At 66.3% G+C, this 57,671-nt stretch carries 49 protein-coding genes, 1 tRNA gene and 1 rRNA gene (1 of these 51 running past the window's edge); 28 read left to right on the plus strand and 23 right to left on the minus strand.

All coding sequences use genetic code 11. The annotated features are described in order from the left end of the window. From rrf to ehuA, 5 genes are all read left to right on the plus strand, one after another. Window positions 1–84: ribosomal RNA gene (gene rrf / locus ACFWCF_RS19990) — 5S ribosomal RNA — on the plus strand; the annotation flags it as partial. A 243-nt stretch (window positions 85–327) separates the two neighbouring features. Then, a complete protein-coding gene (ehuB, locus tag ACFWCF_RS19995) occupies window positions 328–1,230 on the plus strand; it encodes an ectoine/hydroxyectoine ABC transporter substrate-binding protein EhuB (protein ID WP_378492248.1) in 903 nt (300 codons plus the stop codon). A 16-nt stretch (window positions 1,231–1,246) separates the two neighbouring features. Then, entirely contained in the window at window positions 1,247–1,981 is a 735-nt protein-coding gene (ehuC, locus tag ACFWCF_RS20000; RefSeq protein WP_378492249.1) for an ectoine/hydroxyectoine ABC transporter permease subunit EhuC, read from the plus strand. Then, window positions 1,978–2,622: an ectoine/hydroxyectoine ABC transporter permease subunit EhuD gene (gene ehuD, locus ACFWCF_RS20005; RefSeq protein ID WP_378492250.1), complete on the plus strand. Its 645-nt coding sequence runs from the start codon at window positions 1,978–1,980 to the stop codon at window positions 2,620–2,622. The genes ehuC and ehuD overlap by 4 nt, the downstream gene beginning before the upstream one ends. Before the next feature lie 46 nt (window positions 2,623–2,668). Beyond that, entirely contained in the window at window positions 2,669–3,433 is a 765-nt protein-coding gene (gene ehuA, locus ACFWCF_RS20010; RefSeq protein ID WP_378492276.1) for an ectoine/hydroxyectoine ABC transporter ATP-binding protein EhuA, read from the plus strand. Between the two features lie 10 nt (window positions 3,434–3,443). On the opposite strand, the gene ACFWCF_RS20015 is transcribed toward ehuA, so the two are convergent. Then, window positions 3,444–4,988 carry an adenylate/guanylate cyclase domain-containing protein gene (locus ACFWCF_RS20015; RefSeq protein ID WP_378492251.1) on the minus strand — a complete coding sequence of 515 codons (1,545 nt, stop codon included), beginning with the start codon at window positions 4,986–4,988 and terminating at the stop codon, window positions 3,444–3,446. Window positions 4,989–5,031: 43 nt separating this feature from the next. On the opposite strand from ACFWCF_RS20015, the gene nucS reads away from it, so the two are divergent. Both nucS and ACFWCF_RS20025 read left to right on the plus strand, forming a co-directional pair. Next, window positions 5,032–5,709 carry an endonuclease NucS gene (gene nucS, locus ACFWCF_RS20020; protein WP_378565008.1) on the plus strand — a complete coding sequence of 226 codons (678 nt, stop codon included), beginning with the start codon at window positions 5,032–5,034 and terminating at the stop codon, window positions 5,707–5,709. A 3-nt stretch (window positions 5,710–5,712) separates the two neighbouring features. Further along, window positions 5,713–6,051: an ATP/GTP-binding protein gene (locus tag ACFWCF_RS20025; RefSeq protein WP_378565011.1), complete on the plus strand. Its 339-nt coding sequence runs from the start codon at window positions 5,713–5,715 to the stop codon at window positions 6,049–6,051. Between the two features lie 15 nt (window positions 6,052–6,066). Here the strand turns inward: ACFWCF_RS20025 and ACFWCF_RS20030 are convergent, their stop codons facing one another. Next, the gene (locus ACFWCF_RS20030; RefSeq protein ID WP_378565014.1) at window positions 6,067–7,305 is read right to left on the minus strand and encodes a hypothetical protein; all 1,239 of its coding nucleotides are present in this window, start codon (window positions 7,303–7,305) and stop codon (window positions 6,067–6,069) included. Window positions 7,306–7,387: 82 nt separating this feature from the next. Next, complete coding sequence (gene mce, locus ACFWCF_RS20035) at window positions 7,388–7,873, minus strand: methylmalonyl-CoA epimerase (RefSeq protein WP_378565017.1); 486 nt, start codon at window positions 7,871–7,873, stop codon at window positions 7,388–7,390. Window positions 7,874–7,971: 98 nt separating this feature from the next. Here mce and ACFWCF_RS20040 point away from each other — a divergent pair, with 98 nt between their 5' ends. The 3 genes from ACFWCF_RS20040 (at window position 7,972) to ACFWCF_RS20050 (ending at window position 10,640) form a co-directional block, all read left to right on the plus strand. Beyond that, window positions 7,972–9,162, plus strand: a complete 1,191-nt coding sequence (locus ACFWCF_RS20040; protein ID WP_378492256.1) for an acetyl-CoA C-acetyltransferase — start codon at window positions 7,972–7,974, stop codon at window positions 9,160–9,162. A gap of 133 nt (window positions 9,163–9,295) precedes the next feature. Further along, the gene (locus tag ACFWCF_RS20045) at window positions 9,296–9,655 is read left to right on the plus strand and encodes a DUF3817 domain-containing protein (protein WP_378565020.1); all 360 of its coding nucleotides are present in this window, start codon (window positions 9,296–9,298) and stop codon (window positions 9,653–9,655) included. A 94-nt stretch (window positions 9,656–9,749) separates the two neighbouring features. After that, window positions 9,750–10,640: a tetratricopeptide repeat protein gene (locus ACFWCF_RS20050; protein ID WP_378565338.1), complete on the plus strand. Its 891-nt coding sequence runs from the start codon at window positions 9,750–9,752 to the stop codon at window positions 10,638–10,640. A gap of 63 nt (window positions 10,641–10,703) precedes the next feature. Here ACFWCF_RS20050 and ACFWCF_RS20055 read toward each other — a convergent pair whose 3' ends face one another. The 3 genes from ACFWCF_RS20055 to ACFWCF_RS20065 all read right to left on the minus strand — a co-directional run bounded on the left by ACFWCF_RS20055 (window position 10,704) and on the right by ACFWCF_RS20065 (window position 16,452). Beyond that, window positions 10,704–12,155, minus strand: a complete 1,452-nt coding sequence (locus tag ACFWCF_RS20055; protein ID WP_378565341.1) for a metallopeptidase — start codon at window positions 12,153–12,155, stop codon at window positions 10,704–10,706. A gap of 32 nt (window positions 12,156–12,187) precedes the next feature. Then, window positions 12,188–14,368, minus strand: a complete 2,181-nt coding sequence (gene glgB / locus ACFWCF_RS20060; RefSeq protein ID WP_378565344.1) for a 1,4-alpha-glucan branching protein GlgB — start codon at window positions 14,366–14,368, stop codon at window positions 12,188–12,190. Between the two features lie 65 nt (window positions 14,369–14,433). Further along, on the minus strand, window positions 14,434–16,452 hold the full coding sequence (locus ACFWCF_RS20065) for an alpha-1,4-glucan--maltose-1-phosphate maltosyltransferase (RefSeq protein WP_378565023.1): 2,019 nt from the start codon (window positions 16,450–16,452) through the stop codon (window positions 14,434–14,436). A 211-nt stretch (window positions 16,453–16,663) separates the two neighbouring features. On the opposite strand from ACFWCF_RS20065, the gene glgP reads away from it, so the two are divergent. Continuing rightward, a complete protein-coding gene (gene glgP / locus ACFWCF_RS20070) occupies window positions 16,664–19,240 on the plus strand; it encodes an alpha-glucan family phosphorylase (RefSeq protein ID WP_378565026.1) in 2,577 nt (858 codons plus the stop codon). 4 nt (window positions 19,241–19,244) lie between these two features. Here glgP and ACFWCF_RS20075 read toward each other — a convergent pair whose 3' ends face one another. The 3 genes from ACFWCF_RS20075 to ACFWCF_RS20085 are packed head-to-tail and all read right to left on the minus strand — an operon-like array spanning window position 19,245 to window position 23,219. Then, window positions 19,245–21,275, minus strand: a complete 2,031-nt coding sequence (locus tag ACFWCF_RS20075) for an ATP-dependent DNA helicase (protein WP_378565029.1) — start codon at window positions 21,273–21,275, stop codon at window positions 19,245–19,247. Between the two features lie 25 nt (window positions 21,276–21,300). Next, window positions 21,301–21,876 carry an isochorismatase family protein gene (locus ACFWCF_RS20080; protein ID WP_378565032.1) on the minus strand — a complete coding sequence of 192 codons (576 nt, stop codon included), beginning with the start codon at window positions 21,874–21,876 and terminating at the stop codon, window positions 21,301–21,303. Window positions 21,877–21,881: 5 nt separating this feature from the next. Then, on the minus strand, window positions 21,882–23,219 hold the full coding sequence (locus tag ACFWCF_RS20085; RefSeq protein ID WP_378565035.1) for a nicotinate phosphoribosyltransferase: 1,338 nt from the start codon (window positions 23,217–23,219) through the stop codon (window positions 21,882–21,884). 69 nt (window positions 23,220–23,288) lie between these two features. Between ACFWCF_RS20085 and clpS the strand changes: the two genes are divergently transcribed. The 7 genes from clpS to rdgB all read left to right on the plus strand — a co-directional run bounded on the left by clpS (window position 23,289) and on the right by rdgB (window position 28,359). Beyond that, window positions 23,289–23,624 (plus strand): ATP-dependent Clp protease adapter ClpS, encoded by a 336-nt coding sequence (clpS, locus tag ACFWCF_RS20090; RefSeq protein ID WP_378565038.1) that lies wholly within the window; start codon window positions 23,289–23,291, stop codon window positions 23,622–23,624. 25 nt (window positions 23,625–23,649) lie between these two features. Continuing rightward, a complete protein-coding gene (locus ACFWCF_RS20095; RefSeq protein WP_378565041.1) occupies window positions 23,650–24,228 on the plus strand; it encodes a DUF2017 domain-containing protein in 579 nt (192 codons plus the stop codon). 14 nt (window positions 24,229–24,242) lie between these two features. Beyond that, window positions 24,243–25,340 carry a P1 family peptidase gene (locus ACFWCF_RS20100; RefSeq protein WP_378565043.1) on the plus strand — a complete coding sequence of 366 codons (1,098 nt, stop codon included), beginning with the start codon at window positions 24,243–24,245 and terminating at the stop codon, window positions 25,338–25,340. Window positions 25,341–25,386: 46 nt separating this feature from the next. Beyond that, window positions 25,387–26,010, plus strand: coding sequence for a rhomboid family intramembrane serine protease (locus ACFWCF_RS20105; protein WP_378565046.1), 624 nt, complete (start codon window positions 25,387–25,389; stop codon window positions 26,008–26,010). 129 nt (window positions 26,011–26,139) lie between these two features. Then, window positions 26,140–26,901 carry a cyclic nucleotide-degrading phosphodiesterase gene (locus tag ACFWCF_RS20110; RefSeq protein ID WP_378492266.1) on the plus strand — a complete coding sequence of 254 codons (762 nt, stop codon included), beginning with the start codon at window positions 26,140–26,142 and terminating at the stop codon, window positions 26,899–26,901. 47 nt (window positions 26,902–26,948) lie between these two features. Beyond that, window positions 26,949–27,737, plus strand: a complete 789-nt coding sequence (gene rph, locus ACFWCF_RS20115) for a ribonuclease PH (RefSeq protein ID WP_378492267.1) — start codon at window positions 26,949–26,951, stop codon at window positions 27,735–27,737. A 1-nt stretch (window position 27,738) separates the two neighbouring features. Continuing rightward, a complete protein-coding gene (gene rdgB / locus ACFWCF_RS20120) occupies window positions 27,739–28,359 on the plus strand; it encodes an RdgB/HAM1 family non-canonical purine NTP pyrophosphatase (RefSeq protein ID WP_378565347.1) in 621 nt (206 codons plus the stop codon). Window positions 28,360–28,460: 101 nt separating this feature from the next. On the opposite strand, the gene ACFWCF_RS20125 is transcribed toward rdgB, so the two are convergent. After that, window positions 28,461–29,030, minus strand: a complete 570-nt coding sequence (locus ACFWCF_RS20125) for a TetR/AcrR family transcriptional regulator (protein ID WP_378565051.1) — start codon at window positions 29,028–29,030, stop codon at window positions 28,461–28,463. A gap of 116 nt (window positions 29,031–29,146) precedes the next feature. Between ACFWCF_RS20125 and ACFWCF_RS20130 the strand changes: the two genes are divergently transcribed. Beyond that, window positions 29,147–30,388 (plus strand): oxygenase MpaB family protein, encoded by a 1,242-nt coding sequence (locus ACFWCF_RS20130; protein ID WP_378565053.1) that lies wholly within the window; start codon window positions 29,147–29,149, stop codon window positions 30,386–30,388. Here the strand turns inward: ACFWCF_RS20130 and ACFWCF_RS20135 are convergent, their stop codons facing one another. Together ACFWCF_RS20135 and ACFWCF_RS20140 are read right to left on the minus strand one after the other, a co-directional pair. Then, entirely contained in the window at window positions 30,389–30,820 is a 432-nt protein-coding gene (locus ACFWCF_RS20135) for an ATP-binding protein (RefSeq protein WP_378565056.1), read from the minus strand. A 30-nt stretch (window positions 30,821–30,850) separates the two neighbouring features. Further along, on the minus strand, window positions 30,851–31,162 hold the full coding sequence (locus ACFWCF_RS20140) for an STAS domain-containing protein (RefSeq protein ID WP_378565059.1): 312 nt from the start codon (window positions 31,160–31,162) through the stop codon (window positions 30,851–30,853). 234 nt (window positions 31,163–31,396) lie between these two features. Between ACFWCF_RS20140 and ACFWCF_RS20145 the strand changes: the two genes are divergently transcribed. Genes ACFWCF_RS20145 through ACFWCF_RS20155 form a run of 3 tightly spaced genes read left to right on the plus strand, consistent with a single transcriptional unit; the run spans window position 31,397 to window position 34,679 of the window. Then, complete coding sequence (locus ACFWCF_RS20145) at window positions 31,397–32,596, plus strand: PP2C family protein-serine/threonine phosphatase (protein ID WP_378565062.1); 1,200 nt, start codon at window positions 31,397–31,399, stop codon at window positions 32,594–32,596. Beyond that, entirely contained in the window at window positions 32,593–34,242 is a 1,650-nt protein-coding gene (locus ACFWCF_RS20150; RefSeq protein ID WP_378565065.1) for an ATP-binding protein, read from the plus strand. The genes ACFWCF_RS20145 and ACFWCF_RS20150 overlap by 4 nt, the downstream gene beginning before the upstream one ends. Then, on the plus strand, window positions 34,239–34,679 hold the full coding sequence (locus tag ACFWCF_RS20155; RefSeq protein ID WP_378565068.1) for a response regulator: 441 nt from the start codon (window positions 34,239–34,241) through the stop codon (window positions 34,677–34,679). Before ACFWCF_RS20150 ends, ACFWCF_RS20155 begins: the two co-directional genes overlap by 4 nt. 21 nt (window positions 34,680–34,700) lie before the next feature. On the opposite strand, the gene ACFWCF_RS20160 is transcribed toward ACFWCF_RS20155, so the two are convergent. The 7 genes from ACFWCF_RS20160 to ACFWCF_RS20190 form a co-directional block, all read right to left on the minus strand. Then, window positions 34,701–35,081 (minus strand): DUF3817 domain-containing protein, encoded by a 381-nt coding sequence (locus tag ACFWCF_RS20160; protein WP_378565071.1) that lies wholly within the window; start codon window positions 35,079–35,081, stop codon window positions 34,701–34,703. Further along, on the minus strand, window positions 35,078–35,488 hold the full coding sequence (locus tag ACFWCF_RS20165; protein WP_378565074.1) for a transcriptional regulator: 411 nt from the start codon (window positions 35,486–35,488) through the stop codon (window positions 35,078–35,080). The genes ACFWCF_RS20160 and ACFWCF_RS20165 overlap by 4 nt, the downstream gene beginning before the upstream one ends. Before the next feature lie 89 nt (window positions 35,489–35,577). Further along, complete coding sequence (locus ACFWCF_RS20170; RefSeq protein ID WP_378565077.1) at window positions 35,578–37,932, minus strand: sulfatase-like hydrolase/transferase; 2,355 nt, start codon at window positions 37,930–37,932, stop codon at window positions 35,578–35,580. A 57-nt stretch (window positions 37,933–37,989) separates the two neighbouring features. Beyond that, window positions 37,990–39,351: a hypothetical protein gene (locus ACFWCF_RS20175; protein WP_378565080.1), complete on the minus strand. Its 1,362-nt coding sequence runs from the start codon at window positions 39,349–39,351 to the stop codon at window positions 37,990–37,992. 382 nt (window positions 39,352–39,733) lie between these two features. Then, window positions 39,734–40,180, minus strand: coding sequence for a DUF2267 domain-containing protein (locus ACFWCF_RS20180; RefSeq protein WP_378565083.1), 447 nt, complete (start codon window positions 40,178–40,180; stop codon window positions 39,734–39,736). 272 nt (window positions 40,181–40,452) lie between these two features. After that, window positions 40,453–40,540 (minus strand) — tRNA-Leu (locus tag ACFWCF_RS20185). Between the two features lie 17 nt (window positions 40,541–40,557). Then, entirely contained in the window at window positions 40,558–41,091 is a 534-nt protein-coding gene (locus ACFWCF_RS20190) for an HNH endonuclease (protein WP_378565085.1), read from the minus strand. A gap of 374 nt (window positions 41,092–41,465) precedes the next feature. Between ACFWCF_RS20190 and ACFWCF_RS20195 the strand changes: the two genes are divergently transcribed. Continuing rightward, window positions 41,466–50,747 carry a fatty acid synthase subunit beta domain-containing protein gene (locus ACFWCF_RS20195; protein WP_378565088.1) on the plus strand — a complete coding sequence of 3,094 codons (9,282 nt, stop codon included), beginning with the start codon at window positions 41,466–41,468 and terminating at the stop codon, window positions 50,745–50,747. Between the two features lie 54 nt (window positions 50,748–50,801). Further along, the gene (locus tag ACFWCF_RS20200) at window positions 50,802–51,227 is read left to right on the plus strand and encodes a holo-ACP synthase (RefSeq protein ID WP_378565350.1); all 426 of its coding nucleotides are present in this window, start codon (window positions 50,802–50,804) and stop codon (window positions 51,225–51,227) included. Window positions 51,228–51,247: 20 nt separating this feature from the next. Here the strand turns inward: ACFWCF_RS20200 and ACFWCF_RS20205 are convergent, their stop codons facing one another. From ACFWCF_RS20205 to ACFWCF_RS20215, 3 genes are all read right to left on the minus strand, one after another. Beyond that, window positions 51,248–52,048, minus strand: coding sequence for a TetR/AcrR family transcriptional regulator (locus tag ACFWCF_RS20205; RefSeq protein WP_378565091.1), 801 nt, complete (start codon window positions 52,046–52,048; stop codon window positions 51,248–51,250). A gap of 92 nt (window positions 52,049–52,140) precedes the next feature. Continuing rightward, entirely contained in the window at window positions 52,141–52,929 is a 789-nt protein-coding gene (locus tag ACFWCF_RS20210) for an ABC transporter permease (RefSeq protein WP_378565094.1), read from the minus strand. Beyond that, window positions 52,926–53,873 (minus strand): ATP-binding cassette domain-containing protein, encoded by a 948-nt coding sequence (locus tag ACFWCF_RS20215; RefSeq protein WP_378565097.1) that lies wholly within the window; start codon window positions 53,871–53,873, stop codon window positions 52,926–52,928. Before ACFWCF_RS20215 ends, ACFWCF_RS20210 begins: the two co-directional genes overlap by 4 nt. Window positions 53,874–53,963: 90 nt before the next feature. Here ACFWCF_RS20215 and ACFWCF_RS20220 point away from each other — a divergent pair, with 90 nt between their 5' ends. Together ACFWCF_RS20220 and ACFWCF_RS20225 are read left to right on the plus strand one after the other, a co-directional pair. After that, window positions 53,964–54,719: a TetR/AcrR family transcriptional regulator gene (locus ACFWCF_RS20220; protein ID WP_378565100.1), complete on the plus strand. Its 756-nt coding sequence runs from the start codon at window positions 53,964–53,966 to the stop codon at window positions 54,717–54,719. Continuing rightward, a complete protein-coding gene (locus ACFWCF_RS20225) occupies window positions 54,716–56,071 on the plus strand; it encodes a dipeptidase (protein ID WP_378565103.1) in 1,356 nt (451 codons plus the stop codon). Before ACFWCF_RS20220 ends, ACFWCF_RS20225 begins: the two co-directional genes overlap by 4 nt. Window positions 56,072–56,115: 44 nt before the next feature. On the opposite strand, the gene bcp is transcribed toward ACFWCF_RS20225, so the two are convergent. Then, the gene (bcp, locus tag ACFWCF_RS20230) at window positions 56,116–56,589 is read right to left on the minus strand and encodes a thioredoxin-dependent thiol peroxidase (protein WP_378492705.1); all 474 of its coding nucleotides are present in this window, start codon (window positions 56,587–56,589) and stop codon (window positions 56,116–56,118) included. 73 nt (window positions 56,590–56,662) lie between these two features. Between bcp and ACFWCF_RS20235 the strand changes: the two genes are divergently transcribed. Beyond that, window positions 56,663–56,887: a DUF3618 domain-containing protein gene (locus ACFWCF_RS20235; RefSeq protein ID WP_378565106.1), complete on the plus strand. Its 225-nt coding sequence runs from the start codon at window positions 56,663–56,665 to the stop codon at window positions 56,885–56,887. A gap of 149 nt (window positions 56,888–57,036) precedes the next feature. Next, a protein-coding gene (locus ACFWCF_RS20240; protein WP_378565109.1) for a L,D-transpeptidase family protein crosses the window boundary here: on the plus strand, window positions 57,037–57,671 show its 5' portion. 133 nt of this gene lie beyond the right edge of the window; the window shows 635 of its 768 coding nt (coding positions 1–635); it begins with the start codon at window positions 57,037–57,039; its stop codon lies beyond the right edge, outside the window.

Genomic DNA, 57,671 nt, shown 5'->3' on the forward strand with positions numbered 1-57,671 from the left:
CCCATTCCGAACCCGGAAGCTAAGCCTGTCTGCGCCGATGGTACTGCACTCGACAGGGTGTGGGAGAGTAGGACACCGCCGAACACCCGTTCCGGGAGGGGCTCACACATTGTGTGGGCCCCTTCCGTGTTTTCGGAAAGTATCGTTTCCCTGCGTTGGCGATGGGGCTATTGCGGCAATCAGGTCACGAGATGATAACAACGCGATTCTAGTTTCCGGTTTGCCCTTTCTGTGGGTAACGTCCGCGGGGCAGATCCGTTGGGTCGTGCTGCAAGGCGGTACGGATCCTCCCGGGTCGTTCCTAGTGACGACGAAAGGGATTGGACGATGAGCACGCGATTTGGTAGGAACGCGGCCGTGAGAGTTGCCGCAGGCATCGCCGGACTGGGATTGGTCGGCGCATCGATTGCAGGGTGCACCAGTACCGATACCGGAGGTGGCGCCGGGGGTGGGTCCACCCTCGAGAGCCTGCGGGAAGCCGGAACGGTCACGGTCGGATTCGCCGGCGAAGCGCCCTACAGCTTCATGGAAGACGGTGAACTCACCGGCGCAACGGTCGCGCTTCACCGTGAGATCTTCAAGAACCTCGGCATCGACAACGTGGAAGGGGTCGCCACCGACTTCGGTGCCCTCATTCCGGGTCTGCAGGCAGGCCGTTTCGACGTTGTCAGTGCCGGCATGTCGATCTTGCCGCAACGATGCGAGCAGGCACTGTTCAGTGAGCCCGAGTTCAACTACACGACAGCTTTGATGGTGCCTGAGGGCAATCCTCAGAACCTCTCGGATATTCAGTCGATCCAGGACAGTGGCGCGAGTATGGCGACCATGACCGGAGCGATCGAGTCGGACTACGCCGCGGAATCGGGCATCGATGCGACACAGGTCGCGTCGGCTCAGGACGGCATGGACGCAGTGATCAACGGCCGCTCCGATGCCTTCGCTCTGACTGCCATCTCGCTCAACTGGATGAAGCAGGGCAACGAATCGGCGCCCGTCGAGGTCACCGAGTCGTTCGTCGCAAATATCAATGGGGTTCCTCAGGTGGGCGCAGGCGGCACTGTGTTCCGGCTGGGCGACGAAGAACTTCGCGACGCGTACAACGAGGAGCTCGCAAAGATCACGTCGGACAAGGACAAGTACCTGTCGATCGTCGGTGAATTCGGCTTCACCGAACAGGAATTGCCCGATCCGGAGCTGACCACGCAGATGCTCTGCGAAGGCGTCTCCTGAGAGCGGGTTCTCCAGAATGGATTTCGGTTCGAAGATCGAGGCGCTGACAAGCGCATTTCCTCGAATACTCGATGGAATCCTGGTCACTCTCTATCTCACGATCGGTAGTGCGTTCTTCGCCTTCCTGCTGGCCGTCGCCCTGGGGTTGGCGGCCGGCGCGAAGAACCTGATCCTGAGAGGGAGTTCCAGGGTTGTCATCGAGTTCTTCAGGGGCACCTCGCTCCTGGTGCAGTTGTTCTGGTTCTTCTATGTGATGCCGCTCTTCGGTTACCGGCTCGAGCCGATCGTCTGCGGCATCCTTGCGCTGTCGTTGAACTACGGCGCGTATGGCGCGGAAGTCGTACGTGGTGCGATCACATCGGTTCCGCGACCTCAATGGGAGGCTGCTACAGCCCTGAATTTCAGCTATTGGCAGCGCCTTCGACGGGTCATCTTCCCTCAGGCGTGGGCCGAGATGATTCCGCCGCTGACGAACCTGCTGATCCAGCTGCTGAAGGGCACCGCCCTCGCAAGCTATATCCTCTTGCATGACTTGACATTCGAGATCGAGCAGTTGCGCCGCTCGACCGGCGACACCTTGTTCGCCTTCGGTGTCGGGCTCGTTCTGTACTTCATCGTGGGATATGTGTTGACGCTGTTGATGAATGCGCTCGAGGTGAGAGCGAAGAGCCGGCTGGGGACCGGGCCGTCGATGCGTGAGATCTTCGGTCTCGCACCGGTGATCGACAAGCCCGAGGAGGTGAAGACGTGACCGTCGAATGGAGTTGGGAACGTGCCTGGGAGGCACTCCCGGTGTTGCTCGAGGGATTCAAGATCACGCTGCTCGCCACCGTCCTCGGTTTCGTTCTCGCTGCGGCACTCGGCCTGGTTGTGGCGATCGCTCGACGGACGCTGCCGCGACCGTTCGCGATGGTGCTCGGTGGCATCGTGGAGTTCATCCGCCTGACACCGCTGGTCGTGCAATTGCTCTTCGTCTACTACATGCTTCCGCAGTTCTCTGCGTTGCAGATCGGTATCGCAGTACTGGGTATCCACTACTCGACGTACATGGCCGAGGTGTACCGGGCAGGAATCGAAGCGGTACCGGTGGGGCAGTGGGAAGCAGCCAGAGCGCTGTCCTTGCCGAGCTCCCGTACATGGCGAGCGGTGATCCTGCCGCAGGCCGTGCGACGGGTGGTGCCTGCCCTCGGAAACTACGCAGTCTCGATGTTCAAGGACACGCCGTTCCTCTTCACCATCACGGTGGTCGAGATGGTCACCGCAGCTCAGCAGTTCGGTGCCAGGAACTTCCAATATCTCGAGCCGCTGACGTTGGCCGGGTTGATCTTCCTGATCGCGAGTTACCCGACTTCATTGCTGATCCGCCGATTGGAGCGTCGTCTTGCCTACTGACCTGACCAAAGACACCGGGGGAGCCGGGGAGACCTCGGGCGATCCGATGATCCGCTTCGAATCCGTGGTGAAACAGTTCGGCGACAACGTCGTGCTCGACCATCTCGACTTCGAGGTTGCGGCCGGCGACCGCGTGACCTTGATCGGTCCGAGCGGGTCGGGCAAGACCACGATCCTGCGGCTGCTCATGACCTTGGAGAAGGTGGACGGCGGTGTGGTGTGGGTCAAGGGGGAGCCCTTGAGTCACGAGCGCAAGGGTTCGAAACTCGCCCCCGCTTCGGAGAAGCACCTGCGCAAGGTGCGGCAGAGCATCGGCATGGTGTTCCAGCACTTCAACCTGTTCCCGAACATGAACGTCATGGAGAACCTCACCGAGGCTCCCATCCATGTACTGGGCAGGAAGAAGGCGGACGCGGAGGCGCGTGCGCGGGAGTTGCTCGCGATGGTCGGTCTTTCCGACAAGGAGAAGGCCCACCCCACTCAGCTTTCGGGTGGTCAGCAGCAGCGCGTGGCCATCGCTCGCGCGCTCGCGATGGACCCCGACATCCTGTTGCTCGACGAGGTGACATCGGCGCTGGACCCTGAATTGGTCGCCGACGTGCTCGACGTGCTGCGGCAGATCGCGGACACCACCGACATCACGATGCTGATCGTCACGCACGAGATGAATTTCGCGCGGGATGTCTCCAACCGCGTCCTGATGTTCGACAAGGGCCGGATCATCGAACAGGGGCCGCCCGAGGTCATTTTCACGAATCCGAAAGAGGAACGTACGCGCAAGTTCCTCGACGCAGTTCTCGCGGGGGAGTGAGGGCAGGAGGTCACTCGGCCGGTACTGCCAGCCGAGTGACCTCCGATCTTCCGCGTAGGGTGATTTCTTCGCGCACAGTCCATTCGGATACTTCGTCGCTCGTCGAGGAGTCGAGGGCGCGACCCGATGCAACCACATATCCCGGTACGGTCTTCGCAATGTCGGAGAGGCGAGCTGCCTCGTTCACCGGGTCTCCGATCACGGTGTATTCGAAACGTTCTGCGGCGCCGATATTTCCCGCAACCACACGGCCCGCGGCGACCCCGATTCCCGCACGGCAGTCGGGGACTTCGATCGCGAGCCGCTGTGCCATCGTGCGTGCGGTCCGCAAGGCACGACCGGATGCATCGTCGACCCGGACCGGCGCACCGAAGATCGCCAGTGCCGCGTCGCCCTCGAACTTGTTCACCGACCCCCCAGCGCGGTGGACTTCGTCGACGACGACCGCGAAGAAACGATTGAGCAATGCGACGACCTCGGCGGGAGGTTTTTCCGCCGCAAGGGCGGTAGACCCGACGATGTCGACGAACAGAACCGCGACATCGCGTTCTTCGCCACCGAGGATGTCGGCGTTGGCGAGAGCTTCGGTCGCGACGTCCCGGCCGACGTGCCTACCGAACACTTCCCTGATGTGTTCGCGTTCCCGCAGTCCCTCGGCCATGCGGTTGAACCCGGCTTGAAGTTCGCCGAGTTCGGTCCCGTCGTACACCACGACTGCGGCGTCCAGATCGCCCTTCTCGATTCGTGACATGCCGTACTGCACTGATTCGATCGGCGAGATGCTCGAGCGGACGCTGAGAAACAGCAGCAACGATCCGACGAGCAGGGTGATGCCGCCGAGTGCGAGGACGGTCACGGCGAACCGGACCGGGGTGACCGGGCGGATGAAGCTGAATACCGCGATCAGCATCAGTCCGATCACGGGGATGCTGCTCCCGAGTGCCCACGCGAGCATCACGCGGCCGGTGGTTCCGGCGAAGCGATGACGGCGCGGTGCGCCTGCCTCGAGTGCTCGTGCCGCGATCGGACGCAATGCGAATTCCGTGAACAGGTAGACGAATCCGCACACGGTAATGCCCGCGAGCAGGATCGTGATCGATACCTTGGGAATGGTGTCGGGGTCGATGACCCCGAGACATGTGGTGAACAGAACGAGCCCGATGAGCCAGAGGAATCCCTGCTGCACGGTCATCCGCAGCGGCAGGTTCAGCGCGGTCCGTTGCTCATCGGCGGTGGGGCGGCGGCCGTCGAGGGCCCATCCCAGTCGGTCCACGCCGTATCGGGTGCCGAGGATGGTGCCGACCACGATCGCGACGACCACATATGCCGGTGCCAGGACGGCAATCACGATGAGGAACTGGGAGGTGAGCAGCGACGGCCCCGGAATCACCACGTTGATGAGGGTCGCCGCAATCAACGCTCCGATGATATGAGTGCCTGCGAGTGAGAATGTCAGCAACGACTGGACTCGAATTCGTAGTCGCCGGATCGGTTCCTCCGGTTGCCCGAGGATCGCAGACCCGAGCGGCGCGGTACGGCTGTTGCGTGCTGACATGGTCGTTCGAGAGTAGACGAGGCCATCCTTTAGGGTGGGCTGTGTGCGCCTAGTGATTGCTCGTTGCCGTGTCGACTACATCGGACGTCTGACCGCACACCTTCCCACCGCACGCCGATTGTTGTTGGTGAAAGCGGACGGGTCGGTGAGCGTTCATGCAGACGACCGTGCCTACAAACCCCTCAATTGGATGAGCCCCCCGTGCTGGCTGTCGGACGAGACCCCGGACGAGGATGCAGCGGCGCTCTGGGTGGTCACGAACAAAGCCGGCGAACAGTTGCGCATCACGCTCGAGGAGATCGAGCACGATTCGAGTCATGAACTCGGTGTGGACCCGGGCCTGATCAAGGACGGAGTCGAAGCGCACCTCCAGGAACTGCTGGCCGAACATGTCGAAACCCTCGGCGCGGGATACAGCCTGGTCCGCCGCGAGTACCCCACGGCCATCGGACCGGTCGACCTCCTGTGCCGGGACGCCGACGGCTCGACGGTCGCGGTGGAGATCAAGCGACGCGGTGAGATCGACGGCGTGGAACAGCTGACCCGCTATCTCGAACTTCTCAACCGCGACCCGCTCCTCGCGCCCGTGACCGGGGTGTTCGCTGCTCAGCAGATCAAGCCGCAGGCCAAGACCCTCGCGACCGACCGCGGTATCCGCTGCCTCGTACTCGACTACGAGGCGCTGCGCGGAACCGAGAGCACCGAATTCCGGCTGTTCTGAGTCATGCCACGCCGGAATCGTCCCCAGGCGTCGGGTAAACGCCCGAAAGCGGACACCGAGTCTACGAATCCCGGGTCCTCGACGTTCGGCTGGGCAACCACGCGGACCGAGTCGGGACCGACCGGCGCCGAGTCCGAACAGTTCACTGTGCGCACGGTTCCGGGGTCGCGGGCGACGAAACCGTATCGGTGCCCGGGATGCGACCACGAGATCGCCCCAGGGACACCGCACATCGTGGCCTGGTCCACCGATATCCCAGGCGGGGCCGATGATCGTCGGCACTGGCACAACGGCTGCTGGTCGGCACGTGCAAGGCGGGGACCGACCCGGAAGTGGTCCTGACCGGCAGGATTTCGACTAACGTCGGACCCTGCTCGCCACCGCCGGTGAACGACCGCTGCCACCGGGACGAGGGGCCGGGCCTCGGGGCGGAGTCGGTGTCTGTGGCTGCTTCGTCGCCGGCTGGGGGGTGCTTCGGTCGTTCTCGCTCGTGTCGGCACCGTCGGAGTTCTTGTCGTTGCCGGCGGAGTCGTTGCCGGCGGACTCATCGGCACCGGCCTCGGTCCTCTCGGACTCAGGGCCCGAGGTCTCGGTGCGGGAATCTCCGTTTCTGCCCCTGCGTTCCGTGCCGTCCGCGGTAGCCCGCTCCGCGGTTTCGGGCTGCGTCTTGTCGACCTTGTTCTTGCGGGCAGAGTCGTTGTCGGAACTCGACGTGGGTGCCGCGTCGTCCGAGAGGTCGCGTGCGAGGAGCTCGCTTTCCTCGGTCGCGGCGGCGAGCATGTCGGGCACGCCGTCGAGCTGTTCACGCACCGCATCGAGCTGACCGAGGATGCGTCCGCGCAGGACGAGGAGTTCGTCGGTGAGCCCCTTGGCGCTCGCGACCTTGCGTTCGGAAGCCTCGTTGGCCACCGAGAGGCGTCGAGCCGCTTCGGAAGTGGCCTGCTCGAGCCGACGCTCCGCCTCGCCCTTGCTGGAGCGTTCGAGCTCGTCGAGCGAACCCAGCAGTTTCGACCGGCGCTCGGACATGGTGATCTCGAAGTCCTGCTGTACCTGCTCGCGCTTGCTTTCGGCCTCGGCGGCGCGCCTGTCGGCTTCGGCGCGCGCGGCAGCGACGATCCGGTCGGCTTCGGCGCGGGCAGCAGCCATCGTGCGGGCGTGCTCTTCCTCGCAGGCGAGCCGCCGGTTATCGAGGTCCTTGAGTCGCTTCTCGTAATCGCCGCGGAGACGGATGCCTTCCTGCTCGGCGAGGGACACCATCTCGGCGGCGTCGGTCTCGGCCCGAGCCCGCAGTTCCGACGCCTCGTCGGACGCCAGCCGGAGCATGCGAGAGATGCGATCGGACATGCCCTCTGCGGTGGTCGGAGGCACCGACAGTCGATCGACATCCTTGCGCAGGTCGTCGATCTCGTTACGGGCATTCTCCAGCTGCCGCGCGAGATCGCGGGCCTGGGCCGATGCCGCGTCGCGGTCGGTTGCCGTCACGCGGAGCTCGGCTTCGAATCGGGCGAAGTAGTTGGTGACCTCGTCGCGGTCGAAACCCTTCCGCACGATGGAGAACGGAAGGTGGCTGGGGGCGCGATCACGATCGAAGACCATGACGACAATCTACCCGTTCGAAACCGGTATCACTTTGGCAGCTCCAGCACCGTATGTACTGGGGCCGGTCTCGGCGCTGCGTCTAGTGAGCGGGGTCTGCCGCGGGCTCGACGAGTTCGACGAGAACGCCCCCTGCATCCTTCGGATGGAGGAAGTTGATGCGCGAGTTGGCGGTGCCGCGTCGCGGTGCGTCGTACAGAAGCCGGACACCCTGTTCGCGCAGGTGAGTGGAGATCGCATCGAGGTCGGTGACCCGGTAGGCGAGCTGCTGCAGGCCCGGGCCGGAGCGGTCGATGAACTTCGCGATCGTCGAGTTCTCGTTCAGCGGTGCGAGCAACTGGATCTGGGTGGCGCCGTCGGGGCTGCCGGGAACGGAGAGCATGGCCTCCCGGACGCCCTGCTCCTCGTTGATCTCCTCGTGCGTGGACACCAGACCGACGTTCTCGGCGTACCACGTGAGTGCGGCGTCGAGATCGGGAACGGCGATCCCGACGTGATCGATCGCGGTGACGAGCCCGGAGGACAGAGCTGCCGCGACAGGCGACGATGTGGGAGAGGTCTCGGTCATACCTCTGACGGTAGCGGTACCGTTGGGCAAGCTCATATCGGGACCCCAGGTATTCCACCGAGTGAGCATCCGTGTTGTCGATATCGGAGGACATTTCCGTGAGCAGTTCTGTCATTGTCGCCGGCGCCCGTACGCCCATGGGTCGCCTGCAAGGTTCGTTGAAGGACTTCTCCGGATCCGATCTCGGCGGGGTCGCCATCAAGGGTGCCCTCGACAAGGCCGGGGTCGCGCCGGAGAAAGTCGAGTACGTGATCATGGGCCAGGTGCTCACCGCCGGTGCCGGCCAGATCCCGGCACGTCAGGCGGCAGTCGCCGCCGGTATCCCGATGGATGTCCCCGCCCTGACCATCAACAAGGTGTGCCTGTCGGGCATCAACGCCATCGCGATGGCCGACCAGCTGATCCGCGCAGGAGAGTTCGACATCATCGTGGCCGGTGGCCAGGAGTCGATGAGCCAGGCCCCTCACATGCTCGAGAAGAGCCGTGCCGGATTCAAGTACGGCGACGTCACCCTGCGCGACCACATGGCCTACGACGGCCTGCACGACATCTTCACCGACCAGGGGATGGGCAACCTCACGGAGTCGGCGAACAAGGATGCCGATTTCGTCTCCAGGGAAGAGCAGGACGCCTTCTCGGCCGCCTCGCATCAGAACGCCGCGCGTGCCTGGAAGGACGGCCTGTTCGATGACGAGGTCGTGCCCGTCTCGATTCCGCAGCGCAAGGGCGACCCGATCGTGTTCTCCGCCGACGAGGGCATTCGCGCCGACACCACCGTCGAATCGCTCGCCAAGCTCCGGCCCGCGTTTTCGAAGGACGGCACCGTCACCGCCGGTTCGGCGTCGCAGATCTCCGACGGCGCGGCCGCCGTGGTCGTGATGAGCAAGGCCAAGGCCGAAGAGCTCGGCCTGAGCTGGATCGCCGAGATCGGCGCAGCCGGTGTCGTGGCCGGACCCGACTCGACGCTGCAGCAGCAGCCGGCTCGTGCGATCGCCAAGGCCTGCGAGCGAGAGGGCATCGCCCCCGCGGATCTCGACCTCGTCGAGATCAACGAGGCGTTCGCCGCCGTGGGCATCGCGTCGGCACGCGAACTCGGCATCGACGCCTCGAAGGTCAATGTCAACGGTGGCGCGATCGCTCTCGGCCACCCACTGGGTATGTCCGGTGCCCGGATCGCACTGCACCTCGCACTCGAGCTGAAGCGTCGCGGCGGCGGTGTCGGCGCGGCTGCACTGTGCGGTGGCGGCGGACAGGGCGATGCTTTGATCGTGCGTGTGGCAAAGGCATAGGCGTCGACCGGGCACCGACCGGGGCCTGATCTTCGATCTCGATTGCTTCACGGCCCTCGGCGTCCAGCGTCGAGGGCCGTGATGTCTCTCACTGCACTACGGGTCGTCGTAGGTTCATGGGCACAATGGCCCCATGACGAACATCTTCGACCTGTCCACCCCCGCGAAGAGGTTCCGCCTCCTCGCGATGTGGGAAGCCGTAACCTGGCTCGCGCTTCTGATCGCGATGTTCTTCAAGTGGGTGCTCGGTTACGAAGAGGCGATCGCGATCCCGGGCATGGTGCACGGCGTGGCCGGCTTCATCCCGTTCGTCGCTATCGCGTTCCTCACGGCCTGGTCGCTGAAGTGGGACCTGAAGACCCTGTTCCTGGCCCTCGTCTCGAGCGTCCCGCCGTTCGGCACCATCGTCTTCGAGCGCTGGGCCGTCAAGACCGGCCGTCTCGCGGAGCTCTCCGAGCCCGGTAGCCGCGAGGACGCGCCCGCTACCGTTTGACCGTCCGCAACTTCCGTGGCCGTGGCATGCCAAACTGGAGGACGTGACTCGACCCGGTTCCCGTCCTGTACGTTCCGCCGCCGCGGCCGCGGCGCTGTCCGGCGCGGTGGATCTCGCGCCCCTCAAGGAGCGGGCTGCCACGCCACCTCCTCCGCCCCCGTCCGCTGACGGCACGCACGGCGCACTCGCGCCGATCGTCGACGTCACCGAGGCCACCTTCGAAACCGAAGTGCTCCAGCGTTCCGATCAGGTCCCCGTCATCGTCGACCTGTGGGCCACCTGGTGCGAACCTTGCAAGCAACTGTCGCCCCTCCTCGAGAAGCTCGCGACCGAGGCTGCAGGTGCCTGGGTGCTCGCCAAGGTCGACGTCGATGCCAATCCTCGGATCGCCCAGGCCTTCGGTGTGCAGTCGGTGCCGACCGTCGTCGCGATCGCTGCAGGGCAGCCGCTCGCCGATTTCCAGGGAGTCCAGCCCGAACCGGCGCTGCGGCAGTGGCTCGACGCGATCGCGCAGGCGGTCGAAGGAAAATTGTCGGGCCCGCCCCCCACGGAGGGCGAGCCGGCCGAGCAGCCCACGGATCCGCGATTCGACGCGGCCGAGCAGGCACTCGAAGAGGGAGACTTCGAGGGCGCCGAGGCCGCCTACAACCTGATTCTCGATTCCGAGCCGAACAACGCCGACGCCAAGGCCGCGCTGCGGCAGGTGAAGTTCCTGGCACGGGCGCAGGATGTTCCGGCGGATGCGGTCGCGCGTGCGGATGCAGCCCCCACCGATCTCGAGGCGCAACTCGCGGCGGCCGACGCCGACCTGTTCGCGCAGAACCCCGAGGCGGCCTTCGAGCGGATCATCGCCTTCGTCAAGCGCAGCGCAGGCGACGACCGCACCGCGGCGCGCACCCGCCTGCTGGAGCTCTTCGAATTGTTCGACACTGCCGAGCCGTTCGTGATCGCCGCACGCCGCAAGCTTGCGGCCGCACTCTACTGAGGCTTTTTACCGGGGCCTTCTACCGGGGCCTTCTGTCGGCGTGAGAGCACACCGGTCGCTACCTCAGCGGTAGCGGCCGGTGCATGCGGTCTCGCCGCTGAGTACCCCGGTCCGGAACGCGTCGACCCGCGCGAAACCACTCGGTACGGTGTTGCCGTTGACATCGCTCGCTGCAAGCCCGTCGCGGAGCAACCCGGACACGGCCTCGTCGAGGTCCCCGGGAGAGAGCCACACCATCTCGGAGTCGGGCCCGAGCTTCGCTGCGACCGTGCTGAACGGACTCAAGGCCGCGCTGATCACACCTGACAGGCATGCAGCGCGTAACGCGGTACGGGCGTCCGTGAGACTCTGACCCGCTTCCTGCTGCACTGCAAGTGCATAGCGGGAGGCCACGAGAACGTACGCGTTGTAGTCACCGCGCACGTCGGCGCTGAAACCGTCGCGCCGTGAACGATCAGGGGTGCCCACTGCCGCTAGCTCCTCGAGGTCGACGCCCACTGTGTCGGTCGAGGGGCAATAGGACACCGGCGTCGTCGTCTTGGCATCGGAGCAGCCGAGATCGGCACCGGACAGATCCAATTGCGGCGGCGACTCGAGGTCGAACACGTGGTGGAACGATTCGAAGATCGTTTCGACGGACTCCGCAGTGATGGGCAGTTCGCCGTCGTCGCTGCTGTCGAAATACTGCGGCAGATCCGCCCGCCGCGATTCGATCTCGGCCGCGTCGATACGCCGGCATGTCGAAGCGCCGTCCGTGAACCCGATCTGGACCGCCGTGACGCGTTCGAACGCGGAGCCGTGAATGGAATCCGGATCGTTCGGGTCGCTGTCGCGGAACAACACCATCGACGCCAGCACATTGTTCAGGCCGTCCGCGGTGTTGAGTTCGAAGTGCTCGGAGTCGCCCTCGGCGACGTGTCGTATGAAGGCACCGGCGAAGCAGTCGGCCTGCTGCTCGAACACGATGCCGGGATCGTCGTCGGCGACGGTCCCGGCCGAATACTGGATGGCATGCCCGTATTCGTGGGCGAGTACGGTGACCGCCGACATGGGGCCGAAGTCCTCGACCAGTTGCGGCATGAGGTACGTGCGGTCCCAGCCGATCACGTCCCCGCCGCTGCAATAGGCGGCGTTGATGAAATCGTAGGTGGACTCACCGCAGAAGCGCGGGCCGCGACGCTCGGACGGATCCCACGAGATGATCGTGCCGACCGGTTCGAATTCACCGCGCGCGATCGAGCCGTACTCCTGCTCCCAATACGACTCGATGTCGGCGATCGCATTGCCCGACAGAGTGTCGATGGCGCCGCCGTCGGTGTTCTCGATCATCACGTCGGCATCGGGGACACCGCTGCGCGGCCCTGTCGGCCCCGACACCACCGGTAGGCCTGCGACGGTGAACGGGTTGTCGTAGATCGACACCGCGGTTCCGGAGATCTCCTGCGCACAACCGGCCACCAACACGACTGCGAGAGCGGGGAGAACCGGGGCGAACCATCGGTGTCGCTGTGTCACGTCGATCCACTTCCAGTCGTCGATGTCGGCGCTCAGCGCCGCGGCGACAGCCAGATCGCGCCGTGCGCAGGTAGCGTCACCCGAGCAGACGCCGGGCGACCGTGCCACGATTGAGCCGTGGCGATCACCGCGCCGAGATTACCGGTGCCGTTTCCCCCGTACGCGGTCGCGTCCGTGTTGAGCACTTCCTCCCACGCACCCGGTTCCGGCAATCCGACACGATAGTCGGCGTGGACGCTGCCCGAGAAGTTGTACAGGCATGCGATCACCGAACCGTCACTGCCGTAACGCAGGAAGCTGAGCACGTTGTTGTGGGCGTCGTTCGCATCGATCCACGAATACCCGCCGGGTGTCGTGTCGAGCGTGTACAGCGCCGGGTGCTCGCGATACGTGCGGTTCAGATCGGCGACCAGCGCGCGGATACCCGTGTGCAGTGCCCCGGTGTCCGGGTCGTCGAGCTGCCACCAGTCGAGACCGCGTTCCTCCGACCATTCGGCGACCTGCCCGAACTCCTGACCCATGAACAGCAGTTGCTTACCGGGGTGCGACCACATGTATGCGAGCATCGTGCGCAACCCCGCGGCCTTCGTGTGTGCGTCGCCGGGCATCCGGGTCCACAGCGTGCCCTTGCCGTGAACGACCTCGTCGTGACTGATGGGCAGCACGAAATGCTCGCTCCACGCGTACATCAGCGAGAACGTGATCTCGTGGTGGTGGAACGTACGGTGCACCGGATCGTGCATCAGATACCCGAGGGTGTCGTGCATCCAGCCCATGTTCCATTTCATCGAGAAACCCAGGCCTCCGACATTCGTCGGTCGGGTGACCCCCGGCCATGCAGTGGATTCCTCCGCGATCGTCACGACCCCGGGGTGATGCTTGTGCACGGTCGCGTTGAGTTCCTGCAGGAACGCCACGGCATCGAGATTCTCGCGTCCGCCGAATTCGTTCGGGGTCCACTCACCCTCGGGGCGTGAATAGTCCAGGTAGAGCATCGACGCCACCGCGTCGACACGCAACCCGTCGATGTGGAACTCGTCGATCCAGAACAACGCGTTCGCGACCAGGAAGTTGCGCACTTCCTTGCGCCCGTAGTCGAACACGTAGGTGCCCCAGTCGAGTTGCTCACCGCGCCGAGGGTCCGCATGTTCGTACAGGGGGCTGCCGTCGAATCGGGCAAGAGCCCACTCGTCCTTCGGGAAGTGCGCGGGCACCCAGTCCATGATCACGCCGATACCGGCGGCGTGCAGCCGGTCGACGAACTCGCGGAACTCGTCGGGCGTACCGAACCGAGCGGTCGGCGCGTAGTACGAGGTGACCTGATAACCCCACGATCCGCCGAAAGGATGCTCGGCGACGGGCATGAGCTCGACGTGCGTGAACCCGGTCTCGTGGATGTACTCGGCCAGCTGATCGGCCAGCTCCAGGTAGGTCAGTCCCGGTCGCCATGAACCGAGATGCACCTCGTACACACTCATCGGTTCCTGCCACGGCTGCGCTGCGTCACGCGCGGCGAGCCACTGCTCGTCGTGCCACTCGTGCGTGCTGCGCGTGACGACCGACGCGGTCGCCGGAGGTACCTCGGTAGCGAACGCCATCGGGTCGGCCTTGTCGCGCACCGAACCGTCGTGTCCACGCACTCTGTATTTGTAGAGTTCGCCCGGTTCGACACCCGGAACGAACAGCTCCCACACGCCACTCGAACCCAGGACACGCATCGGTGCAGTGGTCCCGCCCCACATATCGAACTCGCCGAGCACCGTCACACCTCGCGCGCCGGGCGCCCACACCGCGAACGACGTTCCCGTCACCGTGCCGTCGGGTGTGTCGTAGGAGCGGGGATGGGCGCCGAGCACGTCCCACAGCCGTTCGTGTCGACCCTCGCTGATCAGGTGACGATCGAGTTCGCCGAGGGTGGGCAGGAACCGGTATCCATCGGCAACAACCACGGTGTGGTCGAACGGATATCGGACGACGAGGCGATAGTCCGCGGGATCGTGGAGCGCTACCAACGCGCTGAACACGTCGTGCCCCACGGGCTCGAGAGGGTGATCCGTTCCACCCACACGCACCGCCACCGCTTCGGCACCCGGACGCAACGCCCGGAACACGGTGCCTTCGGGGTGCGGATGCGCACCGAGGACCGAGTGGGGATCGTGGTGCTCGCCGGCGACGAGGCGTGCCAGATCGTCGGGGTGCGGCGCATGACGCAGTGCAGACGCACTCGACCTGCCGCGCGGCGGTGTTCCGTCCGGCTCCGGTGACGACGGTGACCCGGTCACGGCTGCCTCCTGTATGCGAGGGTTGTGCGTGCGGGGATGCCGATCCGGGGCAGCACGAGTATGTGCGCGACTGCGCGCCATGGTTCGAGACGCACGAAATTGGCCTGACCCCAATGGTATTGCTCGCCACTGACCTCGTCGTACACCGGCAGATGGTCGTGCCAGTCGTGTCCGATGGCAGGCATGTCGAGCCAGATCGTGCCCTGCTCCGCGGCGTACGGATTGAGGTTGACGATGGTGAGCACCGTATCGCCCGTCGTCGGATCGAACTTCGAATATCCGATCAGCGCGTCGTTGTCGATGTGATGGAACGTGATGTTGCGGAGCTGCTGCAGCGCCGGATGAGCCCGCCGGATCCGGTTCAGTTCGGTCAGCCACGGTTCGAGGGATTCACCGCGGCGCCGGGCATCGTCGAACCGCCGGGGTCGCAGTTGGTACTTCTCCGAGTCGAGGTACTCCTCACTGCCGGGGCGCAGCGCAACATGCTCGTACAGTTCGTAACCCGAATACACCCCCCACGTCGGGGCGAGGGTCGCGGCCAATGCCGCTCGCAGCGCGAACATTCCGGGCCCCCCGTGCTGCAGCGACTCGTGGAGGATGTCGGGGGTGTTGACGAACAGGTTCGGCCGCGCTTCGTCGGCCTTGCTCGCGATCTCCGTCCCGAACTCGGTGAGTTCCCACTTGGCGATCCGCCACGTGAAGTACGTGTAGGACTGCGTGAATCCGCGACGCGCGAGACCGTACATCCGCGCGGGACGGGTGAACGCCTCGGCGAGGAACACCACGTCCGGGTCGGTCTTGTGGACCTCCTCGATCAACCACTCCCAGAAATCCGGTGGCTTGGTGTGCGGGTTGTCGACCCGGAAGATGCGGACCCCCGCAGCGATCCAGTGCCGGACCACACGCAGCACCTCGGCGTAGATGCCGTCGCGGTCCAGATCGAAATTGATCGGGTAGATGTCCTGGTACTTCTTGGGAGGATTCTCCGCGTATGCGATGGTCCCGTCGGGCAGCACCGTGAACCATTCGGGATGCGATTGCGCCCACGGGTGATCCGGTGCGCACTGCAGCGCCAGATCCAATGCGACCTCGAGGTCGAGTTCCCGGGCGCGAGTGACGAAGTCGCGGAAATCCTCCGCGGTGCCCAAGTCGGGATGGATAGCGTCGTGGCCACCCTCATCCGACCCGATCGCCCAGGGAGACCCGACGTCGTCGGGTCCGGCGACCAGAGAATTGTTGGGACCCTTCCGGTTGATCTTGCCGACCGGGTGGATCGGTGGCAGGTACACCACGTCGAACCCCATGGCGGCGATACGGGGTAGATCGGCCGCTGCCGTCGCGAACGTCCCGTGCCGCGCGGTGCCGTCGTCGTTCCAGCCGCCCGTCGATCGGGGAAAGAACTCGTACCAGGAACCGAACAGCGCGCGGCGACGATCGACGACGGTGGTGAAGGCGCGACCGCGGGTGACCATCTCGCGCAGCGGATGGGCACGGAGGATCTCGGTGACGTCGGGGGAGTAGGCGGAGGCCACACGCTCGGCGAGGGTGCGATGCGAGCGTAGTGACGCCGAGACCGCAAGAAGTACGGGTCGGCTTCCACGCGGAGCCGTCTTGGCGGCCTGCTCGAACAGACGTGCGCCGTGCTCGAGATCGTTGGCCAGATCCTCCGGGCCCTGGCCCGCGTCGAGCTTCGCTTCGACGGCGTGCCGCCACGTGGCGATCGGATCGCTCCATGCCTCGATCCGGTAGGTCCACCTACCGGCACTCGTCGGGGTGAACACAGCGTCGAACGTGTCGGGTTCGTAGCCCGGTGTCATGGGGATCCGCACGAGCTTGCCCATGGTCTCGGGGTCCGCCGCCGGTCCACGCACCGCGAGTGTCGCCGAAAGTGCATCGTGCCCTTCACGCCACACCACCGCCGACACCGGCACCACCTCGCCGACGACAGCTTTGGTCGGATACCTCCCGCCGTCGATCGCGGGCCGAACGTCGTCGATGGCGAGACGACCTGTCACGTGTTCTCCGTTCGCTGGGGCGGGCGGGTGGCCCGCGCCGAAATGAACCGTGTGGTGTACGACCACAACCGTAATCCAGGCAGCGGCAGAGTTCCGCTCATGCGGGCCGGAAAGGCGAAACGTCCACTTCCGATCGGTCTCCCGGTAGTGCGCCGCAGGGCACAGGCATCACGCCCGTCGGATACGGCCGAACCTGGGTAGGATTCGCGGGGTGAAAGCCTTGCGTCGGTTCACCGTCCGAGCCCATCTGCCCGAGCCGCTCGCCGCGCTGGAGGCACTGACCATCAATCTGCGCTGGTCGTGGCACCCGCAGACGCAGGATTTGTTCGAATCCATCGACCCCGAACTCTGGGCGAAGGTCGACGAGGATCCGGTCCGCCTGCTCGGTGAGATCGCCCCGTCGCGCCTCGATACGCTGGCGACCGACGGCGAGTTCCTCGCCCGGCTCGAAGCTGCTGCGGCAGATCTCGACCATTACCTGTCGCATCCGGGTTGGTACCAGATCCAACGCGAACGCGGTACCGCCCTGCCCGAGGGCATCGCCTACTTCTCCATGGAATTCGGTGTCACCGAGGTCCTGCCCAACTACTCGGGCGGACTCGGCATTCTCGCAGGCGACCACCTCAAGGCCGCCTCCGATCTCGGTCTGCCGCTCATCGGTGTCGGACTGCTGTATCGCTCCGGCTACTTCAAGCAGTCGTTGAGCGCCGACGGCTGGCAGCTCGAACACTATCCGTCGTACGACCCGCAGGGCCTGCCGCTGCGCCTGCTCACCGAGGCAGACGGCACGCCCGCGCTCGTGCGCGTCGACGTCCCCGGCGCACGCACCCTCGATGCGCGGGTGTGGATCGCGCAAGTGGGTCGCGTGCCGCTGCTGCTGCTCGACTCCGACATCGCGAGCAACGACGAGGACATGTGCAAGGTCACCGACCGGTTGTACGGCGGCGGCCAGGACCACCGCATCAAGCAGGAGATCCTCGCGGGAATCGGCGGAGTGCGGGCGGTGCGCGCATACACACGCATCCACGGACTGCCCGACCCCGAGGTGTTCCACATGAACGAGGGACACGCGGGGTTCCTCGGGGCGGAACGAATCCGCGAACTCGTCACGACCACCGGTCTGGACTTCGACGATGCCCTCGCTGCGGTGCGGGCCGGAACGGTGTTCACCACCCACACCCCCGTGCCCGCAGGCATCGACCGCTTCCCGATCGACCTCGTCCGGCACTACTTCGCAGGACCCAACGGAGAGAACGAATCGGCGCTGTTACCGGGTCTGACCGTCGACCGGATTCTCGCTCTCGGACGCGAGGACGACCCTCACGTGTTCAACATGGCGCACCTGGGTCTTCGCCTCGGACAACGGTCCAACGGGGTGTCCAAGCTGCATGGTGAGGTCAGCCGCGGGATGTTCGAGGGGTTGTGGCCCGGGTTCGATGCAACCGAGGTGCCGATCGGATCGGTGACCAACGGCGTCCACGCCCCGACCTGGGCGGCGCGCGAATGGATCACTCTCGCGAATCGGCTCGCCGGACCGGACCGCGTCGAGGAGGCCCGCGGTTGGGAACTGTTGCAGACCGTCGACCCGGCCGAACTGTGGTCCACCCGCAACGTGTTGCGCGGACAGCTCGTCGACGAGGTTCGACGTCGCCTGCGCAACTCGTGGCTCGAACGGGGCGCCACCGAAGCCGAACTCGGCTGGATCGGCACCGTATTCGATCCCGACGCACTCACGGTCGGATTCGCCCGCCGCGTGCCCACCTACAAGCGGCTGACACTGATGCTGCGCGACCCCGAGCGGTTGCGCGCCCTGCTGCTGGACGAGGAGCGGCCGGTGCAGCTCGTCGTCGCGGGTAAGAGCCACCCCGCCGACGACGGTGGAAAGGGTCTGATCCAGCAGATCGTGCGATTCGCCGACCAGCACGATGTGCGGCACCGCATAGTGTTCCTACCCGACTACGACATGTCGATGGCGCGCTTCCTGTACTGGGGATGCGACGTGTGGCTCAACAACCCGCTGCGTCCGCTCGAAGCATGCGGAACGTCGGGCATGAAGTCCGCGCTCAACGGCGGGCTGAACCTGTCCATCCGCGACGGATGGTGGGACGAGATGTTCGACGGGGAGAACGGCTGGGCCATCCCCACAGCCGACGGCGTCGACGATGTGCGACGCGACGATCTCGAAGCCGGAGCGCTGTACGAACTGCTCGAACGCTCGGTGCTGCCGCGATTCTACGAGCGCGACGAGCGCGACGTGCCCACCCGCTGGATCGAGATGGTGCGTCATACCCTCGAGAACCTCGGACCCAAGGTGCTCGCGTCGCGCATGGTTCGCGACTACGCCGTCGACTACTACACGCCCGCTGCGGAAGCGGCCCGCGCGGTGGTCGCCGACGACTTCGCCGGAGCCAAGGCGCTGGCCGAATACCGGCACCGCATCGACTCCGCGTGGCCTGCGGTGCGGGTCGTGCAGGTCGACAGTCACGGACTGCAGGAAAGCCCCGTGATCGGCTCGAGCCTCGGACTGATCGCGCACGTCCAACTCGGCGGCCTCAACCCCGACGATGTGCAGGTACAGGCGGTGTTCGGCAAGGTGGGATCGGACGACACTCTCAGCGACACGGTGACAGTGCCGATGAAACACTCGGGCGCGGACCCCCTCGGCGAGGAGTTCACCGTCGAGGTGCCGCTGCCGTTGTCGGGTGCGGTCGGATACACCGTCCGCGTGCTCCCGCACCACGACCTGATGGCAACTCCCGCCGAGTTCGGCATGGTCGCCCTGCCGTAAGTCGTCAACTCGTGAGGCGGGTGAGGGCCTTCCGGGCTACGGCCGGATCGGCGGTTTCCCAGAACGGCGGGAGCGACGCGCGCAGGTAACCGCCGTAGCGGGCCGTGGCCAGACGCGAGTCGAGAACGGCGACGACCCCGCGGTCGTCTGTGGCCCGCAGCAATCTGCCGACACCCTGGGCGAGAAGTAGCGCGGCATGGTTTGCTGCGACCGCCATGAACCCGTTCCCGCCGCGCGACTCGACGGCGCGCTGCCGGGCGACCAGCAGCGGATCGTCGGGTCGGGGGAACGGGATCCGGTCGATGAGCACGAGCGAGAGCGACCGGCCCGGCACGTCGACACCCTGCCACAACGACAGGGTGCCGAACAGCGACGTCGCTTCGTCGCCCGCGAACTTGTCGACCAATGCACCGGTGGAGTCGTCGCCCTGACACAGGATCGGGGTGTCGATGCGGTCGCGCAGGGCGTCGGTGGCGGCTTTCGCTGCGCGCATCGACGAGAACAGACCCAGGGTGCGACCACCCGCCGCCATGACCAGCTCGGCGATCTCATCGAGATGCGACGACGCGAGACCGTCGCGGCCGGGCGGTGTGAGGTGCTTCGCGATGTACAGGATCCCGGCTTTGGCGTGGTCGAACGGCGAACCGACGTCGACGGCGTTCCACTTCAGGTCGCTCTTGTCTGCGGGCGGCTCTGCTCCCGATGCCGCCGTGGTCTCGCTGCGCGACGGCGCCTGCGGCGGAAGACCCCAGTTGACGGCCAGACCGTCGAACGACCCGCCGACCGTGAGCGTCGCCGAGGTGAGGATCACCGTCGACTCACCGAACAACCGTGACCTCAACAGACCACCGACCGACAGTGGTGCGATCCGCACCGTGCGACGCACGTTGCCGCGGAACTCGTCGGCCGCCAACCACACGACATCCTGACGCTGCGCGGGATCGGGCTGTTCGAACGTCGTCAGCGCCCGGACCGCGCAGTCGTGGACGTCATCGATCTCGGCGAGCGCCTGGCTGCGGGCCGCGGCGGCCTCCGGGTCGGTGCCGGGTTTGGCCGGGCCGATCGCGGTGTGTACGGCCCACGCGGCGTCGCGGACCGAGGCGAGCGCGGCCGCCGCGCCGTCGGGCATCGAATCCCACCGAGCGGCCGGAAGCTCTTCGAGCAGGGCCTCCCAGTTCTCGGCGGCACCCTCGAGCCGGTCGACGTCTTCGTCTTCGACGAGTTTGACGCAGCGCCGCGCCGCAGCGGAGATGGTGCTGCCGGACAATTCGGCGGTGGCGACACCGGTGACCCGGTCGACCAGCTCGTGGGCTTCGTCGATGACCACCACGTCGTGTTCGGGCAGGATCGCGATCCCCGTGATGGCGTCGATCGCGAGGAGTGCGTGATTGGTGACGACCACATCGACCCGCGACGCCTCGGCGCGAGCGATCTCGGCGAAACAGTCGTCGCCGACGGGACAGCGCGACCTACCGAGACATTCGCGTGCGGTGACGCTGAGCTGACGCCACGCCTGGTCGGAGACGCCGGGGGAGAGGTCGTCGCGGTCGCCGGTCTCGGTGCTCGACGACCATTCCGTCACGCGACGCACCTCGCGGCCGATACGCGAGAGCGTGAACGCGTCGAACAGCTGAGCCTCGGCCGGTGCCTCCTCCGCGAGACCCGTGTGGATCTTGTTCAGGCAGAGGTAGTTTCCGCGGCCCTTGAGGATCGCGAAACGCGGCCGTCGTCCCAGGGTCTCCTCGAGTGCCTCCGCGAGACGCGGGAGGTCGCGGTCGACGAGCTGGCGCTGCAGCGCGATGGTCGCGGTGGAGACCACCACAGTGCGGCCGGTCTGTACCGCGTACCGGATGCTCGGCACGAGGTACGCGAGCGACTTGCCGGTGCCGGTGCCTGCCTGCACCGCGAGATGCTCACCGGTGTCGATGCTGTGCGCCACCGCGGACGCCATGGTCAGCTGAGTGCGCCGCTCCTTGCCGCCCAGAGCGTGCACCGCGGTACGCAGCAATTCGGGGACATTGGGAAGTTCGGGCACCGAGCCAGGGTAGCGGGACCCACCGTCAGGTTTCGGCGCCGACCCGTTCGACCAGGTGAACACCTGAACTGCGCATCTGATCGAGGGCTGCCTCGACGGTCGCGTCGGCGACGCCGGCCGTGTACTGGAGGAGTACCCGCGTCCGGAAGCCCGCCTCGACGGCGTCCAACGCGGTCGCGCGCACACAGTGGTCGGTGGCGATCCCGACCACGTCGACTTCAGTCACATCGCGCTCGCGGAGCCACTGCGTGAGGGAACGTCCGGACTCGTCGACTCCTTCGAAACCGGAATAGGCGGCCTCGTAGGCGCCCTTCGAGAACACCGCGTCGACCCGCGACATATCCAGATCCGGATGGAATCGGGCCCCGGCGGAGTCGGCGCGACAGTGCGGCGGCCACGTATCGACGAAGTCGGGATCGTCCGAGAAGTGCTCACCCGGATCGACGTGGTGGTCGCGAGTCGCGACCACATGGGTATAGTCCTCGCCGCTCTCGGCGAGGAAACGCGTCACGGCGGCGGCAACCGAGCTGCCACCGGTCACCGCGAGAGCGCCGCCCTCGCAGAAATCGTTCTGTACATCCACCACCAACAGCGCTCGCATCGCCTTCACCTCTGATCCGCTGCAGTGACGAAACGGGTGGGTATCGCCGGATCGCCGGCCGATACCGTCAGCCCTTCCCACGGCAGACTCACCATCGACTTCTTCAGGTACTCCCTGCTGTCCTCCAGCGTAGGGAGACCGGGGACCGGCTCGCCACCGCGCACCAGCGGGACCACAAGGTCCGTCGTCGTCCGACCTTCCCCCTTCGGCACCTCCAGGTGCGCGGGGTAGACGACCTCCTCGACGAGGGTGCCCGTGCCTCGCGCGTACCGCACCGCGCGCTTCGCACCCCCGCGCGACTCCTTGGCCATGCTGCGCTTCTCTACCGGAATGCCGTCGACCTCGACGAGCTTGTAGACCATGCCTGCGGTCGGTGCACCGGAACCCGTGACCACCGAGGTCCCGACCCCGTACGCGTCGACCGGTTCGGCACGCAGACCTGCGATCGCGTATTCATCGAGGTCACCGGACATCACGATCTTCGTCCGCCGAGCACCGAGATCATCGAGTTGCCTGCGCACCTGACGTGCGAGAACCCCGAGGTCGCCGGAGTCGATCCGGACGCCACCGAGCTCGGGCCCTGCCACCTCGATGGCTGTGGCCACGCCCTGGGTGATGTCGTAGGTGTCCACGAGCAGCGTCGTGCCGACACCGAGTGACTCGATCTGACTGCGGAACGCCGACGCCTCGTCGCGGCCGTGCGCAGTGGTGTGCAACAGGGTGAACGCGTGTGCGGCGGTCCCTGCGGCGGGAACCCCGTGGCGTCGCGCTGCCTCCAGGTTCGACGTCGAGTCGAATCCCGCGAGGTACGCCGCACGGGCCGCGGCCACCGCTGCTTCTTCGTGCGCGCGGCGCGAGCCCATCTCGATCAGGGTGCGTCCGTCGGCGACGCTCACCATGCGCGCGGCGGCGGACGCGATAGCGCTGTCGTGATTGAAGATCGACAGGGCCAGCGTCTCGATCAGGACGCATTCGGCGAACGTGCCGTGGACGGACAGAACCGGTGAACCGGGGAAGTAGAAGTCGCCCTCGCGGTAGCCGTCGATGTCGCCGCTGAATCGGAAGTTGCGCAACCACTCGACCGTCGAGGATTCGAGGAATTCGGCGGCCACGGCGAGTTCTGCATCGCCGAAGCGGAACGCCGGAAGCGCGTCGAGCAGACGGCCGGTTCCGGCGACCACCCCGTACCGGCGGCCCGCCGGAAGCTTGCGGGCGAACATTTCGAACACACAGGTGCGAGCGCCGGAGCCGTCGGCCAGCGCGGCTTCGAGCATCGTCAGTTCGTATTTGTCCGTGAACAGTGCGGTGCTCACCGGCTTTGTACCGGCGGATGTGACAGCCATTCGCTCACTCTAGAACGAGCATCACGGCGGCGGGTTTTTCGAGTGACGAGAACGCCGTACCCTGGACCCATGGCGCCGTGCTCCAGGACAACCACCCTCGACGTCCACGTGATCACCGCGGGCCAGGCCATGCCTGCCGAAGCGGAAGTCGTCGAAGAGGTCGAGGCGGTCGACCGGCCTTGGGTGACCGTCGTGTGGGACGACCCCGTCAACCTCATGCACTACGTGACGTTCATCTTCCAGAAGCTGTTCGGATACAGCAAGGCCAAGGCGACCGAACTCATGCTCGAGGTGCACAACGAAGGCAGAGCCGTTGTGTCGAGCGGGTCCCGTGACAAGATGGAACACGATGTGCAGCGTCTACATGCCGCAGGGCTGTGGGCCACGATGCAACGGGACGAATAAGTGCCTACAGGAGGATCCGACCGACGTGCGGCAGTGGACCCGGAAGAACTCGCTGAGCGGCCCCAAACTTCGCTCCGAGATGGACGGCCACGAGGCCTCCGTCCTGCGCTCCCTCGTCGCGTCGGTGCTCGGAATGCTGGAAGACCGTACCGCGCAGGCACCCCAGGACGATCTCGCCGAACTCACCGGGCTTCGCACCGGTAACTCGACCCCACCCGAGATTCCCGCCCTCGAACGATTGCTTCCCGATTTCCACCGACCCGACGCGGACACGAACGTCAACCCCGACGACGAGGCCGGCGACCTCAACGGCGCGCTGCGCAGCCTGCACGAACCGAGCATCATCGACGCGAAACTCGCTGCCGGTGCGGTCATCCTGCGGACCGTGCCCGAGGACGGCGGCAAAGTGGTGCTCAACCCGGAACAGGCCGAGGCCTGGCTGTACGGGCTCAACGACGTGCGGCTCGCGCTCGGCACCACCCTCGGCATCGATGCCGACACCCCCGAAAGTCTCGACGACGACGATCCCCGCGCACCGCACCTCGACGTCTACCACTGGTTGACCTGGATGCAGGACTCGCTCGTCCAGGCGCTGCTGCCGTGACGTCCGATGCTGCGGTGACATCCGATGCTGCCGTGACACCCGGCCCCACGGATTCCCTGCTCGACGTGGCGGGTCTGCGTGTCGGCCACTGGCAGCAACTCGACGACCACGTCACCGTCGCCGGTGAACAACCCGGCACCGGGGACGCCACCGGCTGCACCGTGATCGTCGCCGACCGACCCACCATCGGGGCGGTCGACGTGCGCGGAGGCGGACCGGGCACCCGCGAAACCGACCTGCTCGATCCGAGCCACTCGGTCCGGCACATCGATGCCGTTCTACTCGCCGGGGGAAGCGCCTTCGGTCTGGCTGCCGCCGACGGCGTCATGCGCTATCTCGAAGAACGGGGCCGCGGCATCCCGATGGGCGCGCCCGGCGCCGTGGTGCCGATCGTGCCCGGTGCGGTGATCTTCGATCTGCCCGTCGGGCAGTGGCACACCCGGCCCACCGCCGACAGCGGATACGCGGCCGTGGCAGCGGCCACCGACACAGCACTGCCGCGAGGGTCCGTCGGCGCCGGTACCGCAGCCCGCGCAGGCGTCCTCAAAGGGGGAATCGGCACCGCGAGTATCCGCCTGACGGAGGGGCCGGCAGCAGGCACCACCGTCGCCGCGCTGGTCGTGGCCAATCCCGTCGGTTCGGTCTTCGACCCCCGCACCGGGTTGCTGTGGGGCACGACCACGGCTCGCGCAGCCGATCTCGGTCTCGCGGCTCCGGACGCCGAGGAACTCGCCGCCGCCAACGCAGTCGGGGACAAGGGCACCGTGCTGAACACGACCATCGGCGTCATCGCGACCGATGCCCCCCTGTCGAAAGCCGGGTGTCGCCGGGTCGCCGTGGCCAGCCACGACGGATTGGCACGCGCGATCCGACCCGCACACTCACCCCTCGACGGCGACACGCTCTTCGCCCTGTCCACCGGCACCGCCGAACTCGCCGTACCGGAGGGTGTACCCGACGCATTCCCGCCGGACCTGCCGGTACTCGCGGCCCTGTGCGTAGCCGCGGCCGACGCCGTCGAACGCGCCATCGTCGACGCGGTGCTCTCTGCCGAGTCCGTCGCGGGAATCCCGTCCTACTTCGACACCTTCCCGTCTGCTCGGGTCCTCTGACCACGACAGACCCACGCGTCCTCCGGACAGACGTCACAATGGGCGTATGACCATCCCGACAGGTACAACGCCGACCGAACGGCCCACCTGGCTGCGTTCCGGAATGTGGATCGGCGGCTTCGTCGCCTTCCTCTACGTCGTCGAGATCGTGGATCGGATCCTGCCCGCGAACTTCGAGAACGCCGGAATCGAACCGCGTACCGGCGACGGCCTGTGGGGAATCCTGTTCGCACCCATCCTGCACGGCGAGTGGACGCACCTCACCGCCAACACAGTGCCTGCGCTCATCCTGGGCTTTCTGGTCCTGCTGTCGTCCGGCATCACCCGCGGCCTCGTGGCGACCGCCGTCATCTGGGTCGTCGCAGGGGTCGGGACCTGGCTGTTCGCCGGATCAGGTGACAACCACATCGGTGCATCGTCGCTCATCTTCGGCTGGCTGACGTACCTGATCATCCGCGGGATCTTCACGCGTAAGGGCGGGCAGATCGTGCTCGGACTCGTCGTGCTGTTCTTCTACGGCGGAATGCTGTGGGGCGTGCTCCCCAGCGACCCGTTCGTGTCGTGGCAGGGACACCTCTTCGGGGCGATCGGTGGTGTCGTCGCAGCCTGGCTGCTCTCGTCCGATGCGCGCCGCGCGCGGGCGGTGAAAGCAGCGGATCCGCTGCGCTGAACCCAGCGACCGGCGTCACGTACGCACCGGGTGCCGATCCGTACGTCACAGAATTGTTGTAACTGTGAGTCCACCACGAAAACGGGTGTTGACTTCATCGAGGACCTTCGGCATGGCAGCATGGCCCTTATGCGCATGACCGTTCTGGGGTGCTCGGGCAGTGTGGCCGGGCCGGATTCTCCCGCATCCGGGTATCTGCTCACCGCGCCCGATACCCCGCCGCTGGTCATCGACTTCGGTCCGGGAGTACTCGGAGCTCTGCAACGCCACGCCGATCCCGGCGAAGTGTCCGTGCTGCTGTCGCATCTCCACGCCGACCACTGTCTCGACATACCCGGTCTGCTCGTGTGGCGCCGCTACTCCCCGAACGCCCCCACCGGGCGGATTCCTGTCTACGGCCCTGCCGGTACCGCGCAGCGTCTCGGTGTCGCATCGGCCGAGGTGGCAGGCGAGATCGACGACGTCTCCGACACCCTCGACGTCCGGCCGCTGAGCGACGGCGGAACCTTCCGCTTCGGTGCACTCACCATCAGGCCCACGAAGGTCAACCATCCCCCCGAGGCCTACGGATTCCGCATCACGAGCGACTCCGGCCGCACGATCGTCTACACGGGCGACACCGGGATGTGCGATCAGGTGGTCGAGCTTGCACGCGGAGCCGACGTCCTGCTGTCCGAGGCATCGTGGACCCACGCGCCGGGGATGCGGCCCGACGGCATTCACCTGTCGGGCACCGAAGCAGGACAGGTCGCCGCCCGCGCCGGCGTCGGTGAACTGTTGCTCACCCACATTCCACCCTGGACGTCGCGCGAAGACGTCATCGCTGAGGCGAAGGCCGAGTTCCACGGTCCCGTCCACGCAGTGACCTCGGGCGACGTCTACCGCATCTGAGTCGGTCGTCCGAGTCCGTCCGCGAGGCATCCCCTAGGCTCGTTCGGGTGACGACACGAGCAGACGGTAGGGAAGACGACCAACTCCGCGACATCAAGATCACCCGAGGGTTCACCAGCCACCCCGCGGGATCGGTTCTCGTCGAATTCGGGCAGACCCGCGTGATGTGCACCGCGAGCGTCGAAGAAGGCGTGCCGCGGTGGCGTCGAGGATCGGGCCTGGGCTGGCTCACCGCCGAATACGCGATGCTGCCTGCCGCCACCCACACCCGCAGCGGACGCGAATCCGTCAAGGGCAGGGTCGGCGGCCGTACCCAGGAGATCAGCCGACTCGTAGGCCGTTCCCTGCGCGCGTGCATCGACCTCGCCGCCATCGGCGAGAACACCATCGCCCTCGACTGCGATGTCATCCAGGCCGACGGCGGAACCCGTACCGCGGCCATCACCGGTGCCTATGTGGCGCTCGCCGACGCGGTCACCTGGCTCCGCGCCGCAGGTCGCCTCGCCGATCCGCAACCGCTCTCGTGCCAGATCGCGGCCATCAGCGTCGGCGTCGTCGACGGCCGCGTCCGGCTCGATCTCCCGTACGAGGAGGATTCGCGCGCCGAGGTCGACATGAACGTCATCGCCACCGACACAGGCACCCTCGTCGAGATCCAGGGCACCGGCGAAGGCGCCACGTTCCCGCGTTCGACCCTCGACAAGCTGCTCGACTCGGCGTTCGGCGGGATCGAGGACCTGTGCCGCATCCAGCGTGAGGCCCTCGAACTGCCGTACCCCGGCGTCCTGCCCCAACCCGTAGTAGCAGCGCCTGCGAAGAAGAAGTTCGGTGCCTGACATGGGCGCGCGGGTGCTCGTGGCAAGCCGGAATGCGAAGAAACTCCGGGAGTTGCAGCGGGTACTCGACAGTGCGGGGATCGCCGGGATCGAGCTGGTCGGTCTCGATACCGTCCCGCCGTACCCGGAGGCACCAGAAACAGGTGCGACGTTCGAGGAGAACGCGGCAGCGAAGGCACGCGACGGTGCAGTTGCGACCGGGATGGCCTGCATTGCAGACGATTCCGGACTCGAGATCGACGCCCTGCGCGGGATGCCCGGTGTGTTGTCGGCGAGGTGGAGCGGCACCCACGGCGACGACGGTGCGAACACGGCACTGGTACTCGCCCAACTGGGTGATGTGCCGGACGACCGTCGCGGCGCCGCGTTCGTATCGGCTTGCGCCTTCGCCGTTCCAGACGGCGACACCATCGATGTGACGGTGGTGCGCGGCGAGTGGCGCGGTGCGATCGCGCGTGCTCCACGAGGTGCGAACGGGTTCGGTTACGACCCGATCTTCGTGCCCGAAGGGGAGGAGCGCACCGCCGCTGAGCTCAGCGCCGAGGAGAAGGACGCCGCGTCCCATCGGGGCCGCGCGCTCGCTCAGCTGGTACCTACTCTCGCCGCATTCGCGGGCAGCTGACCAGTAAACAGCAGTACGCGAACGCAGAAGACAGACACACGGCGCCGACGCAGTGTGTCTGTCTTCTTGCTTCGCGGTAACGCGAGTTCGACGACGAGCAGCTACCCGAGGGACGCCATCTCACGCAGATATGCCGTGACCATCGAGGTGAGTTCGTCGGCCACTTGCTCCCGGGTGATGTCCGGCTGTTCGAGAACGTAGGACACCGCGACGTTCTCGACGGTGCGCACGAGTATCCACGCGATCGCGTCGACCGGGCGTCCACCACGATCCGTGAGGTGGAACCGCAGCCACATGCCGAGCAGCGCGTCGATGCGCTTCTCGAAGTCGGAGAGACGGCTGTCGGGATCTTTGGGCAGTTCTTCGATCAGCACGCGGAGCAATCGCGGATTCTCGCCGAGCGCGTCCAAAAGCTCGAGCAGCGTTTCGCGCACAGAGAGGTCTGCCGCGGGTCCTTCCAATGCCTTCGTGAACACGCGTGAAATGCGAGTGTGCAGCTCCGAGGTCCACCGATCGACGACCTCGGCGACGATCGCGTCCTTGTTCGGGAAGTACTGATACAACGACCCGGGGCTGATCCGTGCCTTCTCTGCGATCCGGTTCGTAGACGCACCGTCGTAGCCGCGTTCGAGCAGTACAGCGCGGCCTGCGTCGACAATGCGCTCGACCATCGCACGCGAGCGATTCTGCTGCGGTGCGCGTCGGGTCCGACGTCGTTCCGACGAGGTCATCGGGAAGGCCGACATGCGAATTGAACGCGAGTAATCACTCGTGTGAGCATAACCACATGACGACACAGGAGCTGGACCGGGACCTCGGCGCGTCCCCGTACCCGAGCCGCTACGAGGGCAACCGGCCTCGTAATGAAGCCATCGGCAAGCCTCTGGTGTACTTCGGGAAGGTCCGTGAAGTCGACAACGACCTGCTCGATCGGATCGGTCGGCGCATGTATGCCCGCGACGAGGTGGGTGCCGCCCTCGTGCAGGCCATGCGCCTCGACCGCGACGACCCCGCGCGCGTCACCATGCGGCAGTTCCATCAGGCGCTCGAGCACGGGGCCGACACCCTTCCGGACGCTCCCGAGGCACTCCGCACATTCTTCGCCCACGTCGAGCACGTCCCCGACTGGGTGGACTGGGAGCTCCTCGAGAAGGGTGCACGCGCATTCCGCCGGATGGGACGCACTCGCAACGACGTGCTGCTGCAGCTCGCGCTCATCGGCGGCTACAGATTCGGTGGTCCACCCGACCTCCTGGTCGAAACCGGGGGCCTGACCGGAGCCACCGCGATGCGCCGCCTCGGCGAAACCCAGAAGTGGGGAACGGCAGTGGGGGAGCCGGGCGCCATGCGCCGTGACGGCGACGGATTCAAACTCACCGTGCACGTGCGTGCCATGCACGCCCTCGTCAACCGCCAGTTCGAGACGAACGGCCGCTGGGACGTCGCGCACTGGGGGCTACCCATCAACCAGACCGATCAGGCCGGAACACTCGGGCTGTTCAACGGCACGCTACTGATCGGCGCGCGCGCCCTCGGCTACTTCGTGACCCGCGAAGAATCCCGCGCGATCATGCACATGTGGAAGTACGTCGGATGGCTCATGGGCGTCGACGACGACTTCCTGTTCGACACGGAACGCGAGCAACACCGATTCAACTATCACGTGGTGCTGGTACAGGACGACGTCACACCCGCGGGCGCTGCCCTCTCGCGCGCACTCGTCGACGGTCAGCGCACTCTCTACTACGGAAAGTTCTCGGGCCTGATCGGACGCTACGAGCGACTGCGTCTGCTCAGCATGCTGCGGTACTTCCTCGGCACAAAGGGCCTGAAGGATCTCGGGCTGCCCGCGATCCCGCCGGTGGCGGTGGCGCCCGTCGTGGTGACGAACATCGTCAAATCGAAGCTGATCAAGCGAACAGCGGAGGGACGACGCTTCCTCGAATACCTCGGCGACCGGGCCGCACGCCGGGAATTGAAGCTGAAGTTCGGCGGGGATCGTGCCGACGTCGGCAAGCTCGAGGTCTGATCAGAGCGACCAGCGCATGGCTACATGCGTGCCATCGACACTCGGCGTCACGACCATTTCCGTCGAGAGACTGCGCATCAGAGTGAGCCCGTGCCCGCGGGACCCGTATCCGGTCTGCTCCACGGCGTCGCGCCACCTGCCGTGATCCGCGACCGTCACCTCGAGGTGACGGTCGCGGGGACGGTAGACGGCCTCGAGGTCCACCGTCGCCGACGGGTCATCCGCGGCGTAGGCATGTTCGACCGCATTCGCCAAGGCCTCGTAGCTTGCCAGCACCACGTCCTGCTCGTGCTCGGGCCCGAGATCGAGATTGCCCAGCCACTGCTGCATCGAGCGGCGGACACCGGCAATATCGGTCGGATCCGCACGCACCCCGTGGAAATAGATTCCACCGGACGCGAACGACGCTGCACCTGATGGGTGAGTCGGCATAGTTCCCTCTGTTCGTCGAGACGGACAGCGTTATTCCGGCGGGGGCGCCGGGTCGCCGCTCAACGCAGAGAGCGCGTCGTCGAGTCGTGGATGGATGGCAAGAACCTCTCCCAGTCCGAGGAGTTCGAGCGGCCGTGCGGTGGCGTTTCCGTGTGCCACCACTGCGAACTCGACACTGCCTGCTGCGCGCTTCGACAACTCCACAAGCAACGCCATACCCATCGACGCGAGAAAATTCACATCGGTCAGATCGACGATCAAGCCGGACGGGTTGTCGCTGAGTAGACCGAGCGCGTGCTCTTCCAGCAGTGGCGCACTGGACAGATCGACGTCTCCGCTCACGGACAACACCGTGACAGACCCGGACTGTGTCGCCGACATGCCCATGTGGGGATGTTCCGTTGATCGCTCATTCACAGTGCCCATCATGCAAGAACACTCCGAAGGATGCGAGCGTGGGGCTGTGATGGTGTCGGACTACGCACGCAATCACACCTGTGGGTATTGTTCCGCGAGGGTATCGGCGCGAAATGCCGATTTCCCGGGGGCCGCCGTGAGCAGGGAAGGACGACCGCCGTGGATGCGCATCGACTGGGGGAAGTGGCGCATGCGCCGTTGCTGTTGTTGATCGAAGACGATCCCGGCGACGCGCTGCTTGTCGAAGAACTCGTCGCCGACAGCGTCCCGGAAATGAAGGTCGTGTGGGTGCAATCGCTCGCAGATGCACGCGACGCGCTGGCCAACACCGCGCCTGATTGTGTGCTGCTCGACCTCCACCTGCCCGATTCGCACGGTCTCGAAGCCGTCGCGCGGGTACAGGAATACGCCGAGAACGTGCCGATCGTCGTGCTCACCGGCATGGCGGAGGAGCAGACCGGACTCGCCGCCGTCGCAGTCGGCGCCCAGGACTACCTCGTGAAAGGCCGGGTAGAACCGGACCTGTTCAGTCGCGCTGTTCGCTACGCAATCCAACGCAAGCAAGCGGAACAGAACGCCGCAGCGCTCCAGGTCAGTCAGCTCCGCGCCCAGGAGAACGCCCGGCTCGAACGTGGCCTGCTACCGTCGCCGCTCCTCGACATGGACGACTTCGACGTGGTGGCCCGCTACCGCCCCGGGCGTACCTCTGCCCTGCTCGGAGGGGACTTCTACGATGTGGTGCAGTCCGGCGACGGCACCGTCCACGTCCTCGTCGGCGACGTCTCCGGGCACGGGCCCGACGAAGCCGCACTCGGAGTGGCTCTGCGCATCGCGTGGCGCACGCTCGTCCTCGCAGGAATCTTCGGTGAACTCCAAACAGCCAAGCTCGAAGAGATCCTCGTTGCCGAGCGTGCGGCCGACCGAATCTTCGCGACCGTGACCGTCCTGGCCATGGCGCCCGATCGCCGAACCGTCTCGATTATGCGAGCGGGCCACCCCGGCCTGCTTCTGCGCAGCGAGAACGAAGTGGAGTGGGTCGAGGCTCCGGGCGGACCCGCGTTGGGTCTCATGCCCGGAGTTGCAACCTGGCCCGTGCACCACCTGGAGCTACCCGAAGGAGCAGCCGTCACGCTGTTCACCGACGGACTGTTCGAAGGACATACCGGCTCCGGACACGAGCGACTCGGCGAAGGTGGACTGCTGGAGTTGGCGCGCCGGGGTATCGGTCTCGAGCCCGCCGACTTCATCGACATGCTCATCCAAGGGGCCGAAGAACTCGCCGACGCGCACGGCGGACTGTCCGACGACGTCGCAGTCGTCCATGTGCGATGGAACAGGAAAGCGATCCGAACTGTATGACGGAACCGATCGGCCCCGACAGCCCCCAGCGAACCGCGGACGCTCGCGGTGAGAGACGACGCTCGAGGGTCACCGTGCAAGGCTGGATCCTGCTCATGTTGGGCTTCATGGGCGTGCTCGTGGTGGTCGGAACGATTGTCGGCAGCCACTTTCTGACACGCACCACGGAAGTGTCCAACTACCTACGGGATGTAATCCAACCGGCCCGAGTAGAAGCCCACCGAATGCAAAGTGGCCTCGGAAGCCAAGAAACGGGAGCGCTCGGCTACATCATCGCGGCCGACCCGCAGTTCCTCGAACCCTATGAGGAGGGTCGCGCGGCCGAGCAGGAGGCCGCAGAGGAACTCCGTGTTCTGCTCCGAGGCGAGGGACTCCTCGGCGGCACCGAGCAACTCCTCGCCGACCTCGACGCCATCGAACAGGCCGCGAACGAATGGCGCAGGGTATACACGCTTCCCCTCGTGAACGCCGTCGTTCCCGGAGAGCCACAGCCCGCGGACGTGGCGATGGTGGAGGAGGGGAGGGCAGCCTTCGAACGACTCCAAGAGTTGTTCGTCATCCAGAACGCGGACCTGTCCCAGGCGCGCTTGGACGGCGTGGCCGAACTGGACGACGTACGAGGCATGCGGGACCGCGTACTCGCATCGCTGGTCGCCGTGTTCCTGCTCAGCGGCGTGGGCGTCGCCGTGCTCGTGCAGATCCTGGTCGTACGTCCCCTGACCACATTGCGGGAGGAGACGCGCACCGTCGCCAGTGGACGCTTCGACCAGCAGATCAGTACCGAAGGGCCCGCCGACATCCGGGCTCTGGCCGTCGATGTAGATGGCATGCGGGCGCGCATCGCCGAAGAGCTCAACCTGTCGCGGGAACGCCACGATCAAGTGGAGAGCCAAGCCGTCGATCTGCGCCGGTCCAACGCCGAACTCGAGCAGTTCGCCTACGTCGCGTCGCACGACCTGCAGGAGCCTCTGCGCAAGGTCGCGTCGTTCTGTCAGCTCCTCGAGAAGCGGTACGGCGACCAACTCGACGAGCGAGGACACCAGTACATCGAATTCGCAGTGGACGGCGCGAAGCGGATGCAGGTCCTCATCAACGATCTGCTCACCTTCTCTCGCGTGGGTCGAGTGAGCGACGCACACGTGCACATAGCACTCGATCGGCCGCTCGATTCGGCTCTCGCCAACCTCGCGCAGGCCATCGATGATTCCGACGTATCGATCGAACGTCCCGAATCGCTCCCCGAAATCGTGGGCGACCCCACGCTGCTGGTGATGTTGTGGCAGAACCTCCTGGGCAATGCAATCAAGTTCCAGCATCCCGATCGGGCACCGGTGGTACGTATCGACTGCGAGCAGGTGGGGGCAGGCGACGACGCGCGGTGGCAGTTCTGCGTGACCGACCACGGAATCGGCATCCCCGAAGAGTTCGCGGAGAAGGTGTTCGTGATCTTCCAGCGGCTGCACAGCCGCGATACATACAGCGGTACCGGAATCGGCCTTGCCATCTGCCGCAAGATCGTCGAGTATCACGGCGGCGAGATCTGGATCGACCTGGCGTATACAGGCGGCAGTCGCTTCTGCTTTACGATTCCGGTGGCGGGCGACGAGCCCGCGTCCGATACGGCTCTCGAAGGAGCAATGCCATGACCCCGACCGGTCAGCCGATCGATGTTCTGCTGGTGGAAGACGACCCCGGCGACGAATTGATGACGCGCGAAGCCTTCGAAGACAACAAGATCGGAAACGCCCTGCATGTTGTTCGTGACGGCGAGGAAGCACTCGACTTCCTCTACCGGCGAGGTGCTCATGTCGACGCGCCCAAACCTGACCTGATCCTGCTCGACCTCAACCTGCCCAAGTACGACGGCCGTCAGGTGCTCGAGAAGATCAAATCCGACGCCGACCTCGCGCCTATCCCGGTGGTCGTACTCACCACCTCGTCGGCGGAGGAAGACATCCTGCGCAGCTACCGGTTGCACGCAAACGCGTATGTCACGAAGCCCGTCGACCTCGACCAATTCATCAGGGCCGTCAAGCAGATCGACGAGTTCTTCGTGCAGGTGGTCCGGCTGCCGACGCGTTGAGTACGGGCAGAGGGACGCGGATCAGACCCCGAAGTCGGCCTTGACCTGCTTGGTCCGCTGGTGCTCGACGTAGAACGACAGGAACGGGACGGTGCCGGCGAGCAAGGTTCCGATGGTGCGCGAGACCGGCCAGCGCACCTTGATCGACAGGTCGAAGGTGAGCACGAGGTAGACCGCGTACACCCAGCCGTGCACGATCGCGATCCACGACGGCAGGTTCTCGATGCCGATGATGTACTTCGCGATCATCTCTGCGGTGAGGACGAGCAGCCAGACACCGGTGGCGTACGCGAGAACGCGGTACCGCAACAGAGCGGAGCCGATCTTCTTGCGATCGGCATCGCTGACGTTGCGGGGAGCGACGGCTGCCTGATCGGACGCCTGCTCGGGGGTGGTGCTCACTGACCGCTCCTATCGGACCCGCGCGAAAGTTGCGCGAGGTACTCGTTGTACTCCTGGATCTGCTTCGCCTCGAGGTCGGCCCCGGCGTCGTCGTCGAGTGCGACCCGCGGGCGGCTCGGAAGAAGATCCTCGGGAATCTCTATGGGTTCCTGCGGCTTCGACGCTCGGATTCCGTCCGGGTCGTCGGCCTGGGCTTCCTCTGCCTCGAGCTTGACGAATCGTCGGTACGCGTAGACGCAGAAGAACGCGAAGGCCGGCCATTGAAATGCGTAGCCGAGGTTCTGGCCGTTACCGCCGACCGCGTCGAAGCGTGTCCACTGCCAATAGCCGAGGGCCAGGCACCCGGTCGCGACGACGACCACCAACACGATCAGAGCCACGCGGCGCGGGGGACGGTAGTCGGACACGACATCGACGGTACCTGAGCACCGCACCGACCTGCCAAGACCGATTCAGCGCAGTGGCCGAGGTCACGTGCTCTGGAGAGGTGGCCCTTCTACTGTCGTGAGGTCGCTATCCGGGCGACTTCTGCGGGGTCGATGAGGTGGGAGTGGTCGTCGTCCCCGACGTCGATCTGCACCACATCGATGCGGCCGTTGAACTTGCTGTGGCCCACGTAGTCGTCGCTGACCGGCATGCCGTAATCGTCGCCGATGTCCGTGGTCTCGTCCGCGGAGAAGATCATCGGCTGAGTGCGGTCGACACGGCCCGCACCGACGCTGCGACCGTCGATGTAGAGGGTGACGTCTCCGCCCTTCGCAAGGCCGCCTCCGTCGTAGTCGAAGCGGGCACGAATCTGGTGCGCCCCCGAAGGGAGGTCTTCAGTCGCATCGATGACGAATTCGTGCATACCGAGCAGGTTGTAGACGAACTTCACGCAGTTCTCCCGCACATAGAGCGCCCAGCCGCCGAATCGACCGCCCTGCGCTATCACCACGCCGTCGGTCGGGCCTTTCTTCGGAGTCTCGAGCGCGGCGGTCACCGAGAAGGACCGGTTCTTGATGTCGATGACGCTGTGCTCGCTGAGGCGCTTCATGCCGGGGAAGAGCACCTGCCTGGGGCCCGTCGCCAGCTGAGGCCTACCAGCGATCGTGGCGTTGAGCCGTTCGAATCGGCGATCGTCGATCGGGAGCACGTTGTACTTCACTGCCTCGATCAACCAGAGGCGTTGAAGGGACGCCAGCAACTCGGGCTTCTCGTCCGCGAGGTCGCGGGCTTGTGACCAGTCGGAGGTGCCGTCGTAGAGTTCCCAGACGTCATCGTCGAGGGCGGGAAGTTCTTCGTTCGGTAGCCACGGGGTGCTGTGCCGGGTGACCGCACTCCAGCCCTTGTAGTAGATCCCGCGATTGCCCGCCATCTCGAAATATTGGAGGTCGTGCCGTTCCGGTGCGTCGGGGTCGTCGAAGGTGTACATCATGCTGGGACCTTCGAGCGGAGATTGCTGTACACCGTTGACGAACGTCGGTTCCGGTAATCCGGCCGCTTCGAGCACCGTTGCTGCCACATCGATGACGTGGGTGAACTGCGAGCGCACCCCGCCCTTGCTTCGGATCCCGGCGGGCCAGTGGACAATCGTGCCGTTGCGGGTGCCACCCCAGTGGGACGCGACCTGCTTGGTCCATTGGAAGGGCGAGCACATCGCCCACGCCCATCCCACCGAGTAATGGTTGTAGGCCTCCGGTGTGCCGAGCTTCTCCTTCATCGCAGCCATGAACTCCGGCGTCTCGATTGCTGCGAGACCGTTGAAGTTCGCCATCTCGTTGAACGCCCCGTTGACGGTTCCTTCGGCGGAGGCGCCGTTGTCGCCGATGATGTAGTAGACGAGGGTGTTGTCGAGAGCGCCGAGAGCCTCGAGTGCGTCGACGACACGACCGATGTGGAAGTCGGTGTGCTCGAGGAAGCCCGCGTAGACCTCCATCTGGCGTTCCAGCACCGGTGTGAGTGCCTCGTCCATCTCGTCCCACGCCGGGATCGCGTCCGGACGGGCACTCAGCTCTGTGTCCGGTGGCACGACACCGCGCCGCTTCTGTTCGGCGAGAATCGACTCTCGCTGCGCGTCCCAGCCGTCGGCGAACCGGCCGGCGTACTTGTCCGCCCACTCCGGCGGAACATGATGGGGAGCGTGGGTCGCGCCAGGTGCGAAATAGGCGAAGAACGGCTTGTCCGGTGCAAGCGCCTTCTGGGTACGAATCCACTCGATCGCGTGGTCGGCGAGGTCTTCGGTGAGGTGGTATCCCTCGTCGGGGCCCCTGTCGGCTTCCACAGGAACGATGCCCTCGTACAGCGCCGGATAGTACTGGTTGTTCTCGCCTCCGATGAATCCGTAGAAATGCTCGAATCCGCCGCCTCCGGTCGGCCAGGCGTCGAACGGACCGACGGGAGACGTCTGCCACGGCGGAACTTCGTGACATTTCCCGAACTGGGCGGTCGAATAGCCGTTCAGTTTCAAGGTCATGGCCAACGCCGCCTTGGTGTTCGGCCGTAACCCCGAGGACCCGGGGGCCGCGGTCGCGGTCTCGGTGATCATGCCCATTCCGACCGAATGGTGGTTGCGTCCGCTGAGGAGAGCGGCACGGGTGGGAGCACAAAGGGCGGTCGTGTGGAACCGGTTGTAGGTGAGACCGTTGCGCTGCAGCCGCTCCGCGGTCGGGCTGTGCACCGGACCACCGAAGGCGCTGCTGGCCCCGAACCCCACATCGTCGAGCAGGATCACCAGAACATTCGGCGCACCCTCCGGCGGCAGCAGGGGCTCGATCGGAGGGAAGGATGTGTCCGGATCTTTTGCGTCGTATGTGATCAGTCCGAGATGCTGCCGATCGGGAATCGGAAGGACCTCACGCCTCTTCGCCATGCTGCATTCATCCCTTCATCGAGTGGAGTGCATTGTGAGACAACCGGTCTGCGATGGTCAGGCCGAGTCGATCGGATCCCGTGCCCTCGCGACGACCGGGCGGACGACGAGTTCGAGCAGCAGCAGTGCGAGCAGTGCAATCACGACGGTCCACCCGACGACTGCTCCGGTCGGGTAGTCCCAGAACACGATCACCAGCACGGCCACGGCGACGATCGTCGCCCGGATCGGAACGCGGGCATGCGCCAGCCACACCTCGGCGGTGCTCGGAGCCCGGGTGCTGTCCGGCTTTCTCAGCTTGGTCATTCCGTAACCGAACCCCCGACGAACCGCCATCGCCGACGTCGAGCCACCGATCAGATAGGCACCGATTGCCACCACCAGGCCCGTGACCAGCACCGCGCGCAACATCGTCCGCAGGGGCGTCGCGGCCGCGTCGAACAGCACGGCCGCCGCACCCGGCGAGCGGATCTCGGCCGGGAGATTGCCGAGGTACAGCGACCGGCCGATCATGATCGCGAGCGCGAGCACCAGCATGGCGACGACGAAGGTCGCGCCCACGGCGGCCAGGGGCCGAAGTCGGCGGCCGCGCGGGGCAGCCCAGACCGCACCTGCCGCCACGATCAGTGTCAGCCACGGAAGGATTCCCGACGCATTGTCGAGCGCGTTGACGGCGCGTTGTGCCTTGACGAGTTCGGGGGACTCGAACAGCACGAATTGTTTGTCGATTTCCGGGATGTTGTCGGCGAACCCGAATCCTCGTTCGACCAGTAGTCCCTTGGCCCGCTCGATGATCGGGGCGAGGTTCAGGCTCACCGTCCCGCTGTCGTCGAGTTGGATGGCCTCTACACGGGTGTCGCCCGTCAACACCGCGGCGAGCCTGTCGTGCGCGGTGCGATTCGCCTCGATCCACAGCGTCTCGAACTGGTCGGAGGCCACCAGCGTTCCGACGGTGTCGCGCACGAAGTTCTCCGCCTGCCCTGCGATGACCGGTGCCAACCCGACCACCGGCTCCAGCCGTGGCCTGTCTTCCGTCAGGGCGGTCAAGGCATCTTCGGTGAGTCCGGCGATGTCGACCTGCGTGAAGATCTCGTCGGTCACGCGGTCGGTGATCGCTCCCTGGATCACCGGATCGGAGGCGAGCGGCGTCACCATGGTCACGTAGCGGTCGGTGTCGAGAATCTCGCTGCGTGCATATCGGGCGAGCACCGAACTGACGGCGAGCAAACCCACCAGCACGAGGAGGATGGCCACCGCGGTCCAGCGGAGGGCGTGTCCTCGCGGCGGCGGCTCGGTGTCGGGCCGTACGGCGGGGCCTTCGCCGCGCAGTTCAGCGACTTCCCTGCGAAGACGTTCGAGTTCACGGCGCTCGGCGGAGCTCAACGGAGCATCGTCGGGGGAGTGGTCGGACTCTGCCATGTGGGGGCCTACCTTCGCGTGCCGGCCGGAGTGCCGGAGACGGCACCGCACCGATGCTCATGAGGCTCCACTGCTGCGGCCGTATCCGCTTCACCTCTCGAGGATGAAGTCGACGGCCGTGTTGTCGATCGGTTGTCGATCGATGTGGGTTCCGGTCAGGCCACCGTGAGCTGCCCGGTCATATTCGGATGGTAGGTGCAGTAGATGGCGTAGGTCCGTGCGTCCGCCGGCGCGGTGAAGGTGACCGTCTCACCGGCCTCGACCTCGACGTCGAAGGTGTCATCTCGGGCGGTGACACTGTGGTGACGTCGTCCCCGTTCCGGACGGTGACCGTTGCGAGGAGCAAGGCTGCGCGCTTCATCTCAGATCTTGTCTCGAGTCATCAGGGCACAGCGGCCATGGCGGGGGATATGCCGACGAGTTCGCTGCGGAGACCGGCAGGCATCTGCGCGAACGCATGGTCGAGCTGCCCGGGTGAGAACAACCTGTCCAATCCCGCGGTGATGGCGCCTGTGGTGGCCGGGACATCGGCCGGACTGATGCCGCCCTCGTATGCGAACAGAGCGATGAACGCGGCGGTGTCGTATCGGATGGGTGCTTTGCTCGGTACCCACCCCTCGAAATAGACGCCTCGCAGGAACTCGGGCAGCTGGGCGGCGAGATGTACAGCGCCGTCGACGGTGAGACGATCGCGAACCAGATGCAGCCATGCCCGAAGGACACGGTGGGTGTAGATGCGGTCCTCGGTTCCGAGTTGCTCGGCGACAACTTTCAGCCACTGACGTGTCGTTTGTTCTGCATGTGCGAGTGGATCGTTGTGGTGAGTCATGACGTTCCTCCGAAATCAGAGGTCGATGACGACCCGGATGCGGGGAGGTCGTTCCCCGCGCCGGTGTCGCTTCAGGAGGGTATGACCCTTTCATTGTCCTGCGGTGACGGGGAGGACGGAAGGGCTGCGAAATCATCGGTGAGGGTGAGAAATCCACCTGGGAATGTCGTGTGTGCGGCCGGGCAGCCGGGATCGCGTTGGCGGTCATGAGAACAGGATCACGAACTCGTATGAGTTCGTGACCCTGTTCGTTGCAGTTCGTGGAACTACCGTGGTGCGCGAGGGGGGACTCGAACCCCCACGCCCGTAAGGGCACCAGGACCTAAACCTGGCGCGGCTGCCTGATTACGCCACTCGCGCGTCACGGACACGATACGTCATGACCCGGACGGATCCGAGTTGAAGCTGAAGCGTCGCCTTCCGGCCCAGGTCGGCGTCTGGCTGTGGCAGTTGGGACAAAGGAAACGGACGTTTTCCGGGCGGGAGTCGTGTGGATTTCCATCGATATGGTCGACGTGGAAGACCAAGAATTCCCCACACCAAACCGGATCCATACCGCATCCTTCACATTTGTGTTGCCGCCCGGATTCGAGCAGAGCGCGCCGCAAGCGTTTCGGAGCCTGGCGGTTTGATTCAACCGGCTTGAGTACGAGGATCTCGGTCCAATCGAGGCGGTTTTGTGGCGGCTTCCCTTTCTGGGAGTCCCTACCTGTGAAATGCGACGTATCGATTCCAAGTCCCTTGATACGTCTGCTGATGTGGGTGTGGGTGCCACCGTCGAGTCTCAGGCCGAAGTATCGGAGAACACCCGCGACGCTCGTGGATGCCTGTACCGCTTCTTCCAGAAGTTCCTTCGTGTACTTGACCGCCCTGCTCATATTGCCCCCTGTATCGAATGAATGTTCGAGCATTGCAAAATTTAGCGGGAGGGTCCGACACCTTCCGGCGGCGGTAACGCACGGTCGCGCTACGCCGTCAAGAGGTAACGATTCAATAACAATAAAACGTGAGGCCTCCTCGGGTTCGTGGACGTCCACGCATCGGCGCAGCCTGGGCGAATTCGGGTTACCCGTCGGTCACTTTTTGCTCTTGTGTGAGTGACATCACTGGTAGGGGCTTCGCGTGGTAATCCGGGCGAAGCGAAACATGAGGAACTCCTCATGATTTTGTGCGAACCTTGGCGTGCCCGTAAGAGCAGAACACCAGTCCATGCAACACACCGGCGCGGGCAGCGCTGCAAAAAGAAATGCCTCCAGCAGGGGTGTTCAGGAGAGGAACCACACGCGTGACGATCGACGAGACCACACCAGGTGACAACGGACGGAACTCGAAGGCATCACGAAGCACCGGCCGGCGGGCGGCAACCGCCCCGAACGGTGCACTGGTCGACAAGCTTCTCGCGGGTGAGCCCTACGCCCTCGCGTTCGGCGGTCAGGGTGCACCCTGGCTCAGCTCCCTCGAAGAACTCAGCCGCGACAACGGCCTCGAGCCGGTCCTGACCGAGCTGGTCAACACCGCGGCCGCGCACCTCGCGCCCGTCGCAGGCGACCTCATGGTCGTGCGCCCGGCCGGGTTCGACCCCATCGCATGGATTCTCGAGCAGGAGCTCGTGGACGACGAGGACGAGGCTCCCGCAGCCGGGCCGTCCGAGGCCACCCTCACCTCCGCCGCAGTGTCCAAGCCCGGCGTCTTCCTCACCCAGATCGCTGCTCTGCGCGCACTCGCGAACCAGGGCCTCGATGTTGCAGCCCACGCCCCGAGCGCCGTGATCGGCCACTCGCAGGGCGTTCTCGCCGTCGAGGCCGTCGCCGCCGGTGGCCGCAAGGACGCCGAGATCCTCGCGATCGCCCAGCTCATCGGCGCCGCCGCATCGCTCGTCGGTCGTCGCCGCGGGCTGATCGCCGGCGCAGGCAAGTTCCCGATGCTCGCCGTGTCGGGTGCCGACGCCGAGCGCATCGGCGCGATCGTCGCCGAGGTGTTCGAGGGGCAGGATCCGGAGCGCAGCGCCGTTGTCGCCATCCGCAACGGTCGTCGCCGCGTCGTGCTGTCGGGCCCGCCTGCGGCGCTCGAGCGTGTGCAGCAGCGTTGCGAGGAGATCTCCGCGACCGAGACCCGCGAGCGTGACTCCAAGAAGCGTGGCGGCGCCGTGTTCGCGCCCACCTTCGAGCCCGTTCCGGCCGAGGTCGGCTTCCACCACCCCGCCTTCGTCGATGCCGTCGAGCAGGTCGCAGACTGGGCGTCGCGCTGCGGCCTGGACGACGCTCTGGCCCGCACGCTCGCGCAGGCCATCCTCGTCACCCCGGTCGACTGGGTCGAGCAGGTCGACGGCGCTGTTGCGTCGGGTGCGTCCTGGATCCTCGATCTGGGCCCGGGCGAACTGCTCACCCGCCTCACCCAGTCCGGCCTGCGTGGTCAGGGCGTCGGCATCATCGCCGCCGCGACCCGCGGTGGTCAGCGCAACCTACTGACCCCGGGCGCGGAGCCCGAGGTTCCGCAGCCGTGGTCGGCGTTCGCCCCGAAGCCGGTGGCGCTGCCCGACGGCCGCATCGGTGTGGAGACGTCCTTCACCCGTCTGACGGGTCGTTCGCCGATGCTGCTCGCCGGTATGACCCCCACGACGGTCGATCCGAAGATCGTCGCCGCCGCCGCGAATGCCGGTCACTGGGCCGAGCTCGCCGGTGGTGGCCAGGTCACCGAGCAGATCTTCGCCGACAACGTCGCGGAGCTGACGGAGCTTCTCGAGCCGGGCCGCGCCGCGCAGTTCAACTCGATGTTCCTCGACCCGTACCTGTGGAAGCTGCACGTGGGCGGTAAGCGTCTCGTGCCCAAGGCCCGTGCTGCGGGTGCTCCGTTCGACGGTGTCGTCGTCACCGCGGGTATCCCCGAGCTCGAAGAGGCCGTGCAGATCATCTCCGATCTGCGTGACGCCGGTATCGAGCACGTCGCATTCAAGCCGGGCACGGTCGCGCAGATCCGTTCGGTGGTCCGCATCGCGAACGAGGTCCCGACCTACCCGATCATCGTCCACATCGAGGGCGGCCGCGCCGGTGGCCACCACTCGTGGGAAGACCTCGACGACCTGCTCCTCGACACCTACGCCGAGCTGCGCACCCGCTCGAACCTGGTGCTGTGTGTCGGTGGCGGTATCGGCACGCCGGAGAAGGCTGCCGATTACCTGACCGGTCGCTGGTCGACTGTGCACGGTTTCCCGGCGATGCCGCTCGACGGCATCCTCGTGGGCACCGCTGCGATGGCCACTCTCGAGGCCACCACGGCTCCCGAGGTCAAGCAGCTTCTCGTCGACACCCCCGGCACCCCCGACTGGGTCGGCGCAGGCACTGCGAACGGTGGCATGGCGTCGGGCCGGAGCCAGCTCGGTGCCGACATCCACGAGATCGACAACGCGGCGTCGCGCACGGGTCGTCTGCTCGACGACGTCGCCGGCGACGCCGAGGCTGTGGCCGCTCGCCGCGACGAGATCGTCGCCGCGCTCGACATCACTGCGAAGCCGTACTTCGGTGACGTCGCCGAGATGACCTACCTGCAGTGGCTGACCCGCTACCTCGAGCTCGCCATCGGTTCCGATTGCGCGACCGAGTTCGATTGCGGCAGTGACTTGGGTGATGTAGTCGCCGACGCGCATGTCAGCCCGTGGCTGGACGTGTCGTGGCGCGAGCGTTTCCGCGAGATGCTGCAGCGCGCGGAGGCTCGTCTGCACCCCGTCGACCGCGGCCCCATCCCGACACTGTTCGACGAGGACGCGGTGCTCGAGCGTCCGTACGCAGCGCTCAAGGCGCTTGCGGCGCAGTACACCGATGCCGGTGACGTCGTCCTGCACCCCGCGGACGTGCCGTTCTTCGTTTCCCTCTGCAAGACCCCGGGTAAGCCGGTGAACTTCGTGCCGGTCGTCGACCAGGACGTGCGTCGCTGGTGGCGTTCCGATTCGCTGTGGCAGGCACACGATCCGCGCTACACCGCCGATCAGGTCTGTGTCATCCCCGGCACCGTTGCGGTCGCGGGTATCACTCGCGTCGACGAGCCGGTCGGTGAGCTGCTCGACCGTTTCGAGAAGGCCACGGTCGACGAGCTTGTCGAGTCCGGTGTCGAGCCCACCCCGGTGGTCGCTCGTCGTCACCGCGATGTCGCGACCGGTCTGCTCGACGCTGTGCTGTCGTCGCCCGACGTCGCGTGGGCCGGCCGCCAGACCCGTAACCCCATCGATCGTCTCGGCGACCTCGACGAGTGGACCCTCGAATCGGAGAGCGCTGCAGCGCACGCTCCTACCGGCGCGACCCTCACCGTCCTCGACGACGAGCATGTCGGCCTCCGCGTGCCCCTGACGGGTGACCGCGCCGTCGAGATCCGCATCACCGTGCCCGCCTCCGTGAGCACCGGTGGCGCACCGGTCATCACCGAAGCCGACGCCGACGCCGCAATGTCGGCACTGCTCGGTGTGGCTGCGGGCCAGGATCTGCCCACCGTCAAGAAGGGCGCCGCGCGCATCACGCTCGGCTGGTTGCCGGAGAAGATCGCCGACCACGCCGGTATCACCGGCGCCGGTCTGCCCGAGAACCTGAGCCCGAGCACGAACGGTGTGCCCGACGTTCTCGTGGGCGCCTGCTGGCCCGCCGTGTTCGCCGCACTGGGCGCCGCCCGCACCGACGAGAACCTGTCGGTCATCGAGGGCATGCTCGATCTCGTCCACCTCGACCACGCGATCGACGTGAAGAACGGTCTGCCCACCGATCCGTCGATCCTGGGTGTCAAGGCCGAAATCGAGACGGTCGCTGACACCGATCTGGGTCGTGTCGTCGAGGTCCACGTGACCATCTCCGCCGACAGCGGCGACGGTTCGGGCGACAACACGGTCGCGACCCTGATCGAGCGTTTCGCGATCCGCGGCCGCAACGGCAACGCCGAGCTGGCCGACCCGGTCCGCGCCGGTGGTTCGCTGAGTGACGATGTCATCGAGACCCCGCGTCGTCGTCGCCGTGACGCCGTGATCACCGCCCCCACCGACATGAGCGCGTTCGCTCGCGTGTCGGGCGACCACAACCCGATTCACACGTCCGACAACGCCGCGCTGCTGGCCGGCCTGGGTAGCCCGATCGTCCACGGCATGTGGCTGTCGGCCGCTGCGCAGCAGGTGGTCGCGGCCATCGAGGCCGATGCGAAGCTGCCGGTCCGCCGGATCACCGCGTGGACCACTCGTTTCCTCGGCATGGTCCGCCCGGGTGCGAAGATCGACGTGCGTGTCGACCGCATCGCCACCGATCGCGGCGCCGAGATCGTCGAGGTGGGCTGCCGCGTCGACGGTGACCTGGTCATGGTCGCGACGGGCCGTATCGCCGCACCGAAGACCATCTACGCCTTCCCGGGCCAGGGCATCCAGCGCCCCGGCATGGGCCTGGACGCTCGCGCCCGCAGCAAGGCTGCCCGCGAGATCTGGGAGCGCGCCGACAAGCACACCCGCGAGGCCCTCGGCTTCTCGATCCTCGCTGTGGTGCGCGACAACCCGACGGTCCTCAAGGCTCGCGGTGTCACCCACAAGCACCCGGACGGTGTCCTGCACCTGACCCAGTTCACCCAGGTCGCGATGGCGACGCTCGGTGTCGCGCAGATCGCGGAGCTCCGCGAGGCGGGCGCGTTCGTCGAGGGTTCGCTGCTGGCCGGTCACTCGGTCGGTGAGTACAACGCTCTCGCCGCGGTCGCCGGTGTGCTCCCGCTCGAAGCGGTGCTCGAGGTCGTCTTCCAGCGTGGTTCGGCGATGCACGCTCTCGTTCCGCGTGACGAGCAGGGTCGCTCGGACTACCGCATGGCCGCGATCCGGCCGTCGCAGTTCGGGTTGGCCGACGAGAACCTGCAGGCATTCATCGCCGAGGTCGGCGACGATTCCGGAGAGTTCCTCGAGGTCGTGAACCTGAACCTGCGCGGCTCGCAGTACGCGATCGCGGGTACGGTCGCGGGCCTCGAAGCACTCGAGAGCGTGATCGAGCGCAAGGTCGCCGAGTTCGGTGGCAAGCGCGCATTCATCCTGGTTCCGGGTATCGATGTGCCGTTCCACTCGACCGTCCTGCGCGGCGGCGTGGACGACTTCCGCGAGCGGCTGCTGCACCTGCTGCCCGAGGAGATCGACCCGAACATCCTCATCGGCCGCTACATCCCGAACCTGGTGCCGAAGCCGTTCAACCTGGGCCGTGAGTTCATCCAGGAGATCGCCGATCTGGTGCCGTCGCAGCCGCTCGTCGACGTCCTCGCGGACTTCGACGCGTGGGCAGCGAAGCCGGTCGCTCTGACCCGCGTGGTGCTCGCCGAGCTCCTCGCATGGCAGTTCGCGTCGCCGGTCCGCTGGATCGAAACACAGGACCTGCTGTTCGCCGACGAGGCCGACGGTGGTCTGGGCGTGGAGCGTTTCGTCGAGGTCGGACTCGGTGCCGCCCCGACGGTCGCGAACCTCGCGTCGCAGACCCTCAAGCTGCCGGGTCGTTTCGGTCAGCCGGTCGAGGTGCTGAACATCGAGCGTGAAGCGTCGGTCGTGTACTCGACCGATGTGGATCCGGCTCCGGTCGAGGACGACGAGCCCGAGGCTCCGTCGGCCGAGGCCGCCGCGCCTGCTGCCGCGGCTCCGGTTGCTGCTCCGGCAGCTCCGACCGGCGGCCCGACCCCGGACGACATCGTGTTCAAGGCCGCGGATGCCACGAAGGTGCTCATCGCGCTGTGGACGAAGCTGCGCCCCGATCAGATCGGCCCGGTCGACACGATCGAGGCCCTGTGTGACGGCGTGTCGTCGCGTCGTAACCAGCTGCTCGTCGACCTCGGTTCGGAGCTGTCGCTCGGTGCGATCGACGGTGCCGCTGATGCCGATATGGGTGCGCTGGCAGGCACGGTCGACCGCCTGGCCCGTACCTACCGTCCGTTCGGACCGGTGCTGTCGGATTCGATCAACGACCACCTCCGCAAGGTGTTCGGCCCGTCGGGCAAGCGCCCCGGCTACGTCGCCGACCGTGTCACCAAGGTGTGGGGCCTGGGCGAAGGCTGGACCCAGCACGTGACCGCCGAGGTGGCCCTCGGCAGCCGCGACGGATCGTCCATCCGCGGCGGCGACCTGGGTGGCCTGTCGCAGGGTGCCCTCGGCGACACTGCGGCGGTCGACACCCTGATCGACGCTGCTGTGCAGTCGGTCGGCTCGCGTCGCGGAATCACCGTGTCGATGCCGTCCGCCGGTGGCGGCGGCGGAGCAACCGTCGATGCGGCTGCTCTCGGTGAGTTCACCGAGCAGATCACCGGCCGCGACGGCGTGCTCGCCAGCGCTGCTCGCCTGGTGCTCGAGCAGTTGGGTCTCGACGAGAAGGTCTCCGGACTCGCGGACAAGGCCGACGACGAGCTCGTCGACCTGGTTTCGGCGGAGCTCGGCTCCGACTGGCCGCGACAGGTCGCGCCGGCATTCGACGCGCGCAAGGCCGTGCTGATCGACGACCGTTGGGCAACGGCTCGCGAGGACCTGGCTCGTCTGTGGCTCGACGAGACGATCGAGGTCGAGCGGTTCGAGGGTGCAGGCCGGACGGTCGCTGCACACGCTGCCTTCTGGAAGATCAAGGCCGCCGACGCCGGTCGCACGGTGCTCGCCGAGACCTACGGCCGCATCGCGGCAGCCGCCGAGAACACCGGCGACGCCGAGTACGCCGGTGAGGTCGCCGTGGTCACGGGCGCCAGCAAGGGTGGTATCGGTGCTGCGGTCGCGGGCAAGCTGCTCGCGGGCGGCGCGACGGTGGTCGTCACGACCTCACGTCTCGATTCGAAGCGTGTCGGGTTCTACAAGGATCTGTACGCGAGCCACGCTCGCGCCGGTGCGGCCCTGTGGGTCGTGCCCGCGAACATGGCGTCCTACTCCGACGTCGACGCGCTCATCGAGTGGCTCGGCACCGAGACCGTGGAGAACGCGGGCGGCGCGAAGAAGCTCATCAAGGATGCGCTGACCCCGACGCTGCTGTTCCCGTTCGCTGCACCTCGCGTGGCCGGTTCGCTCGCCGACGCAGGCGCACGCGCTGAGATGGAGATGCGGGTTCTGCTCTGGTCGGTCGAGCGACTGATCGCCGGGCTGTCCGGCATCGGTGCAGACAACGACGTCGACACACACCTGCACGTCGTGCTCCCGGGCTCGCCCAATCGCGGCAAGTTCGGTGGCGACGGTGCGTACGGCGAGGCGAAGGCCGCGCTCGACGCGATCATCAACCGCTGGAGTGCCGAGCGTATGTGGGCCGAGCGCGTCACTCTCGCGCACGCTCTCATCGGCTGGGTGCGTGGCACCGGGCTGATGGGCGGCAACGATCCGCTGGTCGAGGCCGTCGAGGCTGCCGGGGTGCGTACGTGGTCGACGCAGGAGATGGCCTCCGAGCTGCTGAAGCTGGTCAGTGTCGAGGCCAAGCGTCTCGCTGCCGACACACCGCTCGTCGCTGATCTGACCGGTGGACTCTCCGATGTGGACGTCGATCTGCCTGCGCTCGCCAAGCAGGCCCAGGACGCGAACGACGCCGCGGACGAGCAGGACGAGAACGACACCGCGACCATCGCGGCGCTGCCCGCGGCTCCGCGTCTCGACGCGACCCCGACTCCTGAGTGGAGCCAGGTCACCGCGGATCCGGCCGACCTCGTGGTCATCGTCGGTGCCGGCGAGCTCGGCCCGTACGGTTCGTCGCGGACGCGCTTCGAGATGGAGGTCGACGAAGAACTGTCGGCCGCCGGTGTGCTCGAACTGGCGTGGGTGACGGGTCTGGTCGAGTGGGAGAACGAACCCAAGCCCGGCTTCTACGACGTCGAGTCCGGTGAACTGGTGCCCGAGTCGGAGATCGCCGACCGCTACCACGATGCAGTGGTCGAGCGCTGCGGCATCCGCCGCTACGCCGACGACGGCGCGATGATCGACAACACGGCGCCGCTGATGACCTCGGTGTTCCTCGACAAGGATCTGTCCTTCGTGGTCGGGTCCGAGGCTGAGGCCCGCGCGTTCGTCGACTCCGATCCGGAGAACACGGTCGCGGCGGTCGACGCCGAGTCCGGCGACTGGACGGTCACCCGCAAGGCGGGCACCGAGATCCGCGTGCCGCGCAAGGCGAAGCTGACCCGCACGGTCGGTGGCCAGATCCCGACCGGGTTCGACGTCACCCGCTGGGGCATCCCCGCCGACATGGCGGACGCGGTGGACCGGGTGGGCCTGTGGAACATCGTGTCCACGGTCGACGCGTTCCTCACCGGCGGCTTCACTCCGTCCGAGCTGCTGCGCTGGGTGCACCCGTCGATGGTGGCGAACACGCAGGGCACCGGCATGGGCGGCATGACCTCGATGAGGTCGCTGTACATCGACACGCTGCTCGGCGAGAACCGTGCGAACGACATCCTGCAGGAAGCCCTGCCGAACGTCATCGCCGCGCACGTCGTCCAGTCGTACGTCGGTGGTTATGGTGCGATGGTGCACCCGGTCGCGGCGTGCGCCACGGCTGCGGTGTCGGTCGAAGAGGGCGTCGACAAGATCAAGCTGGGCAAGGCCGAGTTGGTGGTCGCCGGTGGCTTCGACGACCTCGGTATCGAGGGCATCGTCGGGTTCGGCGACATGTCGGCCACCGCGAAGTCCGACGAGATGACCGCCAAGGGCATCGACGATCGCCGCTTCTCGCGGGCCAACGATCGCCGTCGCGGTGGGTTCGTCGAGTCGGCAGGTGGCGGCACCATCCTGCTGGCGCGCGGTGACCTCGCGCTGGAGATGGGTCTTCCGGTCCTCGGGGTCGTGGCATACGCCAGTTCGTTCGCGGACGGTGTCCACACGTCGATCCCGGCACCCGGTATCGGTGCGCTCGGCGCGGGCCGCGGCGGACGTGAGTCGGCGCTGGCGAAGGAACTGCGCAAGCTCGGTGTCACCGCCGACGACATCGCGGTGGTCTCCAAGCACGACACATCGACCGCCGCGAACGACCCGAACGAGTCGGAACTGCACGAGCGTCTGGCCGGATCGTTGGGCCGCAGCGAGGGCAACCCGCTGTTCGTGGTGTCGCAGAAGTCGCTGACCGGACACGCCAAGGGCGGCGCAGCCGCCTTCCAGCTGGTCGGCCTGTGCCAGGTGCTCAGCCAGGGTGTCGTGCCGCCGAACCGCAGTCTCGACTGCGTCGACGAGAAGATGGCCGAGTACGAGCACCTCGTGTGGGCGCGCACGCCGATCCGTTTCGGCGAGCGGTACGCGCTCAAGGCAGGCCTGCTGACCAGCCTCGGCTTCGGTCACGTCTCCGGACTGATCGCGGTGGTGCACCCGCAGGCGTTCGTCGAGTCGCTGCCCGCCGATCGTCGTGAGGCGTACCTCGCGCAGGCTGCGGCACGCACGATCTCGGGTAAGCGGCGGCTGGCATCGGCGATGACCGGTGGCGCAGCACTGTACGAGCGTCCTGCGGATCGTCGCTTCGGTGGGGACTCGGTTCCGGCCGCGGCCGCACGTCAGCTCGAAGCGGATGTGCTGCTCACCGACGACGCGCGTCTCGGTGACGACGACGTGTACCGCTCGGGTCTGCCCGGCTGCAAGTAGGCCGTGGAACCGAGTAGGCCGGGAACCGAGTAGGCGAGGGAACACAGCAGAGTGATGGGAGTTGCGGGTATCGGGTTCGACCTCGTGTCGGTGCCCGAGTTCGCAGAGCAGTTGCGCCGACCGGGCACGACGATGCTGGCGAACTTCACACCGGGTGAGCGTCGTGACGCCAATACCCGCAGCTCCGATCCTGCTCGGCACTTCGCCGCCCGCTGGGCGGCGAAGGAGGCCGTGATCAAGGCGTGGTCGGCGTCATTGTTCGGGAGCCCGCCGGTGCTGCCGGAGACGATCCACCAGCAGATCGAGGTGGTGGCCGATGCGTGGGGCCGGCCGAGTATCCGGCTCCATCGTGAGGTCGCCGAGCATCTGGGTGGCCGACGGATTCATGTGTCGCTGACCCATGACGGCGACATGGCCGGCGCGTTCGTGGTGCTGGAGAACGCCGCACCGGAGATTTCGTCCGGGGAGGACGACGGGTAACACGGGGAGTTACACGAGGGTCAGGCCGAGGGAGCAGACGCTTCCTCGGCCTGATTCGTTTCGGAACCGCCGCGCTCGGAGGCAGCGGCGCGTGCGCGTTCGGAATCCTCGCGCCGCTTCTGACGTTTCGCCTGGGCTCGTGAGTCCTGTTCGGCGACCTGCAGATACGCGACCATGATCCGTTTGAGTTCGGTCACGGCCTCGGCGTGGGTCTGATCGTCCTGTACCGAGAAGTTCAACATCGAATACACGATGTGGACGAGCACCTCGGCCATGAGTTTGCGGCGCGCCCGCGGAGTGTCCGGGGTGAGCGGCGCCAGCATCCGCCCGACCTGTTCGGCGAATTCCTTCTCGTGGATCGCGCCGGTGGCACGCGTTGACGGGGTGGACTGCATCGCAAGCCACACCTCGCGCCGCGACGGATCGGTGGTCCACAGACCCGCCATGTGGTCGACGAAGTTGTTGAGGAACCGCAGCCAGTCGACCGACGGGATCCTGCCGTTGAACGTGGCGAGTTCGTTGTGGACACCGACGAGATCCTGGCGATTGAGTTCGCAGACGATCACGTACTTGTTGGCGAAGAACTGGTAGAGCGTGCCGATGGGAACGTCGGCGCGGGACGCGACCTCTTCACACGTGAACGATTCGAATCCGACCTCGGTGAGCAGGTCGCGGGAAGCTGCCAGCAGCGCGTCGAACTTGCGCCGACTGCGTTCCTGCGTCGGACGTCGTCGGGGCACGAGTTCCTGCGGCTCCGCCTGGACCTCGAGTGCGGGGTCGATCCGGTGCGGGGCGCGGCGGCCGTTCGTTGCTGACTCCACGCGCCCAGGCTAGCGGCACTGTGTGCGAAAGCCGAACATGAGTGTGAAAGTGGGTGCCACCAAATGGAGATCCGAGGTGTACCACGAGGGGGTCACCGTGCGGTTCGACGGCGGAAGAGCGTCGTTGCCGCGACCAATCCCATCGCGATGAATACCATGCACCAGCCGACGGCGATCACCGCGGAGGTCCCGACCGCGGTACCCGTGAGCAGTCCGCGCACCGTTTCGATGACCGGTGTCACCGGTTGGTGTTCAGCGAATCCGCGCAACCATGCGGGCATCGTCTCCGGTGGCACGAATGCACTGCTCACATACGGAAGGAACAGCAGGAAGAACGTGAAGCCGCTTGCGGCCTCCTCGTTTCCGGCGAGCATGCCCAGCGCCGCCGAGATCGCGGAGATCGCGAGGACGAACAGTGAAATGATCCCGGCGGCCGCGACCCATTCGACGAGGGTGGCGTCGGGCCGGAACCCCATCAGCGCGGCGACCACGAACACCACGACGGTGCTGGCGAGGTTGCGGGCCAGGCTCGCGACGACGTGACCGGTGAGGACGGCGGAGCGCGCGATGGGCATGGATCGGAACCGGTCGACGATGCCGCGCTGCATGTCCGATGCCACGGCGACGGCGGTCTGTGCGGCCCCGAACGAGGCCGACAGCAGCACGATCCCGGGGACGACGTAGTTGAGATAGTCGGTGCCCGTGTCGATGGCGCCGCCGAACACGTAGACGAAGAGCACGAGTAGAAGGACCGGGAGAGCGAGACCCATGAGCAGCGCGTCGGGGCTGCGAAGCATGCGTCTCAGGTTTCTTCCGGTTACCGCCGCATAGTCGCGGGGTACGTAGCCGAGCGGGTGAGTGAGAGTTCCGGGGAGTGTCACGGCGAGACCTTCTTTCGATCGCTCGTGCCGGTGAGGGTGAGGAAGACGTCGTCGAGCGTGGGGGAGTGCAGACCGAACTTCTCGACCGGAACGCCTTCGTCGGCGAGGCGGTTGAGCAGCGCGGTGATGTGGGGGAGATCGCCGTCGGTGGGGACTTCGAGCGTGAGCGTGGCGTGATCGCTGTCGCCGTCGAGGACAGCCGCGGCGCGGGCGAGATCGGGTTCGGTGGCGAAGCGCAACTCCAGGTGCCCACCGGGTACGAGTGACTTGAGCTCGTCGGGAGAACCTTCGGCGACGATGCGCCCGGCGTCGAGGACCGCGACCCGATCGGCGAGGCGGTCGGCCTCCTCGAGGTATTGCGTGGTGAGGAAGACGGTGACGCCGTCGGCGGCGAGTTCGCGGATGACTTGCCACATGACGAGGCGGCTGCGGGGATCGAGGCCGGTGGTGGGTTCGTCGAGGAACAACACGCGCGGCGAAGCGACCAGGCTCATCGCGATGTCGAGGCGGCGGGCTGTGCCTCCCGAGTAGGTGCCGGCCCGCCGGTCGGCGACGTGTCCGAGATCGAAACGCTCGATCAGATCGTGGACGCGGCTGTCGATCGTCGCCGACGGAAGATGGGCGAGTCGCGCGGCGAGGCGCAGGTTCTCGGTTCCCGTCAGAACGTCGTCGATCGCGGCGTACTGGCCGGTGAGCGCGATGCGTTCGCGGACCGTGCGGGTGTGGGCGGGGAGTGCGAGACCCGCGACTTCGACGGTGCCGGAGTCGTACGGGAGCAGTGTCGTGAGGATGCGCACGGTCGTGGATTTCCCGGCGCCGTTCGCGCCGAGGAGGGCGAAGACGGATCCGGTATCGACCCGTAGGTCGATGCCGTCGAGCACGGTCGTCGAGCCGAACGCTTTGCGCAGCGTTCGCACGTGGAGGGCTGGAGGAGGAGAGGACATGTCACCGTCCTTAACTGTGTATGCCATATATGTACGTGTATAGCGTACACAGTTTTAGGATGACGGCAAGACCCCGACAGACGGAGAAGTATGAGTAGTTCCGCGCCCGACGACGAGCTGCCGCGCAATGTGCAGCTGGCATGGGGATTGAGCGACCCCGGCACCAGGGGCCCACGTCGGGGTCTCACGCTCGACCAGGTTCTCGACGCCGCGATCACGGTGGCGAACGCCGACGGGTTCGACGCCCTCTCGATGAGCCGGGTCGCGAAGGAGCTCGGCTTCACCACGATGTCGCTCTACCGCTATGTCGACAGCAAGGATCAGCTCGTCGAACTCGCCTGGGATCGCGCACTCGGACTGCCCCCCGAGATGCCCTCCGAGGGCACCTGGCGGCAGCGACTCGACATCTGGGCGACCGCTGAGTACCGCGGACTGCGCGCGTACAAATGGTTGACCGAGCATCCGATCCGAACGGCTCCGTACTGGCCCAACCACATGCGCTGGCTCGACGCCGGTCTCGGTGCTCTCTCGGAGACACCCTTGGGCGAGGAAGCAAAAGTACAGATCGCCCTGACGACCTCGCTGTATGTCATCAGCCGCGCACGGTTCTCCTGGGAACTCGAGTCCGTCGTCGGGGGCGACCGACTCGACTACGCCTCGGTGATGCCTCGCATCCTCGACCCGCAGAAATACAGGTTCGTACTCGCCGCGGTCGCCGCCGGTGCATTCGATTCCGACGAGGACGAAGACCCCGCGGCATGGCACGAGTACGACTTCCGATTCGGACTCGAGCGGCTGCTCGATGGAATCGACGTACTCATCGGACGTTCGGAGGAGAAAAGATGACAGATCTGGTCCAACGTATGCGCGACCGCGTCAGTGCAGCGATGCCTGCCGCGCGCACCGAACTCGCGACCATGGTCGCCTTCCGGTCGGTCGCCGACCCGCGACAGTTCCCTGTCGACGAATGTGTCGGAGCCGCCACCTGGGTGCGCGATGCCTTCGCCGCAGCCGGAATCGCGGAGGTCGAACTCATCGAGACCTCCGACGGGTCGCTCGCCGTCGTCGGGCACAGTCCGGCGCCTCCCGGAGCGCCCACCGTCCTGCTCTACAGCCATTACGACGTCCAACCACCGGGGAACGAAGACCTCTGGAACAGCCCGCCGTTCACGCTCACCGAACGCGACGGCCGCTGGTACGGACGCGGCGCCGCCGACTGCAAGGGCAACATCGTGATGCACCTGCTCGCGTTGCGCGCGGTCCTCGAAGACGGACCGTTACCGGTGGGTGTGCGGATCGTCATCGAAGGATCGGAGGAGATGGGCGGCGAGGGCCTCGACCACCTCGTCGCCGAGCGCCCCGAGCTGTTCCACGCCGACCTCATCATCATCGGCGACAGCGGCAACACCGAGGTGGGAAAACCCACTCTCACCACAACACTGCGCGGCATCGCGAACGTCGATATCCACCTCGAAACGCTGAAGGGCGAAGTACATTCCGGCATGTACGGCGGGGGAGCACCCGACGCGCTCGCCGCCCTCGTACATCTGCTCGGCACCTTGCGCGACGCCGACGGAAACACGGTTGTCGACGGTCTCGACGCCACCGCGACGTGGGACGGCGTGCCGTATCCCGAGGACAGATTCCGTGCCGACGCCGGTGTCCTCGACGGGGTCGCGTTGCCGACCTCCGGCGCGATCGCCGACGCCGTCTGGGCCCGACCCGCCGTCACCGTGCTCGGAATCGATGCACCTCCGGTCGTCGGCTCGGCCGCCGCGATCGTGCCGCGCGCGTCGGCACGCCTGAACCTGCGAGTGCCGCCCGGGGTCGACGCGACCGCCGCGCAGGATGCGCTCGTCGCGCACCTCGAGGCGCGTGTGCCGTGGGGCGCCCACCTGCGGATCGAGCGCGAGGCCGTCGGTGAACCGTTCCGCGCCGTGACCGACGGCCCCGGCTACACCGCGTTGCGTTCCGCGCTCGAAGCCGCGTACGGACGTGAGGTGGGCACCGCCGGCCAGGGCGGGTCGATCCCGCTGTGCACCGCACTCCAGCGTGCGGTGCCGTCGGCGGAGATCGCGCTGCTCGGGGTCGAGGAACCCCGCTGCGTCATCCACGCACCGAACGAAAGTGTCGATCCGTCCGAGATCGAGAACCTCGCGGTCGCAGAAGCTGTGCTGCTGAGCACTCTAGGGCGCTGAGCGCTCTGGGTTGCTGAGCTCTTCGGCCGGCCGGACCGAGACGGTCAGACCGACAGGTCGCGTCGCAGCTTCGCGACGTGCCCGGTCGCGCGGACGTTGTACTGGGCGACCTCGATCTTGCCCTCCTCGTCGACGAGGAACGTCGACCGGATCACACCCGTGACCGTCTTCCCGTACATCTTCTTCTCCCCGAACGCGCCCCACGCAGTGAGCGTCGTCTTCTCCGGGTCGGAGAGCAGCGGGAAGGTCAGCTCCTGGTTGTCGCGGAACTTCGCGAGTTTTGCAGGCTTGTCGGGCGAGATGCCGAGCACGTCGAGTCCGGCGTCGTTCAGTTCCGCGAGGTTGTCGCGGAAATCGCAGGCCTGCTTCGTGCATCCGGGAGTGCTCGCGGCGGGGTAGAAGTAGACGATGACCTTGCGTCCGCGGTAGTCGGACAGCGACACCTCGTTGCCGTCGGCGTCTGCGAGCGTGAAGTCGGGAGCGGTGTCACCGGGAGTGAGTCTGCTGTTTTCCGTCATGTCCGCGACATTAGTAGACCGATCGTCCATTACCGTGGTCGCAGCACACTGCAGCGACTTTCTGGAGGATCACGTGGCTAGGGACACCGGCGACATCGAGCGGGACATCGAAAAGGCCCGCAATCAGCTCGCGAGCACACTCGACGAACTGAGCCTCCGCGCAAACCCGAAGACCCTGGTGGCGAACACCAAGCAGACCCTCGTTGCGAAGGTCACTCAGCCTCAGGTGAAGAAGTATGCCGTCATCGCGGTGGGGGCAGTGGTGGGGCTGCTCGTACTGCGCAAGGTTCTGCGCTGATCCCATCAGTTCCACGGAGTGCCCGCGTCGTTCTCGACGCGGGCACTCCGTGTCTGTGCAGAGGACGCTCCCAAGTGCCGCATCCATGGGCGTGACGTGCTTCACTGAATGGAGTCGGGACCCGGCTTTGCTCGAAGGAGGCGACCGTCATGCGGGATGCCCAACGCAGTGCACGACTACTCCTGGCCACGATTCTCGCCACCGTCGCGTGGTTCGGGTCGGGAGGTGCGGCCGCCGCGGGGACGGTAGGCCACGCGCCGCCCGGCGGTATCGGAATCTCGGCGGTCGAGCCGGCCGTCGGATCGGTGGTCGGTGTCGCGCACCCGGTGATCGTGCGATTCACCGCACCCGTCGCAGACCGAGCGGTGGCCGAGAGCGCAGTGCAGATCACTACCGCCACACCCGTCGACGGACACTTCTCCTGGGTGAGTGATCAGGAGGTGCAGTGGGTGCCCGACGGTTTCTGGCCCGGCAATACCGACGTCACCGTCGTCGTCGCCGGGACGCGGACCCATTTTCAGGTCGGCGACTCGTTCATCGCGGTGGCGAACCGCTCGACCCACCAGTTCACGGTCAGTCTCAACGGTGAGGTCGTGCGGACGATGCCGACGTCCTTGGGCAAGCCCGGATACGAAACGCCGGTCGGCAGCTTTCCGGTGCTCGAGAAGTTCCGGCACTTGGTCATGGACTCGTCGACGTATGGCGTGCCGATCGACGCGCCCGAGGGCTATCGCATCGACACCGAGTATGCGGTGCGGCTCACATGGGGCGGCATCTTCGTGCA

The organism is Rhodococcus sp. NPDC060090, from assembly GCF_042729855.1.
Taxonomy (GTDB): Bacteria; Actinomycetota; Actinomycetes; order Mycobacteriales; family Mycobacteriaceae; genus Rhodococcus.

What these genes read in the sequence shown, in the direction of transcription:
- ehuB (WP_378492248.1), top strand. Translation starts at nt 328, where the DNA reads ATGAGCACGCGATTTGGTAGGAACGCGGCCGTGAGAGTTGCCGCAGGC.
- ehuC (WP_378492249.1), top strand. Translation starts at nt 1,247, where the DNA reads ATGGATTTCGGTTCGAAGATCGAGGCGCTGACAAGCGCATTTCCTCGA.
- ehuA (WP_378492276.1), top strand. Translation starts at nt 2,669, where the DNA reads ATGATCCGCTTCGAATCCGTGGTGAAACAGTTCGGCGACAACGTCGTG.
- ACFWCF_RS20015 (WP_378492251.1), bottom strand. Translation starts at nt 4,988, where the DNA reads ATGTCAGCACGCAACAGCCGTACCGCGCCGCTCGGGTCTGCGATCCTC.
- ACFWCF_RS20025 (WP_378565011.1), top strand. Translation starts at nt 5,713, where the DNA reads ATGCCACGCCGGAATCGTCCCCAGGCGTCGGGTAAACGCCCGAAAGCG.
- ACFWCF_RS20030 (WP_378565014.1), bottom strand. Translation starts at nt 7,305, where the DNA reads ATGGTCTTCGATCGTGATCGCGCCCCCAGCCACCTTCCGTTCTCCATC.
- mce (WP_378565017.1), bottom strand. Translation starts at nt 7,873, where the DNA reads ATGACCGAGACCTCTCCCACATCGTCGCCTGTCGCGGCAGCTCTGTCC.
- ACFWCF_RS20045 (WP_378565020.1), top strand. Translation starts at nt 9,296, where the DNA reads ATGACGAACATCTTCGACCTGTCCACCCCCGCGAAGAGGTTCCGCCTC.
- ACFWCF_RS20080 (WP_378565032.1), bottom strand. Translation starts at nt 21,876, where the DNA reads ATGCGAGCGCTGTTGGTGGTGGATGTACAGAACGATTTCTGCGAGGGC.
- ACFWCF_RS20085 (WP_378565035.1), bottom strand. Translation starts at nt 23,219, where the DNA reads ATGGCTGTCACATCCGCCGGTACAAAGCCGGTGAGCACCGCACTGTTC.
- clpS (WP_378565038.1), top strand. Translation starts at nt 23,289, where the DNA reads ATGGCGCCGTGCTCCAGGACAACCACCCTCGACGTCCACGTGATCACC.
- ACFWCF_RS20105 (WP_378565046.1), top strand. Translation starts at nt 25,387, where the DNA reads ATGACCATCCCGACAGGTACAACGCCGACCGAACGGCCCACCTGGCTG.
- ACFWCF_RS20110 (WP_378492266.1), top strand. Translation starts at nt 26,140, where the DNA reads ATGCGCATGACCGTTCTGGGGTGCTCGGGCAGTGTGGCCGGGCCGGAT.
- rdgB (WP_378565347.1), top strand. Translation starts at nt 27,739, where the DNA reads ATGGGCGCGCGGGTGCTCGTGGCAAGCCGGAATGCGAAGAAACTCCGG.
- ACFWCF_RS20125 (WP_378565051.1), bottom strand. Translation starts at nt 29,030, where the DNA reads ATGGTCGAGCGCATTGTCGACGCAGGCCGCGCTGTACTGCTCGAACGC.
- ACFWCF_RS20130 (WP_378565053.1), top strand. Translation starts at nt 29,147, where the DNA reads ATGACGACACAGGAGCTGGACCGGGACCTCGGCGCGTCCCCGTACCCG.
- ACFWCF_RS20135 (WP_378565056.1), bottom strand. Translation starts at nt 30,820, where the DNA reads ATGCCGACTCACCCATCAGGTGCAGCGTCGTTCGCGTCCGGTGGAATC.
- ACFWCF_RS20150 (WP_378565065.1), top strand. Translation starts at nt 32,593, where the DNA reads ATGACGGAACCGATCGGCCCCGACAGCCCCCAGCGAACCGCGGACGCT.
- ACFWCF_RS20155 (WP_378565068.1), top strand. Translation starts at nt 34,239, where the DNA reads ATGACCCCGACCGGTCAGCCGATCGATGTTCTGCTGGTGGAAGACGAC.
- ACFWCF_RS20170 (WP_378565077.1), bottom strand. Translation starts at nt 37,932, where the DNA reads ATGGCGAAGAGGCGTGAGGTCCTTCCGATTCCCGATCGGCAGCATCTC.
- ACFWCF_RS20175 (WP_378565080.1), bottom strand. Translation starts at nt 39,351, where the DNA reads ATGGCAGAGTCCGACCACTCCCCCGACGATGCTCCGTTGAGCTCCGCC.
- ACFWCF_RS20180 (WP_378565083.1), bottom strand. Translation starts at nt 40,180, where the DNA reads ATGACTCACCACAACGATCCACTCGCACATGCAGAACAAACGACACGT.
- ACFWCF_RS20190 (WP_378565085.1), bottom strand. Translation starts at nt 41,091, where the DNA reads ATGCTCGAACATTCATTCGATACAGGGGGCAATATGAGCAGGGCGGTC.
- ACFWCF_RS20200 (WP_378565350.1), top strand. Translation starts at nt 50,802, where the DNA reads ATGGGAGTTGCGGGTATCGGGTTCGACCTCGTGTCGGTGCCCGAGTTC.
- ACFWCF_RS20215 (WP_378565097.1), bottom strand. Translation starts at nt 53,873, where the DNA reads ATGTCCTCTCCTCCTCCAGCCCTCCACGTGCGAACGCTGCGCAAAGCG.
- ACFWCF_RS20220 (WP_378565100.1), top strand. Translation starts at nt 53,964, where the DNA reads ATGAGTAGTTCCGCGCCCGACGACGAGCTGCCGCGCAATGTGCAGCTG.
- ACFWCF_RS20225 (WP_378565103.1), top strand. Translation starts at nt 54,716, where the DNA reads ATGACAGATCTGGTCCAACGTATGCGCGACCGCGTCAGTGCAGCGATG.
- bcp (WP_378492705.1), bottom strand. Translation starts at nt 56,589, where the DNA reads ATGACGGAAAACAGCAGACTCACTCCCGGTGACACCGCTCCCGACTTC.